This window comes from Streptomyces griseoluteus (genome assembly GCF_004784465.1).
In the GTDB taxonomy this organism is placed as follows: domain Bacteria; phylum Actinomycetota; class Actinomycetes; order Streptomycetales; family Streptomycetaceae; genus Streptomyces; species Streptomyces griseoluteus.
Genome location: NZ_SRRU01000004.1, coordinates 508,588 through 564,638, shown reverse-complemented (window position 1 = coordinate 564,638; position 56,051 = coordinate 508,588). Strand labels below are relative to the sequence as shown.

Here is a 56,051-nt window from a genome sequence, read left to right as displayed (position 1 = left end):
TGCGGCAGAAGATCGGCCAGGACCGCATCGAGACGGTCCGCGGCTTCGGCTACAAACTGCGGGGCTGAGGGCGGTCATGCGGAGTCTCTTCGGACGTCCGGTGCGGCGGGTGGCGGGCGTGGGCCTGCGCACCGGTCTGCGGTGGAAGCTGAGCGCGGCCATCGCGCTGGTCGCGGGGCTGGTGGCCATCGCGCTGAGCCTGGTCGTGCACAACGCGGCGCGGGTCTCCATGCTGGACAACGCCCGTGACCTGGCCAACCAGCGGGTCCAGCTCGCCCAGCGCAACTACGAGCTCGCCGGGCGGCCCAACTTCCCCAGCATCAAGATCGACGACCCTGCCCTCCCGGCCGAGCTGCGGGTCAAGGTGGAGGAGGGGCGCCGGGCCAGCTACGTCAGCGACACGGGCAGCGGCGAGCCGGACATCTGGGCCGCGGTGCCGGTCAAGAACGGGCATGTGCTCTCGTTGCACGGCGCCTTCCCGGACAAGTCCGCCGACGTGCTGGCCGACCTCGACCAGGCGCTGCTCATCGGCTCCATCGCGGTGGTGCTCGGCGGCAGCGCGCTCGGCGTAGTGATCGGCGGCCAGCTCTCCCGGCGTCTGCGCAAGGCGGCCGCCGCCGCGAACCGGCTGGCGGCCGGCGAGACCGACGTACGGGTACGGGAGGCCATCGGCGGAGTCGTACGGGACGAGGCCGACGACCTGGCCCGCGCGGTGGACGCCATGGCGGACGCCCTGCGGCAGCGGCTGGAGGCGGAGCGGCGGGTCACGGCCGACATCGCGCACGAGCTGCGTACGCCGGTGACCGGGCTGCTCACGGCCGCCGAGCTGCTGCCTCCCGGCCGGCCCACGGAGCTGGTGCTGGACCGGGCCAAGGCGATGCGCACGCTGGTGGAGGACGTGCTGGAGGTGGCCCGGCTGGACGGGGCCTCCGAGCGGGCCGAGCTGCAGGACATCATGCTGGGCGAGTTCGTGGCCCGGCGCGTGGCCGCGAAGGACCCGGACATCGCGGTACGGGTGGTGCACGAGTCCGAGGTCACCACCGACCCGCGCCGGCTGGAGCGGGTGCTGCTCAACCTGCTCACCAACGCCGCCCGGCACGGCGAGCCGCCCATCGAGGTGACCGTCGAGGGCCGGGTGATCCGGATACGCGACCACGGCCCCGGCTTCCCCGAGGCGCTCCTCGCCGAGGGCCCGCTCCGTTTCCGCACCGGCAGCGAGGACCGCGCCGGCCAGGGCCACGGCCTCGGCCTCACCATCGCCGCCGGCCAGGCCCGCGTCCTCGGCGCCCGCCTCACCTTCCGCAACATCCGCCCCCACGGCGAGGGCGCGGTGGCCGTCCTCTGGCTCCCCGAGCACGCCCCCACGGCGACGGGCAGCTACACGGTCCCGCCCACCCTGCGAAGCTGAACGGGAAAAGGCCCCCCGACCGGCAGTCGGGGGGCCTTCTCATGATCGAACCAGGTCAGACCGCTTCGATCACCGGGGCCGGGATCGCGTCCGTGGGCTCGGTCGACGGCTTCTGGGGGCCGCCGCGCAGCGGGACCTCCTTGACGAAGACGGCCGCGACGAGGACCACGACGGCGATGGCGGAGCCCAGGAGGAAGGCGGAGTGGGTGCCCGCGGACACCGCGTGCTGGTACGCCTCCCGCGCCGCGGCCGGCAGCTTGGCGAGGCTGGCCGCGTCGAGCTGGGCGGACTTCTCGGTGATGCCCTTGCCCAGCGCACCGGCGCGCTCGGTCATCACGTCCTGCACCCGGTTGTTGAACAGGGCGCCCATGACGGCCACACCGAACGAGGAGCCGAGGGTACGGAACAGGGTGGCGGAGGAGGACGCGACGCCCATGTCCTTCATCTCCACGCTGTTCTGCGCCACCAGCATGGTCACCTGCATCAGGCAGCCCATGCCCGCGCCGACCACGGCCATGTAGATCCCGGAGGTGAGCCGGGTGGTGCCGGTGTCCATCGTGGACATCAGGTACAGCCCGATGATCATCAGCACACCGCCGGCGATCGGGAAGACCTTGTACCGGCCGCTGTTCGTGGTGACCCGGCCCGCGACCATCGAGGTCACCAGCATCGCGCCGAGCATCGGCAGGAGCAGCAGCCCGGAGTTGGTGGCCGAGGCGCCCTGCACGGCCTGCTGGTACAGCGGCAGGAAGAGCGTCGCGCCGAACATCACGAAGCCGGTGACGAAGCCGATGAGGGACATCAGGGTGAAGTTCAGGCTCTTGAAGATGTGCAGCGGCAGCACCGGCTCGGCGGCCTTGGTCTGCCAGAACACGAACCCGACCAGCGAGACCACGCCGAGGGCGATCAGCTCCATGATCCGCGCGGAGGTCCAGGCGTACTCCGTACCGCCCCACGTGGTGACCAGCACGATCGCGGTGATGCCGACGGTCAGCAGGACCACGCCGAGGTAGTCGATCCCCGCCTTGGCCCGCTTCTTCGGCAGGTGCAGCACGGCCGAGACCAGCGCCAGCGCGACCGCGCCGAGCGGCAGGTTGATGTAGAAGGTCCAGCGCCAGCCCCAGTTGTCGGTGATGGTGCCACCGACCAGCGGGCCGCCGATCATCGCCAGCGCCATGACGCCGGCCATCATGCCCTGGTACTTGCCCCGCTCACGCGGCGGGATCAGGTCGCCGATGATCGCCATGACGCCGACCATCAGACCACCGGCGCCCAGGCCCTGGACGGCCCGGAACGCGATCAGCTCGCCCATCCCCTGGGCCATACCGCTCAGCACGGAGCCGATCAGGAAGATCACGATCGAGCCGAGGAAGGCGCCCTTGCGCCCGTACATGTCACCGATCTTGCCCCAGACCGGGGTCGAGGCCGCGGTGGCGAGGGTGTACCCCGTCACGACCCAGGACAGGTGCTCGAGCCCGCCCAGGTCGCCCACGATGGTGGGCATCGCGGTGCCCACGATCATGTTGTCCAGCATCGCCAGCATCATGGCGATCATGAGCGCGAGCAGGACCACTCGTACGCTCTTCGGCTTCTTCTCCGGCTGCTGGGGCTCCGCCTGGCCCGCCTTGGCCGTCTGCGTGTCCGCCATTTCTCCCACTCCCCCTGGCGACTGCTACTTACTTGTCGCCCGGCTAGTTCACTACACTGGAAGGTAGCCTGCTACTAGCCGGGCGTCAAGTAAGTTTCCGCGGGAGCGGGGGGAGTACGAGGATGGGCGACACCATGGACGGCACCAAGCACCAGCGCCGCGGGAACACCCGCCAGCGCATCCAGGACGTCGCGCTCGAGCTCTTCGCGGAACAGGGCTACGAGAAGACCTCGCTGCGCGAGATCGCGGAGCACCTCGATGTCACCAAGGCGGCTCTCTACTACCACTTCAAGACCAAGGAAGAGATCATCGTCAGTCTCTTCGCGGACCTGACGCAGCCGATCGAGGACCTGATCGAGTGGGGCCGCAGCCAGCCGCACACCTTGGAGACCAAGCAGGAGATCGTACGGCGCTACAGCGCGGCGCTGGCCGGGGCGCAGCCGCTCTTCCGGTTCATGCAGGAGAACCAGGCGACGGTGCGGGAACTGCGCATCGGCGACACGTTCAAGGAACGCATGAAGGGCCTCAGGGAGATCATCATCGATCCCGAGGCCGAGATGGTGGACCAGGTCCGCTCGATCAGCGCGCTGTTCACGCTGCACGCCGGCATGTTCGTGCTGGCGGACCTGGAAGGCGACCCCGAGAAGAAGCGCGAAGCGGTTCTCGAAGTCGCCGTGGATCTGGTGACGCAGGCGCACGAGGGCGCCCGCGGCAGGAGGTAGTCCGGACATCCGTGGTCCGGACTACCGGCGGTGGCCGGTGAGGGCCGGGGGGCGGTGGCCCAGGGCTCAGACGTGGACGCCCTGGGTCCGCAGGAAGCTGACCGGGTTGACGGCCGAGCCGTAGTTCGGCGTCTTGCGGATCTCGAAGTGCAGGTGCGGGCCGGTGGAGTTACCGGTGCTGCCCGACAGGGCTATGTGCTGGCCGGTCTTGACGACCTGGCCGATCCTGACGTCGACACGGGACAGGTGGGCGTACTGCGAGTACAGACCGTTGCCGTGCTTGATGACGACGGCGTTGCCGTACGCGGGGCCGTCACCGGCGCCGTTCGGGCCGGCCTTGACGACGGTGCCGCCGTGGGCCGCGAGGACCTCGGTGCCGGTGGGCACCGCGAAGTCCTGACCGCTGTGCTTGTGCGCCCAGTGGCTGCCGCCCTGGTCGAAGCTGGCGGAGAGGGTGTACTTCTTCACCGGGTCGACCCAGGAGGTCGCGGAGGCGGAGGCGGCGCTGGCAACCCCGCCACCCAGCACGGCCGCGGCGCCGACACCGGCGGCCAGGACGGCCACGCGAGTGCGGAGCGCGGACGTACGGACAGACGTGGAACGCTTGAACATCGATACCTCGTGAACTCGGAGACAGAGAGCCACCCGGCGTACGGATGTTTCACCGTGTGCCGGGCGGGACTCCACATTGGTAACCCCTCACCCCATCCATGTTCAAAGGGCCCATCTACGGCACGAGGTAGTAGAAGTACCTGAAACCGGTCATCTCTTGACAGGCCGGACACCCCGGTCGGACCAGGCGGTACGGCCTGCTGGTATCACTCTGCGTTTCGACGTGTACGTCTGGGTTTGCCCTGGTTTGAAATACCACTATCACGGTTAGTACCGGACATTTCGCCTGTGCGGCATGTCACCGGCGGGGTGAGTCCGGGGCCCTATAAATGTGACGCGCGCCTCTAGCAACCTACCGTCCGGTAACCCTACGGTTCCTCTCGCGCCACCCGCTCCGCAGAGCATGCACTGCACCGTACGGACGCGAGAGGACCCCCCTTCATGACCAGACGCCCCTTGGCGCGCCGGATGGCCGCCATCGCCGTCTCCACCGCCGCGCTCACCGCGCTCGCCGCCCCCGCCGAGGCCGCCACCACGGCCCCCGCCGCCGCCGTCGACTACGCCACCTGGCAGCAGGACTGCGGGCGGGTGATGAGCGAGGCCCTCCCCTACATCCAGAGCCGCGCGGCCGCCGGCGCCGGCGAGAAGCAGGCCATCGTCCTGGACGTGGACAACACCACCCTGGAGACCGACTTCGGCTTCCAGTTCCCCCAGCCCGCCAACCGCCCTGTCCTGAAGGTCGCCCAGTACGCCCAGGACCACGGCGTCGCCCTGATCTTCGTCACCGCCCGCCCCGGCCTCCTGCACTGGCCCACGTCCTACAACCTCGAACACGACGGCTACCGCGTCACCGACCTCCGGGTGCGCGGCCTCATCGACCTCTTCAAGGACGTCGCCGCCTACAAGACCGCCCAGCGGGCCGACATCGAGCGCCAGGGCTACACGATCATCGCCAACATCGGCAACAGCGCGTCCGACCTGAGCGGCGGGCACGCGGAGCGGACGTTCAAACTCCCGGACTACGACGGACAGTTGTCCTGACCCGACCCGCCGTCCCGGGCTGGGCTCCATCCCGACGACGGGGGTGAGGGATGGAGCCGGCAGCCATCGTCACGGAAGCCCTGACGCATCGGCTGCGGGGGGTCAACTGATGCGTGCACCACCGAAGTTCAGGCCGAACATGAGGCACCTCGCCGCCAACCCCCGTGGTGCGACCTGAGCTGTGTCCTGCGCCGGAGCCGCTACCAGGCCCTGAGAGCCTGTCAGGCCGATGTTATCGGGGCGCACTTGTTCAGCGGCTGCGGTATTCCGGTGCCAAGTAGCCGCGGAAGACGTGCGGTGACGGCGATGAGCGGGCTGGCCTCGTTCCGCGTCAGCAAGGCAAAGTCGGGCGGGTGATACGCGATCCCCGTGATGATGCCGAACTGCTGGCCTTGGTTCGCCGATACGTCACGCCCGAGCGGCGCTACCTGAAGCTCGGCGGCAGCCTGCTGCGCATGCCAAGTCCTGCATCAGACCGACTCATGCGAGATCTCCGTGAGGACGCGGGACTCATCACCCCGAGTGAGATCGCCAAGCTTCTTGAGGGCAGCTGGCGCGAACGGAGAACTGCGGCTTGGCTCGTGGCTGTCTCCCGCAGAACCGAATTCCGTGAAGACGTCGGTCGGCTCCTCATGGCCAGCGAAGTCTGTTGTGTCGGGGTGGCCTACAGCGTGACCCTGGCCAGTTTCGGAACGGCGCGGGACGCTGATCTGCTCGCCGCCTACCTGGACCGCTACCTCCGCCGCCCTGATCTCCCGTACGACCAAACCGTCGTCATGGGCGCTCTCCAGTTCATCGACCTGAACCTGGGAGGTGGTCAAGCCGACCGCTTCAGGGAACCGGGCGGCCTGTGGCAGCAGTGGCTCCAGGATGCGCCTCATACGCAGGCCGCCTGGGACCCCGCCCCTTCCAATTTGAGCCTCATCCGTCGGCTTTGTGCGTTCGTCGACGAATGCGCCGAGGCCCGATAACGGCCACTCCGGTGGCCTCACCGGACCATGCCTGGGGACGCGTGGACTCCCCCTCAAGAAGCCCTGGACGCACTGCCCCGCAATCGCTTCAGCGGCGGCCAGTCACTCAGTCCTCCAAGAGCGTCCAACTCGTTGCGGCGGCCCTCTGAAACCCAAAAGGGGCCGGTGCCATTTGGCACCGGCCCCTTCGGGGCTACGCGGACCCCCGGAGGGTTACGCGTCCTTGCTCAGGTTCGGGCCACCGCCCGCGGCCTGCTCGATCGGCGGGGCGTCGGGCAGGGCGGCCTTTTCCTCGCCGCGGAAGGTGAAGGTCTGGTTCTCGCCCTCGCCCTCCGTGTCGACGACCACGATGTGACCGGGACGCAGCTCGCCGAAGAGGATCTTCTCCGAGAGGGTGTCCTCGACCTCGCGCTGGATCGTGCGACGCAGCGGCCGCGCGCCCAGCACCGGGTCGTAACCCTTCTTGGAGAGCAGTTCCTTGGCGGACTGGGAGAGCTCGATGCCCATGTCCCGGTCCTTGAGCCGCTCGTCCACCTTGCTGATCATCAGGTCGACGATCCGGAGGATGTCCGCCTGAGTGAGCTGCGGGAAGACGACCACGTCGTCGACGCGGTTGAGGAACTCGGGACGGAAGTGCTGCTTCAGCTCGTCCGACACCTTGTTCTTCATGCGCTCGTAGTTGGTCTTCGTGTCGCCGGAGGCGGCGAAGCCCAGGTTGAAGCCCTTGGAGATGTCCCGCGTGCCGAGGTTGGTCGTCATGATGATGACCGTGTTCTTGAAGTCCACGACCCGGCCCTGGGAGTCGGTCAGACGACCGTCCTCCAGGATCTGCAGCAGCGAGTTGAAGATGTCCGGGTGGGCCTTCTCGACCTCGTCGAAGAGGACGACGGAGAACGGCTTGCGGCGCACCTTCTCGGTGAGCTGGCCACCCTCCTCGTAACCCACGTAACCGGGGGGCGAACCGAAGAGCCGCGAGACCGTGTGCTTCTCGCTGAACTCCGACATGTCGAGGGAGATCAGCGCGTCCTCGTCACCGAAGAGGAACTCGGCGAGCGCCTTGGACAGCTCGGTCTTACCGACACCGGACGGACCGGCGAAGATGAACGAGCCACCGGGACGCTTCGGGTCCTTCAGACCGGCACGGGTACGGCGGATCGCCTTGGACAGCGCCTTGACGGCGTCGACCTGGCCGATGACCCGCTTGTGCAGCTCCTCCTCCATGCGGAGCAGGCGGCTGGACTCCTCCTCGGTCAGCTTGAAGACCGGGATGCCCGTGGCGGTGGCGAGGACCTCGGCGATCAGCTCGCCGTCGACCTCGGCGACGACGTCCATGTCGCCGGCCTTCCACTCCTTCTCCCGCTTGGCCTTGGCGGCCAGGAGCTGCTTCTCCTTGTCGCGCAGGGAGGCGGCCTTCTCGAAGTCCTGCGAGTCGATCGCGGACTCCTTGTCCCGGCGGACACCGGCGATCTTCTCGTCGAACTCGCGGAGGTCCGGCGGCGCGGTCATCCGGCGGATGCGCATCCGGGAACCGGCCTCGTCGATCAGGTCGATCGCCTTGTCCGGCAGGAAGCGGTCCGAGATGTACCGGTCGGCCAGGGTGGCCGCCTGGACCAGCGCCTCGTCGGTGATGGAGACGCGGTGGTGCGCCTCGTACCGGTCGCGCAGGCCCTTGAGGATCTCGATCGTGTGCGGCAGCGACGGCTCCGCGACCTGGATGGGCTGGAAGCGGCGCTCGAGGGCCGCGTCCTTCTCCAGGTGCTTGCGGTACTCGTCCAGCGTGGTGGCACCGATGGTCTGGAGCTCACCGCGGGCCAGCATCGGCTTGAGGATGGAGGCGGCGTCGATCGCGCCCTCGGCGGCGCCCGCACCGACCAGCGTGTGCAGCTCGTCGATGAACAGGATGATGTCGCCGCGGGTGCGGATCTCCTTGAGCACCTTCTTCAGGCGCTCCTCGAAGTCACCGCGGTAGCGGGAGCCGGCGACCAGGGCACCGAGGTCCAGGGTGTAGAGGTGCTTGTCCTTGAGGGTCTCGGGCACCTCACCCTTGACGATGGCCTGGGCGAGGCCCTCGACGACGGCGGTCTTGCCGACGCCGGGCTCACCGATCAGCACCGGGTTGTTCTTCGTACGGCGGGACAGCACCTGCATGACCCGCTCGATCTCCTTCTCGCGCCCGATGACCGGGTCGAGCTTGGTTTCACGAGCGGCCTGGGTGAGGTTCCGGCCGAACTGGTCAAGGACGAGGGAGGTCGAGGGGGTGCCCTCGGCCGGGCCGCCTGCGGCCGCGGTCTCCTTGCCCTGGTAACCGGAGAGCAACTGGATGACCTGCTGGCGCACCCGGTTGAGGTCTGCGCCCAGCTTGACCAGGACCTGGGCGGCGACGCCCTCGCCCTCACGGATCAGGCCGAGCAGGATGTGCTCGGTGCCGATGTAATTGTGGCCGAGCTGAAGGGCCTCGCGGAGCGACAGCTCCAGGACCTTCTTGGCACGGGGGGTGAAGGGGATATGACCGGACGGGGCCTGCTGGCCCTGACCGATGATCTCCTCCACCTGCTGACGGACCGCCTCAAGCGAAATGCCGAGGCTCTCCAGGGCCTTAGCGGCGACACCTTCACCCTCGTGGATGAGACCCAGGAGGATGTGCTCGGTGCCGATGTAGTTGTGGTTGAGCATCCGGGCTTCTTCCTGAGCCAGGACGACAACCCGCCGCGCGCGGTCGGTGAACCTCTCGAACATCGTTAATCGCTCCTCAGAGCGGTCAGGCAGTGGGGGGAACTTCCCCTCCCTGTCCTTCCGCAGCTTAGTCCCGCAAGCGGGGACCGCTCATTCCAACTGCCGACACCGTCGATGGCCTCCTGACCCCGAACGCCGACATCTGCTCCAACTCGATGGTGCGAGACGATGTTCCCGCAGGCCAGGCAGTTACCCCACTCGCCGTTCCGCCGATGGCGAACGTGAGACGGCCTTTCCTGCGTGTCGCCCCCCTCCCACTAGGCATGTCTTACCCGCGGTGACGGGCGGTCCATGCCGCGCGCACCCTTTCCCTCCGCTATGGGCGAACAACCTCGGGGCTCGGGGTGCGCCCATGCGCTCCCCCTCGTCACACAGAGCGTGACTCTCCGGACGCTCAGCGTAACTCCTGAGCGTCCTTGTCGGTTGCACCTGGCATGGCTGGCTCAATGTCCCCGGCATCCCCGGAACCCTTCCCGGCGTCATCGGCGCTGCCCTTCCCACGCCCGCGGCGTCCGCTCGGGCCGGCCCCCGGAGCGGCGGCCCGGCACTGGTACGAGGACGTGCTGGGGTGGGCGACGGCGCCGGGGGCACCGCTGCGGCTGGTGACGGGGATGCGGTTCGACGTGCTGGACGTCCCGGCCGAGGCGGGGGCGGTGGCGCTCAGGCATCTGGCGCCCGCTTCCCCGGTGGCCCTGGTGGGCGGCCGCATGCGGCTGCTGGTGGCCGCGGGCAGCGCGGAGGAGCTGCCGGGGCTGCTCGACTGGCTGGAGTGGGGCGCGCTGACGCTGGACCTGCGGGCGCTGGGCGCCGGGGGCCTGACTCAGGCGCCGGCGCCGCCCGTGCGGGCGGTGGGCGCGGCGGTGCAGCGACCGGACGCCGGGGCCTTGCAGGGGGCCGCCGTATGGCTGCGGCCCCCCGAGCCGGGGCGCGATGTGGAGGCGGTACTGCCCGCGCTGCCGTCCTTCGGGGGCGTCACGGGCGCCCCCGACCTCGTACGGCTGGTGGACACCGTGGCGGCGCAGTGCCACCGGGTCCGGCTGCGGCGGGGCGCCGGGCCCCGTTCGCGGGGGCGTGATCAGCCGTTGGCCTTCTCGTAGGCCTCGCGGATGGACGCGGGGACGCGGCCGCGGTCGTTCACGTCGTAGCCGTTCTCCTTGGCCCAGGCGCGGATGGCCGCGGTGTCCTGGTTGCCACCGGAAGCGGCGCGGGCCGCCTTGCCGCGGCCACCGGAGGAACGGCCACCGGTACGCCGGCCGCCCTTCACATACGCGTCGAGAAGGCCGCGCAGCTTGTCCGCATTGGCGGTCGTGAGGTCGATCTCGTACGTCTTGCCGTCCAACGCGAACGTCACGGTCTCGTCAGCCTCGCCGCCGTCGAGGTCGTCGACAAGAAGGACCTGAACCTTCTGTGCCACGGGATTTCCTTTCATCGATAACGTGAGGGCGGGGAGGTCCGCGGCGTACGCCGTTTAGCCGCCCCTGTTATATGCAGTGCAGCAGTACGCCGGAAAGCAAACCGCTTTTGCCGGAAAAACACAAACCCTCGGGGAGAGACCCCACGCCCTCTCACGTCCGGAAACGTGCGCGTTTCGGACATAGGGAACCGGGGCATTGGCGATCACAGATGCAGAAGCATCCGGCTGTTGCCCAAGGTGTTGGGTTTCACTCGTTCGAGACCGAGGAACTCCGCGACGCCCTCGTCATAGGAGCGCAACAGCTCCGCGTACACATCGGCGTCCACCGGTGTCTCACCGATCTCCACGAAGCCGTGCTTGGTGAAGAAGTCGACTTCGAAGGTCAGACAGAAAACCCGGCGAACGCCGAGCCGGCGCGCGGTGTCGAGCAACTTCCCCAGCAGCCGGTGACCCACTCCGGCGCCCTTGAGGGCCGGGTTCACCGCGAGGGTGCGGACTTCCGCGAGGTCTTCCCACATGACGTGCAAGGCGCCGCAGCCGACGACCTCGGCGTTGTCGTCGCGTTCCGCGACCCAGAACTCCTGGATGTCCTCGTAAAGGGTGACCGTGGCTTTGTCGAGCAGGATGCGGTCACGCGAGTAGGCGTCGAGGAGTCGTCGGACAGCGGGAACATCGCTGGTCCGGGCGCGCCGGACGGTGATGGCATTCGCGGAGACTTCGGGGCTCTTCGCTGACATGGGCGGACGCTATCGCCCGCCGGTCTCCTCCGCCGAACCGGGGTTCTCGCGCGTTTGCGGCCCCTGGACGATACGGATGGCGTCACTGAGGGCCTGGCGCTGTTCCTCGCTCATCATCCCGAAGAACGCGACGAGAGCGGCGGCGGGGTTGTCGCTCTGCGACCAGGCGTCGTTCATGAGCGCGGCCGCGTAGGCGGCTCTGGTGGAGACGGCCTCATATCGATAGGCACGCCCTTCCGCCTCACGGCGGACCCAGCCCTTCTGATGAAGATTGTCCAAAACCGTCATGACGGTGGTGTACGCGATCGAGCGTTCCTGCTGGATGTCTTCCAGGACTTCCCGGACGGTCACCGGGCGGTTCCACTTCCACACCCGTGACATGACGGCGTCTTCGAGATCTCCCAAGGGGCGAGGCACAAAACAAATAATAGTGGGAGATCCGGTCAAATCGGCGCCGACGTGCGGGTGGCTCAGGCGTCGCCGTGGGCGGCCCGGCGGGCGTTCTCCGCGCGCGCGAGGGCGGCGTCGACGGCCGCGTCCTCCTTGCCCTTGGCCGCTCCGCCCTGAGTCTTCACGATCACCCGGACCACCCCGATGAAGAGGGCGGCCATGACGAAGGGGGGCACCAGCGCGGAGACGTAGTCCATGGCTCCAGGGTAGCCACGCGGGGCGGCCCGGCCGGGGCGGGGTGGGCCTTATGTCCTCCCCGCCCCGTAGAGCCAGGTCAGCCCGCGGCGAGGTGGCGGGCGCGGTCCTGTCCGGTGGGCGGCGACTGCGGTTTGCGGCGCGGGAAGACCTCGCCGGGAGTGGGGACGGGGCGCTTGGGGGCGGCCGGCTCGGCGGGGCGCTCGCCGGGGCGCGGGGAGGGGGCCCGGGCGGGCTCCTCAGCGGGCTTCTGAGCGGCTTCCCCGGACTCGTCGGCCCCGGTGGACCCGGAGTCCTCCGCGCCGCCCGGAAGGGCCAGCAGACGGGCGCGTGAGGGCGGTGCGGCGGGCGCGGGGACGGTGGGCGCGCCGGTGGCGAAGCGGGCGGCGCGGACGCTGCGCTCGACCAGGCCCTGGCAGTGGGCCAGCAGGGCGGCGGCCACCGGGTTGCCGCGCAGGGCGCGCAGGGCGGCGAGGTCGTCCGGGGCGGGCCGGTGCCCGGCGCCGAGCGCCTCCTGGAGCAGGGCGAGATAGCCGGCCGCGGTGCCGGGCAGGGCGGCTCGGTAGCGGCCCAGGTCGGCCAGGAGGAAGGCGCGCAGGCGAGCCGCTTCGTCCAGTGCCTCGTCGACCGAGTCGGCGAGGCGGAAGCAGTCCTGCACGTCCTCGGCGGAGGCCGTGCCGGGGTGGAGGGCGAGGGCGAGGGCGCGGCGGAGCACACGCAGCTCCTCCGCGCCGAACGCCATGCCGCCGCGAGTTCCGTATGGCGTGGGCATGCGGCGACGCTACCGCTAATCGGACAAAAGTTACGGAATGGGACGTGTTGTAACGCGTGTCGGACCCAGGGTTCCCCCGCCCGGCCCTGAGTCCCACGCGGCCCGGTTACCTGCGCGGCACGTTGCGCTCGTAGACCAGGCGCAGGCCGATCAGGGTGAGCCAGGGCTGGTGCTCGTCGATCACCGAGGACTCGCCCAGCACCATCGGCGCCAGACCGCCGGTGGCGATCACGGTGACGTCGTCGGGGTCGTCGGCCAGCTCGCGCGCCATCCGGCCGACCACGCCGTCCACCTGGCCGGCGAAGCCGTAGACGATGCCGGACTGCATGGCTTCGACGGTGCTCTTGCCGATCACGTTGCGCGGGCGGGCCACCTCGATCTTGCGGAGCTGCGCGGCCTTCACGCCGAGCGCCTCCACCGAGATCTCGATGCCGGGCGCGATGACCCCGCCGACGTACTCCCCGCGCGCGGAGATCGCGTCGAAGGTGGTCGCGGTGCCGAAGTCGACCACGATCGCCGGGCCGCCGTACAGCTCGTTGGCGGCGACCGTGTTGATGATGCGGTCGGCGCCGACCTCCTTGGGGTTGTCGAACTGGACCGGCACCCCGGTCTTGACGCCGGGCTCGACCAGCACCGCGGGCACGTCGCCGTAGTAGCGCCGGGTGACCTCGCGCAGCTCGTGCAGCACCGAGGGCACCGTGGCGCAGATGGCGATGCCGTGGATGCCGTCGCCCAGTTCCTCGCCGAGCAGCGGGTGCGTGCCCATCAGGCCTTGGAGCAGCACCGCCAGCTCGTCGGCCGTGCGGCGCGGGTCGGTGGACACGCGCCAGTGCTCGACGATGTCCTCGCCGTCGAAGAGACCGAGGACGGTGTGGGTGTTGCCGACGTCGATCGTGAGCAGCATCCGGGTCACTCCGCCGGGCGCAGGTCCAGGCCGATGTCGAGCACCGGCGAGGAGTGGGTGAGGGCGCCGACGGCCAGGAAGTCCACGCCGGTGTCGGCGTAGGCGCAGGCGTTCTCCAGGGTGAGCCGCCCGGACGCCTCCAGCTCGGCGCGGCCGGCCGTGAGGGTGACGGCCTCGGCGCACTCGCCGGGGGTGAAGTTGTCCAGCAGGATCAGGTCGGCGCCGGCCTCGACGGCCTCGTGGAGCTGGTGCAGGGTGTCGACCTCGACCTCGACGGGGAGGTCCGGGAAGGTCTCCCGTACGGCCTTGAACGCCTCGGCCACGCCACCGGCGGCGAGTACGTGGTTGTCCTTGACCAGGGCGGCGTCGGAGAGCGACATGCGGTGGTTGACGCCGCCGCCGCAGCGCACCGCGTACTTCTCCAGCGAGCGCAGACCGGGGGTGGTCTTGCGGGTGTCGCGCACGCGGGTGCGGCTGCCCTCCAGCACGTCGGCCCACGCGCGCGTGGCGGACGCGATGCCGGACATGCGGCCCAGGATGTTCAGCGCGCTGCGCTCGGCGGTGAGCAGGTCGCGGGTGCGGGTGGTGACCGACAGCAGGCGCTGGCCGGCCTCGATCAGGTCGCCGTCCTCGACGTGCCGCTCGACCTCGAACTCGTCCTCGCAGACCACGGAGAGCACGGCCTCGGCGACCCTGAGGCCCGCGACCACGCCGGCCTCGCGGGCGACGAAGTCGGCGGTGGCCACGGCGTCCTCGGGGATGGTCGCCACGGTGGTCACGTCGACGCCGCCGGCCAGGTCCTCCTGGACGGTGACGTTGGCGATGTCCTCGATCTCCACGGGGTCGAGCCCGGACTCGGCCAGCAGCGCGGCCAGCGCGGGGTCGAGACCGCACTCCAGTTGCTCTTCGCCCTCCTCGTCCGCGCCACAGGCGCAGCCGTCGCCGCAGCCGCCGGTCGGGGCGAGGGGAAGGTCGTCGGTGCTCACGTTCGTCACTGCTCCTGGGGAGGCGGGTTCACCCGGTGGACCGAGATGTCACCGGGTAGGGGGGAAGTCTGCGCTCTCGGTGGTGCGTACGGCCAGCGAACGGTCCGCGCGGAGAGTCACCACCAGGTGGCGGCGCCAGTGCGGGTCGTCGCGGTCGGCGTGGTCCTCGCGCCAGTGGCAGCCGCGGGTCTCCTCGCGCAGCGCGGCCGCGGCGACCAGGACGCGGGCCACGTCCAGGAGGTTGGTGGCCTCCCAGGTGTCGACGCCGGGCTCGGCGGTCTTGCCCTCACCGTCCAGGGTGTCACTGGCGCGGGAGTGTAGTTCCGCGAGGCGCTGCGCTGCGCGTTCCAGGGAGGCGGCCGAGCGCAGGACGCCCGCGCCCTCGGACATGATCCGCTGCACGGCGAGCCGGTCCTCCGGGGCCAGCAGGGGATGCGCGGGCGTGCCGTGGTGCGGGACGGGGGCCGGCACGCACGTGTGCGGGCCGTTCGCGGTGTGCTCGGCCGCGATGTCGGCGGCGATGCGCTCGGCGTAGACGAGCCCTTCGAGCAGGGAGTTGGAGGCGAGCCGGTTGGCGCCGTGCACCCCGGTGCAGGCGGCCTCGCCGCACGCGTACAGGCCGGCGACGGTCGTACGGCCGCGGTCGTCGGTGCGGACGCCGCCGGAGGCGTAGTGGGCGGCCGGGGCGACCGGGATCGGCTCGGTGACCGGGTCGATGCCGTGGGCGCGGCAGGCGGCCAGGATGGTCGGGAAGCGGTGCTCCCACATGTCGGCGCCGAAATGCCTGCCGTCGAGGTACATGTGGTCGGCGCCCAGCTCCTGCATCCGCCGCGTGATGCCCTTGGCGACGATGTCGCGCGGGGCCAGCTCCGCCAGCTCGTGCTGCCCGACCATGAAGCGCGTGCCGTCGGCGTCGACCAGGTGGGCGCCCTCGCCGCGCACCGCCTCCGAGACCAGCGGCTGCTGGCCCTCGGCATCGGGGCCGAGGAAGAGCACGGTCGGGTGGAACTGGACGAACTCCAGGTCGCTGACCTCGGCGCCCGCGCGCAGCGCCAGCGCCACGCCGTCGCCGGTGGAGACCGAGGGGTTGGTGGTCGCGGAGAACACCTGGCCCATGCCGCCGGTGGCGAGCACCACGGCGGGCGCGTGCACCGCTCCCACGCCGTCGTGCTGGCCCTCGCCCATGACGTGCAGGGTGACGCCTGCGGTGCGGCCCTCCGCGTCGGTGAGCAGGTCCAGGACGAGCGCGTTCTCGATGGTGCGAAGGCCCCGCGCGCGGACGGCGTCGACCAGCGCGCGGGAGATCTCCGCGCCGGTGGCGTCCCCGCCCGCGTGGGCGATGCGGCGCCGGTGGTGGCCGCCCTCGCGGGTGAGCTGGATCGAGCCCGCGTCGTCGGTGTCGAACCGCGCGCCGGTGTCGATCAGCCGCCGTACGGCGTCGGGGCCCTCGGTGACCAGGAGGCGTACGGCGTTCTCGTCGCACAGGCCCGCGCCGGCGACCAGGGTGTCGTCCAGGTGCTGTCCGGGGGTGTCGCCGTCGCCCAGGGCGGCCGCGATGCCGCCCTGGGCCCAGCGGGTGGAGCCGTCGTCCAGGCGGGCCTTGGTGACGACGACCGTCGTCAGGCCGGCCGCCTCGCAGCGCAGCGCGGCGGTCAGGCCGGCCACGCCGGAGCCGACCACCACGACGTCGGCCGGGATGGACCAGCCGGGGGCGGGCGCGTGCAGTCGTATACCGGTGCTGGTCACAGGGCGGCTCCAGGGCTGCCGAAGGTGAGCGGGATGTTGTCGATCAGCCGGGTCGAGCCGACCCGCGCGGCGACCGCGAGGACCGCCTCGCCGGTGAAGTCGTCGGCGATCTCGGTGAAGTCGGCCGGGTCGACCAGGGCGAGGTAGTCCAGGTCGAGCGGCGGGTCGAAGCGGGCGGCCTCGTCCAGCACCTGACGGGCCGCGGCGCGGACGGCCGCCGGGCCGCCGGGCGTGGCGGTGGCCACGGCGTGCGCGTCGGCCGCCGCACGCGACTCGCCTATGGCGCTCAGCGCCTCGGCACGCGCGTGCGTGGACGGCACTTCGAGGGCCCGCGCACGGAGGGCCTCCTGGGCCGCGTGCCGGTCGCGGCCGGCGAACAGGGCGCGGGACAGGGTGAGGGCGGTGGCGCGCTCCTCGGGGGCGAGGTAGCGATTGCGGCTGGACAGGGCGAGCCCGTCCTCCTCGCGGACCGTGGGCACGCCGACGATCTCCACGCCGAAGTTGAGGTCCCGCACCATGCGCCGGATGAGCGCCAGCTGCTGGGCGTCCTTCTGCCCGTACAGCGCCACGTCCGGCCGGGTGAGGTGCAGCAGCTTGCCGACGACGGTCAGCATGCCGTCGAAGTGGCCGGGGCGGGTGGCGCCCTCCAGCCGGCCGCCCATGGGGCCCGCGGTGATGCGCACCTGGGGTTCGCCGCCCGGGTAGACCTCCTCCACCGACGGGGCGAACACCGCGTCGGCGCCCGCGCGTCCGGCGAGCCGGAGGTCGGCGTCCAGGGTGCGCGGATAACGGTCGAGGTCCTCGCCGGCGCCGAACTGGAGCGGGTTGACGAAGACGGTGACGACGACCTCGCCGTCCGGCCCGGCGAGCTCGCGGGCGGCGCGGATCAGCGTGGCGTGGCCCTCGTGCAGGGCGCCCATGGTCATCACGACGGCACGGCGGCCGTGGCGCACGCGGGCGTGCAGCTCGTCGGCGGTGCTCAGCAGGGCGGTGGTCATCGGTCGTTCCCCTCGGGGCCGTTCTCGTCGTCGTCCGCGTCGGTGCCGGTGGCGGGCGCGCTGCCGCTGCCGGTCTCCTGGTCGGCGAGCACGCCGAGCAGGTCCTCGGCCAGCTCGGCCTTGAGCAGGCCGTGGGCGAGGGCGCGGTCGGCGGTGGCACGGGCCATCGCCACGTACCCGGCGACGGTCTGCGGGGAGTGCTCGCGCAGCTCGGCGATGTGCGCGGCGACCGTGCCCGCGTCCCCGCGCGCGACGGGGCCGGTGAGGGCCGCGTCACCGGAGCGCAGCGCGTTGTCCAGGGCGGCGCCCAGCAGCGGGCCCAGCATCCGGTCGGGGGCGCCGACCCCGGCCGTGCGCAGCAGCTCCATGGACTGGGCGACCAGGGTGATCAGGTGGTTGGAGCCCAGGGCGAGGGCCGCGTGATAGAGCGGGCGGCCCTCCTCGCTGATCCACTCCGGTTCGCCGCCCATCTCGATGACCAGGGCCTCGGCCGCGAGCCGCAGCTCCTCGGGCGCGGTGACGCCGAAGGAGCAGCCCGCGAGGCGCTGGACGTCGACGGGGCTGCCGGTGAAGGTCATCGCCGGGTGCAGTGCCAGCGGCAGCGCACCCGCGCGCAGGGCCGGGTCGAGCACCGAGACGCCGTAGCGGCCCGAGGTGTGCACGAGGAGCTGGCCGGGGCGGACGGCGCCGGTCTCGGCGAGGCCGGTGACCAGGCCCGGCAGGGCGTCGTCGGGGACGGTGAGCAGCACCAGGTCGGCGCGCTGGAGGACCTCGGCGGGCGGCACCAGGGGCACGCCGGGCAGCATCTTCTCGGCGCGCCTGCGGGAGGCGTCGGAGACGCCGGAGACGGCCACCGGGCGGTGTCCGGCGAGCTGCAGGGACGCGGCCAGGGCGGGGCCCACGCGTCCGGCGCCGACGACGCCGACGGTGAGCCGCGCGGGGCGGTCCTGGGTGTCCGAGGGGTGTGTACTCACGCGACCGTGGCCTTCCCGTTCCAGTCCGCTCTGGGTACCGGACGATTTCTCGTCATGTTAACGCTATCCGGCGACCGGCCCCCCGTCGTCCACAGGCTGTGGGCCGCCGCACCGGCCCGCCCGGAAACCGGGTACCCCCGCGGGGCCCGGCGCGGCATGATCCCCCGCATGAGCGACAAGACCGAGGACGAGCAGCGGCCTTCGATGCGAGAGCGGCGCCGGACCGCGATACGCACCGCCCCGCGCGTGCTGTCGCGCGGCGGCTGGCGCGGGACCCTCCGCGAGCGCCTCACCGGGCTGACGGAGGCGGCCCCCGAGGTGTACGACCTGGACGAACCCGCCGACATCTACGGCGACGGCGTGGTGTCCGCCCTGGAGCGCCGGGTCGCGGAACTGCTCGGCACCGAGGCCGCCGTGTTCTTCCCGACCGGCACCATGGCCCAGCAGGTCGCCCTGCGCTGCTGGGCCGCGCGTACCGGCAACCCGGCCGTCGCCCTGCACGCCCTGTCCCACCCCGAGGTGCACGAACGCCATGCGTTCAGCCAGGTCAGCGGATTGCGCCCGGTCACCGTGAGCCAGGAGCCGCGCCCGGTGACGGCAGCCGACGTGCACGGCCTGGACGAGCCCGTCGGCGCCCTCATGCTGGAACTGCCGCTGCGCGACGCCGGGTTCCTGCTGCCCTCCTGGGAGGAGCTGACCGGGGCGGTCGACGCCGCGCGGGAGCGCGAGGCGGTGGTGCACTTCGACGGCGCCCGCCTCTGGGAGGCCACGGAGCACTTCGGCCGTCCCCTGGAGGAGATCGCGGCCCTGGCCGACAGCGTCTACGTGTCGTTCTACAAGTCCCTCGGCGGCCTGGGCGGCGCCGCGCTCGCCGGCCCCGCGAGTCTCGTCGAGGAGGCGCGCACCTGGCGGCACCGGTACGGGGGGACGGTCTTCCAGCAGTTCCCCACCGCGCTCTCCGCCCTCGCCGGCCTGGACCGGGAACTGCCGAGGCTTCCGGAGTACGTCCGGCACGCGCGTGTGGTCGCCGCCGCGCTGCGTGAGGGGTTCGCCGAGGCCGGGCTGCCCTGGGCGCGGGTCCATCCCGAGGTGCCGCACACCCACGACTTCCAGGTCTGGCTCCCGTTCGACCCCGAGGTCCTCGCGGAGGCGGCCGTACGGCAGGCCGAGGAGACCGGCACCCTGCTGTTCGGCGACGGCTGGGACTCCCGCGGACCCGGCCTCTCCTTCACGGAGACCGGGGTCCGCGCGGCGGGCCTGGAGTGGACGGCACGGGACGTACGGGACGCGGCGGTCGACTTCGCCGGACGGCTGGGCTGAGACACCGGCCCCTGACGCCCCGTCGATTGACGGCGGCCGTCAATCCGGGGGGCGTTGTCAGTGGTGGGGGGCACCATGGGCACATGAGCGTGACCATCGACGTCAAGGGGCTCCCGGCGGAGCGGATCTCCGTGGTGCCCTCACCGCTGGCCGAGCTGGGAATGGCCCTGCACGCGCTCAGTGAGCCCGGTCACCATCCGGACCTCCAGGGCTGGGTGACGGCCGTGTCCAGCCGGCTGGACCCGTGCCTGGCCGACCGGCTCTGCGAGGCGGACTTCCTGTGGCGCACCACGTTCTCCGACGTGTTCGCCCCCTTCGCCGGACTCCCCGGCCGGCGCGGGCTGCCCGGCGGCACGCTCGCCGAGGAACTCGACCTGCTGGACAAGCTGACGGACGAACAGTTCGTCGACGCGGCCCTGGAGTTCACCTGCCACTTTCAGTACTCCCGGCAGAGCCTCGGCCCGCTGGGCGACCCGGAGCTGCGCCGCCGCGCCCTGGACCTGGCCGCCGCGCGCGGTGCCGTCCAGGAGCGGTTCGCCCGGCGCCTGCTGGCCAACCCGCCGACGGTCCGCGCCTGGTTCCGCCAGTTGGTGCTCGACTGCGACGAGGCGTTCTTCGCCGACACCTGGGCCCGGCTGCAGCCCGGCCTCGCCGCCGACGCCCGGCACAAGACCGAGCTGCTGCGCCGCAAGGGCCCCGCCGAGGCCCTCTCCTCGCTCTCCGGCGCGGTGTCGCTGGACGAGGAGGCCGGTCTCATCACGATCGACAAGCTCCTGGTGGGCCGGGGCACCACCGGTGACGGCGGGCTCGTCCTGGTGCCGACCAGCCTCGGCTGGCCGCACGTGATGGTGCTGCACCGGTACGACTGGCAGCCCGTCATCACCTATCCGGCCAAGGCCACCCGCCCCAAGGCACCCACCGTCGAGCAGCTCACCCTGCGCATGGAGGCCCTCGCCCACCCCGCGCGTCTGCGCCTGTGCCGCCACCTCGCCCGCAGCCCGCACAGCACCAGCGAACTCGCCGACGCGCACGGCATGTCCGCGCCCGAGATATCCCGCCACCTGGCCGTCCTCAAGAAGGCCGGTCTGATCACCAGCTGCCGCCAGGGCCGATATGTCCAGCACCAGTTGGACCTGGCCGCCGTGTCCCGGCTGGGCAGCGACTTCATCGAGGGCGTACTGCGCTGAGCCCTAAGCCTGCCCGCCCGCACGGACCAGCCCGGTCTCGTAGGCGAGGACGACCACCTGGACCCGGTCGCGCAGCCCCAGCTTGGTGAGGATGCGGCCCACATGGGTCTTCACCGTGGCCTCGGAGAGGACCAGCCGGGCGGCGATCTCGCCGTTGGAGAGCCCCTGGGCGACCAGCACCATGACCTCGCGCTCGCGCTCGGTGAGCCGGGACAGCTCCGCGTGCCGGGGCTCCTGCACGGCCGAGGGCAGCATCGGGGCGAACCGGTCGAGCAGCCGGCGCGTGGTGGAGGGAGCCACGACCGCGTCCCCGCTGTGCACCGAGCGGATGGCGCTGAGCAGTTCGCCCGGCGGCACGTCCTTGAGCATGAAGCCGGAGGCGCCCGCCTTCAGCCCGGAGAACGCGTACTCGTCCAGGTCGAACGTGGTCAGGATGAGCACCTTCGGGGGCTCGGACTCGGAGCAGATGCGCCGGGTGGTCTCCACCCCGTCCAGCTTGGGCATGCGCACGTCCATCAGGACCACGTCGACCGGGGTGGTGCGCAGCACCTGGAGCGCCTCCACCCCGTCGCCCGCCTCCGCGACGACCTCCATGTCCGGCTGGGCGGCGAGCACCATCCGGAAACCGGTGCGCAGCAGCACCTGATCGTCGACGAGCATCACGCGGATCGCCATCGGGGTCCTCTTCCGTGTCCTTCTCGGGGTGTGCGGGCTTCGGGGGTGCGGGGCGCGTTCGTGACAGGTGTCAGTGCGCAGGTTTCAGCGGGAGCAGCGCGCTGATGCGGAAGCCGCCGCCGGGGCGCGGCCCGGCGTCCAGGGTGCCGCCGACCATGCCGACCCGCTCCCGCATGCCGATCAGGCCGTGTCCCTGGCCGTCCGCGCCGCCCTCCTCGTACAGCTCGTGCGGCGCGCCCTTGCCGTCGTCCTCGACCAGCAGGCCGAGCCCGTCGTCGAAGTACACCAGCCGGACGCTGGCGCCCGCCTCGGGCCCACCGTGCTTGCGGGTGTTGGTGAGCGCCTCCTGCACGATCCGGTACGCGGTCAGCTCCACCCCGCTGGGCAGCGGACGCGGGGTGCCCTCGACCTTGAAGTCCACCGGCAGCCCGGCCTCGCGGCACTGCTCGACCAGGTCGTCGATCTGCTCCACGTCGGGCTGCGGGACGTACTCCCCGCTCTCCTGGTGCTCGCCGGTGCGCAGCACGCCCAGCAGCCGGCGCATCTCGGCCAGCGCCTGGCGACCGGTGGAGGAGATCGTCTCCAGCGCCTGGCGGGCCTGGTCGGGGGCGGCGTCCAGGACGTAGGCGGCGCCGTCGGCCTGCACCACCATGACCGAGACGTTGTGCGCGACCACGTCGTGCAGCTCGCGGGCGATCCGGGCGCGCTCGGCGGCGACGGCGACCTTGGCCTGCGCCTCGCGCTCCTTCTCCAGCCGGGCGGCGCGCTCCTCGAGCTGGGCGAAGTAGGCGCGGCGGGTGCGCATGGAGTCGCCGAGCACCCAGGCCAGCGCGAACGGCACCGTCTGGAAGACCGCGAGCGCGATCTGGCCGAGCGCGCTGACCTGCTCGTTCGGCCAGCGCAGTTGCGCCAGCGAGGCCGCGACCAGGCTGGTGGCGAGCGCCAGCCGGGAGGCCCACAGGGCGCCGCTGGCGGCGACCGTGTAGACGACCACCAGCATGGTGAAGTCGGCGACGACCGGCTCGACGTCCAGGATGAGCTGCGCCAGCCCGGTGGCCAGCACCGCGACCAGCATCAGCTCCGGCAGGCGGCGGCGCAGGGCCAGGATCACGCACAGCACGGTGGAGATCGTCCAGGCTGCGGCGAAGGAGCCGTGGTGGTGCGGGGTGCCGTCCATGTTCACCACGCTCACGCCGGAGAGCCCGAGCAGGACGACGGCCCAGAAGCAGTCGACCCCCGTGGGGTGGCGGCGGAGGAAGTCATAGAGGCGCTGCACCTCATCAGCGTAAGGAAACCCGGTGCGCGCACGGGTCAGCCGGAGGGGCGATCCGTGCCCGGCACACGTACGCCGCAGGGTGGATGCCCCGGTCATCTGTACGCATAGGCCGACCCGGTGGGTGTACGCCTAGGCTGACCCGGTGCGGGAGACATCGGAGCAGGGCTGGCGGGACGCCATGGAGGGGGCGCTGTACGGCCCCCGGGGCTTCTACCGCCGCCCCGAGGGACCCGCGGGTCACTTCCGTACCTCCGTGCACGCCTCGCCGCTGTTCGCCGCCGCCGTGGCCCGGCTGCTGTGCCGGGTGGACGGGGCCCTGGGACGTCCCGAGGTGCTGGACTTCGTCGATCTCGGTGCCGGGCGCGGGGAGCTGGTCCAGGGGGTGCTGGCCGCGCTGCCGGACGAGGTGGCGGCGCGCACGCGGGCGTACGCCGTGGAGGTCGCCGACCGGCCCGCGGGGCTGGACGGGCGGATCGCGTGGCGGGCCGAGGTGCCCGAGGCGGTCACCGGGCTGCTGTTCGCCAACGAGTGGCTGGACAACGTGCCCGTGGACGTGGCCGAGACCGACCGCGCGGGCGTGGCCCGGCTGGTGCTGGTCGCGCCGGACGGCACCGAGCGGCTCGGGGAGCCGGTGACGGGCGCGGAGGCGGAGTGGCTGGCCCGCTGGTGGCCGCTGGGCGCCCAGGAGGGACAGCGGGCGGAGATCGGGCTGCCGAGGGACCGGGCCTGGGCGGCAGCCGTCGGCCGGGTGGAGCGCGGGCTCGCGGTGGCCGTGGACTACGCCCATACCCTCGGCACCCGGCCGCCCTACGGCACGCTCACCGGCTTCCGGGCGGGCCGGGAGACGGCGCCCGTGCCCGACGGGACCTGCGACATCACCGCGCATGTCGCCCTGGACGCCTGCGCGGCGGCCGGGAGCGGCCACGGCACCCCCCGCCTGCTCACCCAGCGCGAGGCCCTGCGCGCGCTGGACGTCACCGGCGCCCGTCCCCCGCTCACCCTGGCCACCACCGACCCCGCCGCCTACGTACGCGCCCTCGCGGGCGCCGGAGCCGCCGCCGAACTCACCGCACCGGGCGGCCTCGGCGACTTCGGCTGGCTCCTCCAGCCGGCCGGGCTGCCCGGACCGCCCCTGTGACCTACTTGTCGATGTCGCCCACCACGAAGAACAGCGACCCCAGGATCGCCACCATGTCGGAGACCAGCGTCCCCGGCAGCAGCTCGCCCAGCACCTGGATGTTGTTGTACGACGCCGACCGCAGCTTCAGCCGGTACGGCGTCTTCTCGCCCTTGCTGACCAGGTAGTAGCCGTTGATGCCGAGCGGGTTCTCGGTCCAGGCGTAGGTGTGTCCCTCGGGCGCCTTCAGCACCTTGGGCAGCCGCTGGTTGACCGGGCCGGGCGGCAGTTCCGCGAGCCGGTCCAGACAGGCGTCCGCGAGGTCGAGCGCGTTGTGGGTCTGCTCCAGCAGGACCTCGAAGCGGGCCAGGCAGTCACCCTCGGTCCGGGTGACGACCTTCAGGGTGTCCTGGAGGTCCCCGTAGGCGAGGTACGGCTCGTCGCGGCGCAGGTCGAAGTCGACGCCCGAGGCGCGGGCGATGGGCCCGCTCACGCCGTACGCGTGCACGGCCTCCGGGGTGAGCGCGCCCACGCCCCGCGTGCGCCCCCGGAAGATCTCGTTGCCGAGGACCAGGTCGTCGAAGACGCCCATGCGGGAGCGGACGGCGGCCACCGCGTCCCTCGCGCGCCCGGTCCAGCCGTCGGTGAGGTCCTCCTTCAGGCCGCCGACCCGGTTGAACATGTAGTGCATGCGGCCACCGGAGACCTCCTCCATCACGTTCTGGAGCACCTCGCGCTCGCGGAACGCGTAGAAGACCGGCGTGATCCCGCCCAGCTCCAGCGGATAGGAGCCGAGGAACATCAGGTGGTTGAGCACCCGGTTCAGCTCGGCGAGCAGGGTCCGGGTCCACACCGCTCGCTCGGGCACCTCCATGCCGAGCATCCGCTCGACGGCGATGACCACGCCCAGCTCGTTGGAGAACGCCGACAGCCAGTCGTGGCGGTTGGCGAGCATGATGATCTGCCGGTAGTCACGGGCCTCGAACAGCTTCTCCGCGCCCCGGTGCATATAGCCGATCACCGGCTCGGCACGCTCGACGCGCTCGCCGTCCAGCACCAGCCGCAGCCGGAGCACGCCGTGCGTGGAGGGATGCTGGGGCCCGATGTTGAGCACCATGTCGGTGCTCTCGGCGGCACCGCCGATCCCGACCGTGGTCTCCGTGGCAGTCATGCGTCCCAGTCTCCCCTACGCGCGCTGCGCGGCGGAAACGGGCGGCGCGGCTCAGGAGGCCGCGCTGCGCAGCCCCTCCACGTCGATGTGCTCGGTCTCGTCGTGCGCGGTCAGATCGATGACCTGGCCCACGTCGTAGGTGCCGGCGGGCTTGTACGCCGTCCCGGCGTCCGCCTTGTGCAGGGCGAGGGCCTCCTGCCCGACCACGTCGGCCAGGTCCTCGTTGCGCACGTCCAGTGCCGCCGAGGTGTCCTTCTGCGTACCGAAGAAGTCGAACCCGCCCTCGACCAGCGGGCGCCGGGAGGGCGCGGCCGGGACGACGGCGACGGCGGTCGGCACGGTGAAGTGCCCGGCGGGCCGCTGCCCGGTGGACCGGGCGGGCACCACGGCCGTTTCGGCGGTGTGCGCCTGCGCCTCCTCCGGCGTCTCACCGGAGGCGGTGTGCGCCTCGGTCACTTCGCCTTCGGCGTCCACGGGTCCCAGCCCCTCGGCGGCGGTGTGGTCGCCGGTGTCGTCGGCCCCGGTACCCGCACTGTCCGGATCTCCTTTGGCGACGGCTTCCACCTCGGACCCCGCCTCGGCCTCGGACCCCGCCTCGGCCTCGGGCTCGGCCTCGACCTCGGGCTCCTCCGCCGACCGCTCCAGCCGCGCCAGCGCGGTCGCGGCCTTCAGGTACAGCTCCTTGGCGGAGACGGCCTCCGCGGCCCGGGGAGCCTCGGTGGTGTCCACCGCGGCCTCCGCGCTCGGCCCGGCCGGCAGCGCGAGCGTGCCGGACTCCGGCGCCGCCTCGATCTCCAGCAGCCGCCGCCCCTCCAGCGCGCTGGCACGCTCGGTCTCCGCGGTGGCGTACCGGCGCAGCAGGGAGGCGTGTTCGTTGCGCAGCCCCGCCAGTTCCGCGCGCTTGGCCCGCAGGCGCCGCTCCAGTTTGACGCGCAGCTCGCGCGACTCCTCCAGGTCGGTCTCCAGTTCGGCGACCCGTTCGTCGTACCGCCATTCGTCGCTGACCCGCGCGCGGGTCAGCTCGGCGACCTGCTTGCCCGCCTGTGCGTCCCACTGGCGCATCACGACCGCGCCGCCGACCGCCGTGAGCGCGGCGACGCCGGCCAGGGCGCGCACCACCCCGAGGGAGGAGAACACCCAGGGCGCCAGCGCGCAGACGACGGCGACACCGGCGATCGCGGAGGGAGGCAACAGCCGGTGCAGAGGCGGTGAATGGCGGTGGCGTCCACGTGGCATGGCCAGAAACTTACCGCGCGTAGGCGCCTCATGGGCCCCCGAGGCCCAAAAATCCGGCCACGGCAAGGGCTTCACGAGGTTTCAGCACCCCCGGCTCAACGGTCGCTGAGCTGCCCGCTGAGCCACTGGAGGGCGGGCGGAACCTCGCGCCGCCAGGTGTTGAAGTTGTGTCCGCCGCTCTCCAGGATGATGGAGGAGATCCTGGTCCGGCCGGTGGCACGTACCTCGTTCACGAACCTGAGCGTGTCCCGGTAGTTGTGTTCGCCGATCTTGCTGCTGGTGACGAGCAGGGAGGTGTCCGGCGCCGGTTCGTGTGCGAGCAGCCAGTGCAGATCGGCGTGATCACGCAGGCTGCGGTCGCCGTGGAAGAGGTCGCCGGTGGTGGGGTCGAGGGGCGCGGTGTAGTACGCCGACAGGCCGGCGCCCGCCGCGTAGACGTCCGGGTGGCGCATGGCGAGCTTGAGGGAGCAGTAGCCGCCGGTGGAGTCGCCGATGATGCCCCAGCTTCCCGGGCGGGCACCGGCCCGGTAGTGCGCGAGGACGGCCTCGGGGAGGTCCTTGGCGAAGAAGGTCTCGGTCTGCGGGCCCTGCGGGATGTCCACGCACTCGGTGTCGCGCGGGGGCGCCACGGTGGGCCGCATCATCACCAGGATCATCGGCTGCGCCCGCCCGTCCTTGGCCAGACCCCGCGCGACCGCCGGGTACTTGAGCTTGGTGACGAGCGCCTGCGCGGTGCCGGGGTAGCCGGTCAGCACCACCGAGACCGGGAACGTACGGGTGCGGAACCGGGGCTGGAAGTACTCCGGGGGCAGATAGACGTAGGCCGGGGTGGCGATGCGGGAGACCCGGCCGACGATGTCGACCTTCTGGACCTCGCCCACCGCCGAGGCCCGCGAACCGGCGTCGCCCGGCGGGGACTTGATGCTCACCACCCGGAGCGGGCCGCCCGCGCCGGCGGTCGTCGCCGACTGGTCGACCAGGACGCCCTGTTCGGTCTCCCGGCCGAGCAGGTCGTCCCAGCCCGCGTAGAAGCCGAAGCTCTGGTTGGCGGCCACCCCGAGGGAGCAGATGAGCGCCAACTGGGTGGCGAGCAGCAGGCCGATCCGGCCGCCGAGGGCCGCCCAGCTCCGCCGGGCCAGGCGCGGCCACAGCCACAGCGTGGCTCCGAACAGCACCACGGCGACCGCCACCGCCAGCACCAGAAGTGAGTTGCTCGTGAGACCCATGGCTGTTCCTGCCTGCGCTTTCCGCCTCGGACACCGTGCCGCGGCACGGACTTGCCCCAGGCTTTCCTTGACCTTTGACCCGACTTTCCGGAGCGGGAGGAACCTGTCTCCCCAAGACACCGTCCTAGAGGGCGCAATGTCACCGGATGCCCGATCGGCACCGGGTTTCAAGGTCTCTCGCAGAGCTACGGGATGCGATGTCTGTCAGGATAGATGGGGAATTGTCAGGCGGGGTTCCGCGGGGTTCGAACCGGGCGCGGCGCATACTGCGCGGCCCCCGTGCCGAGGCCGTCCCCGCCCTGATCGGCCGGGCGTGCGCCCTCGTCGGCCTGCTCGACATCGCGGCGGGCGTGTTCCCGCGCTTCCGTCACAGCCGTATGCACGCGATCGCGGAGGCGCTGCCCGGCTCCTTCGGGCCGTTCGCCGCGGCCCTCTCGCTCAGCGCGGGCGTGCTGCTGCTCCTGCTCGCGCACGGGCTCAAACGCCGCAAGCGGCGCGCCTGGCGGGCCGCCGTCGTACTGCTGCCGGCCGGCGCCGTCGCCGAGTTCGTGTACCGGCACTCGCTGCTCGGCGTGCTCATCTCGGTCGCGCTCCTGGTGCCCCTGCTGCGCCACCGCACCGAGTTCGGCGCACTGCCCGACCCGCGCAGCCGCTGGCGGGCGCTGGCCAACTTCGTCCTCATGAGCGCGGGTTCCCTCGTCCTCGGACTGGTCATCGTCAGCGTCCACCCCGACCGGACTCTCGGCGACCCGAGCCTGGCCGATCGGCTGACCCACGTCGTCTACGGCCTGTTCGGCTTCGAGGGCCCCGTCGACTACCAGGGCAGCACCTCCTGGACGGTCGCCTTCTCCCTCGGCGCCCTCGGCTGGCTCACCGCCGTCACCACCAGCTACCTCGCCTTCCGGCCCGAACACCCCGCCGCCCGCCTGACCGAGGAGGACGAGGCGCGCCTGAGGGAGCTGCTGGACCGGCACGGCCGCCGCGACTCCCTCGGCCACTTCGCGCTGCGCCGGGACAAGGCCGTCGTCTTCTCCCCCAGCGGCAAGGCCGCCGTCACCTACCGGGTCGTCTCCGGCGTGATGCTGGCCAGCGGCGACCCCATCGGGGACGTGGAGGCGTGGCCCGGCGCCATCGAGCGCTTCATGGACGAGGCCAAGGCCCACTCCTGGACCCCCGCCGTCATGGGCTGCTCGGAGACGGGCGGCGAGGTGTGGACCCGTGAGACCGGCCTGGACGCCCTGGAGCTGGGTGACGAGGCGGTGGTCGACGTCGCGGATTTCTCCCTCGCCGGACGCGCGATGCGCAATGTGCGCCAGATGGTCAAGCGCATCGAGCGGGCCGGCTACGAGACCCGCGTCCGGCGCGTCCGTGACCTCTCCGACGGCGAGCTGGAGCGCGTACGGCTGGCCGCCGAGGACTGGCGGGGCACCGACAACGAGCGGGGTTTCTCCATGGCCCTCGGCCGCATCGGCGACCCCGCAGACGGCGACTGCCTGATCGCCGCCGCCCACAAGCAGGACGACACACCCGGCCCGTACGGCGATCTGAAGGCGATCCTGCACTTCGTGCCGTGGGGCCAGGACGGCGTGTCGCTGGACCTGATGCGCCGTGACCGGCTGGCCGACCCCGGCATGAACGAGCTGCTCATCGTCGCCGCCCTCCAGGCCGCGCCGAAGCTCGGCATCGCCCGGATCTCGCTCAACTTCGCCATGTTCCGCTCCGCCCTCGCGCGCGGCGAGAAGATCGGCGCCGGGCCGGTGCTGCGGGCCTGGCGGGGGCTGCTGGTGTTCCTCTCCCGCTGGTTCCAGATCGAGTCGCTGTACAAGTTCAACGCCAAGTTCCAGCCCCGCTGGGAGCCCCGTTTCGTGGTCTACCGGGCCTCGGCCGACCTGCCCCGCATCGGCTTCGCCGCGATGCAGGCCGAGGGCTTCGTGGACCTCGCGCTGCCGCTGCCCCGCTTCCTGCGGCGCCGCCGGAACGCCGCCGCGCGGCCCTGCGCGCACCGCTCCCACGAGCACGGCGTACGGGCCGCCTGACCCGGCCGGACCAATCCCGCGCAGCTCGCGCGGAGGGCCGCGCAGGCCCCGGACCACCTTGCCGAGGCCGTCCGGAAGAGGCCGTTCCGTACCGGCCCGCGCACCTTCGCCGTGCACCTCGGGGCCTACGCTGAACGTATGAAGAACCTCAGCGGGCGCGGCGAAGTGGCGGGTCTTCCGACGTGGGACCGCTGCGCGGTCATGGGCGTCGTCAACGTCACCCCCGACTCCTTCTCCGACGGCGGCCGCTGGTTCGACACCACGGCCGCCGTCAAGCACGGGCTCGACCTCGCGGCCGAGGGCGCCGATCTGGTCGACGTCGGCGGCGAGTCCACCCGGCCCGGCGCGACCCGCGTCGACGAGGCCGAGGAGCTGCGCCGCGTGGTCCCCGTCGTGCGCGGGCTGGCCGCCGAGGGCGTGAAGGTCTCCGTGGACACCATGCGCGCGGCCGTCGCCGAGCAGGCGCTCGCGGCGGGCGCCGTCCTCGTCAACGACGTCAGCGGCGGCCTCGCCGACCCCGCGATGCTGCCCGTGGTCGCACGGACCGGCGCCCCCTTCGTGGTCATGCACTGGCGCGGCCTCCTGGAGGGCGCCAACGTCCGGGGCGTCTACGAGGACGTCGTCACCGAGGTCTGCGACGAGCTGCACGCCCGCGTGGAGGCCGTCCTCGCGGCGGGCGTCGCCCCGGAGCGCGTCGTCATCGACCCCGGCCTCGGCTTCTCCAAGGAGGCCGAGCACGACCTCGCCCTCCTCGCCCACCTGGACCGGCTCCGCGCGCTGGGCCACCCCCTCCTGGTCGCCGCCTCCCGCAAACGCTTCCTCGGCCACGTCCTGGCAGGACCCGAGGGCCCCACCCCGCCGGCCCGCGAACGCGACGCCGCCACCGCCGCCGTCTCCGCCCTCGCCGCCCACGCCGGCGCCTGGGCCGTCCGCGTCCACGAGGTGCGCGCCACGGCCGACGCGGTCCGCGTGGCCCGCGCGGTGGAGGGCGCCCGGTGAGCGCCGCGGACGTGGACGTCGAAGAGGTGTCCGCCGCCAACACCTCGTTCTACGAGGCGATGGAGCGCGGCGACTTCGAGGAGGTGGCCGGACTCTGGCTGGCCCCCGCCGACCTGGGCGTCGACGAGGAGTACCACGACCCCGCCGACACCGGGGTCGTCTCCTGCGTCCACCCCGGCTGGCCGGTGCTCACCGGGCGCGGCGAGGTGCTCAGGTCGTACGCGCTGATCATGGCGAACACCGACTACATCCAGTTCTTCCTCACCGACGTGCATGTCTCCGTCACCGGGAACACCGCGATCGTGAGCTGCACCGAGAACATCCTCAGCGGCGGGCCGGCGCCGGAGGAGGGCGAGGAGCTGGGGCCGCTGGTCGGGCAGCTCGTCGTCGCCACCAATGTGTTCCGGCGCACCCCCGAGGGCTGGAAGCTGTGGTCCCACCACGCCTCCCCGGTCCTCGCCACGTCCGAGGACGACGAGGAGGACGAGGAGGACGGCGACCAGGGCGTCGGACCGGACGACGGCACGCTGGCCTGAGCCGTGGTTGGAATCACGTTCGCCGGGGTAAATGCGGCTACCACCGACGGCACGGCCGGTCCCCCTTGGGCGGACACCTGGGCAAACGCCCGGTGAACCCTTCCGGTACCGGCACCGGGCCACGCCCCCGTGGCCCGGCCTTGTCCGTGCGCGCAGGTAGATTCGTTCAGGGCCGGGATGCCGCCCGAGTGCGGCAGCGACCGGCCGTTCCCGACGATTGCAGGAGTGATTCGCGTGGATCGTGTCGCGCTGCGGGGCCTGAAGGCCCGTGGGCACCACGGGGTGTTCCCCAGGGAACGCGAGGAGGGCCAGACCTTCATCGTGGACCTCGTCCTGGGTCTGGACACCCGCCCGGCCGCGGCCGACGACGACCTCACCAAGACCGTGCACTACGGCATCGTGGCCGAGGAGGCCGTCGCCGTGGTCGAGGGCGAGCCGGTCAACCTGATCGAGACCCTCGCCGAGCGGATCGCGCAGACCTGTCTGAAGCACGAGGGGGTCCAGGAGGTCGAGGTCTGCGTCCACAAGCCGGACGCCCCGATCACCGTCCCCTTCGACGACGTGACCGTCACCATCCTCCGGAGCCGAGCATGACCCGCCCCTTCCGCAAGGGTCACAGCGACCCGACCGTCCAGCCGGTGCCCGCGTCCGTCGTCCAGCAGGTCGACGACGCCGACTCCACCCTGCACAACCCCCAGCGGGCCGTCCTCTCCCTCGGCTCCAACCTCGGCAACCGCCTGGAGACCCTCCAGGGCGCCGTGGACGCCCTGGAGGACACCCCTGGCGTCCGCGTCAAGGCCGTATCCCCGGTGTACGAGACCGAGCCGTGGGGCGTCGAGCCCGGCAGCCAGCCCTCGTACCTGAACGCGGTCGTGGTCCTGAAGACCACCCTGCCGCCGTCCTCGCTGCTGGAGCGGGCGCAGGCGGTCGAGGAGGCGTTCCACCGGGTCCGCGACGAGCAGTGGGGCCCGCGCACCCTGGACGTCGACATCGTGTCCTACGCCGACGTCACCTCCGCCGACCCCCGGCTCACCCTCCCCCACCCGCGCGCCCACGAGCGGGCCTTCGTCCTCGCCCCCTGGCACGACGTGGACCCCGCCGCCGAGCTGCCCGGCCAGGGCTCGGTCGCCGGTCTGCTGTCCGCCGTCACCCGCGAGGGAGTCGCGCCCCGCGCGGATCTGGAACTCCGACTGCCCGAGTAGTCGTTAAGGTCGACAACGACCACGGGCCCGGCACGGTCCGGGGGGACCTGAAGGGACACCGTGAAACAGCTTCGCATCAGGGTGCTGGCAGGCGTGTTCGTCGTCGCCGGAGTCCTGTCCTGGGCCGGCGCGCGCCTCTGGAACTCGCTCGGCACCCTGCCCGGCGTACCGGTGGCCGCGCCCATCGTGCTCGCGCTGATCGCCGTGATCCTGTTCGCCACGGCGCTCTCCCTGCGCGCCCGCCTCAAGGCCCAGCGCGAGCGCCGTCCCGACGCCAAGGGCGTCGACCCCATGATGGCCGCCCGCGCGGTCGTCTTCGCCCACGCCAGCGCGCTGGTCGCCGCCCTGGTCAGCGGCGTCTACGGGGGCACCGGCGTCCTCCTGCTGGAACTCCTCGACATCCCCGCCCGCCGCGACCAGGCCATCTACGCCGGCTTCTCCGTCCTCGCCGGCTTCGCGGTCATAGCGGCCGCCCTCCTCCTCGAACGCGTCTGCCGCCTCCCCGAGGACGACGACACCCCACCCACCGGCACAGAACCGGCGGCCTGAGGGGCCGCCGGTCCGCCGGATCGGGTGGGGTGAACAGGCGCGCGGTTCAGCGCGCCAGTATCAGGCTCATCGCCTCGGCGCGGGTGGTGGAGTCCCGGAGCTGGCCGCGCACCGCCGAGGTGGTGGTCTTCGCGCCGGGCTTGCGAATGCCGCGTACCGACATGCACATGTGCTCGGCCTCGATGACGACGATCGCGCCACGGGCTTCGAGAATGCCCATCAGGGAGTCCGCGATCTGGGTGGTGAGCCGCTCCTGCACCTGCGGCCTCCTGGCGAACACCTCGACCAGGCGCGCCAGCTTGGACAAACCGGTGATCTTGCCCGACTCGGCCGGAATGTAGCCGACGTGGGCCACCCCGTGGAAGGGCAGCAGATGGTGCTCGCAGAGGGAGACGATCTCGATGTCCTTCACCAGGACCATCTCGTCGTGCCCCAGGTCGAACGTGGTCGTCAGCACCTCCTCGGGCTTCTGCCGAAGCCCCGCCAGCAGCTCCCGGTACGCCCGTGCCACCCGTGCCGGGGTTTCCCGGAGCCCCTCGCGGTCGGGGTCCTCGCCGACGGCAATCAGGAGCTCGCGGACGGCGTTCTCGGCGCGTTTCTCGTCGAACTCACCGATGGTGCCGTCTCCGGCCAGCGTCACGGCGTCGGTCATGTGGTGCCTCGTTCCTGTGCGTCCAGCGCGCGGGCATGGTGAAATGCCGCGCCCCCCAGGCTAGAACCCGGGGGGCGCGGCATACATTCCGGCCAGTGGCCGGAGGGAGCGTCAGCTCTCGGGGCGGTCCTCGGGGGACGGCTCCGGGACCGGACCGTGCTCGGTCGTCGTGGACTTGACCGTGCTGATCGCGGGCGTCGAGCCGTTCGCACCGTTGGTCAGTGCCAGCTCCCGGGGGGAGAGCACCGGCGGGCGGGTGGACGGCGTACGCCGCGAGGAGCCGGTCCAGGCCGGACGCGGCGGGCGCTTGTGGATCGACGCGAAGATCTCGGCGATCTCCTCCTTGCCCAGGGTCTCCTTCTCCAGGAGCGCCAGGACCAGGTTGTCGAGCACGTCCCGGTTCTCGACCAGGATCTCCCACGCCTCGTTGTGCGCGGTCTCGATGAGCTTCTTGACCTCTTCGTCGACCAGCCCGGCGACCTCTTCCGAGTAGTCGCGCTGGTGCGACATCTCACGGCCGAGGAAGGGCTCGGAGTTGTCGCCGCCGAACTTGATGGCGCCGAGCCGCTCGGTCATGCCGTACTGGGTGACCATCGCGCGGGCCACGTTGGTGGCCTTCTCGATGTCGTTCGCGGCGCCGGTGGTCGGGTCGTGGAAGACCAGTTCCTCCGCCGCCCGTCCGCCCAGCATGTAGGCGAGCTGGTCGAGCATCTCGTTGCGCGTGGTCGAGTACTTGTCCTCGTCCGGGAGCACCATCGTGTAGCCCAGGGCACGGCCGCGGGACAGGATGGTGATCTTGTGGACGGGGTCGGAGTTCGGCGAGGCCGCCGCGACCAGGGCGTGTCCGCCCTCGTGGTACGCGGTGATCTTCTTCTCCTTGTCCGACATGATCCGGGTCCGCTTCTGCGGGCCCGCGACCACACGGTCGATCGCCTCGTCCAGCGCCTTGTTGTCGATCAGCTTCTGGTCGCTGCGCGCGGTGAGCAGCGCGGCCTCGTTGAGCACGTTGGCCAGGTCGGCGCCGGTCATGCCGGGGGTCCGGCGGGCGACGGCGGCCAGGTCGACGTCGGGCGCGACCGGCTTGCCCTTCTGGTGGACCTTGAGGATCTCCAGGCGGCCCTGGAGGTCCGGCGGGTCCACCGCGATCTGCCGGTCGAAACGACCGGGACGCAGCAGGGCCGGGTCCAGGATGTCGGGCCGGTTCGTGGCGGCGATCAGGATGACGCCGCCCTTCACGTCGAAGCCGTCCATCTCGACCAGGAGCTGGTTCAGGGTCTGCTCGCGCTCGTCGTGACCGCCGCCGAGCCCGGCACCACGGTGCCGGCCGACCGCGTCGATCTCGTCGACGAAGACGATCGCCGGGGCGTTCGCCTTGGCCTGCTCGAACAGGTCGCGCACACGGGAGGCACCGACACCGACGAACATCTCGACGAAGTCGGAACCGGAGATCGAGTAGAACGGCACCCCGGCCTCGCCCGCGACGGCGCGCGCCAGCAGGGTCTTGCCGGTACCCGGGCGGCCGTACAGCAGCACGCCCTTGGGGATCTTGGCGCCGACGGCCTGGAACTTGGCCGGCTCCTGGAGGAACTCCTTGATCTCGTGGAGCTCCTCGACGGCCTCGTCACAGCCGGCGACGTCGGAGAAGGTGGTCTTCGGCGTGTCCTTGGTGATGAGCTTCGCCTTGGACTTGCCGAAGTTCATGACCCGCGAACCGCCGCCCTGCATCTGGTTCATCAGGAACAGGAACACGACCACGATCAGGACGAAGGGCAGCAGGGTGAGCAGCACGCCGACGAACGGGCTCTGCTTCGAGGGAGAGACGGTGTATCCCTCGGTGATCTGCTTGTCCTGGTACTTGTTCTGCAGCGTCTGCGCCAGTGCCACGCCCTGGTCGCCGATGTAGCTCGCCTGGATCTTCGAGCTGTCCTTGACCTTGACGCCGTCCTTGAGCGTGACCTTGATGGTCTGCTCGTCACCGGTGGTCAGCTTGGCCGACTTGATCTTGTTGTCGTTGATCGCCGCAACGACCTGGCCGGTGTCCACCGTCTTGTAGCCGCCGGAATTGCCGACGACCTGCATCAACACGACCACGGCAAGGACGGCCAGCACGATCCACATGACCGGCCCACGGAAGTATCGCTTCACGTCCATCCACACGGAGCGGTGACGCCCCGTCCCTCCTGCCATAGTGAGTTTGATAAGACAGTTCTTCTGACGGTACCCCAGCCTCGTCGTCCGCAGCCGCGCTCGGCGGCCCGGACGGACCAGGGCCCGTCTTCCAATGCTCCAACGTCACGGAGCCCGCCGGGGTTCCCGATCTTCCCCGGCGGTGTGCGCCACTGGGGTCAGCCGCCGTAGACGTGGGGCGCGAGCGTACCGACGAACGGGAGGTTCCGGTACTTCTCGGCGTAGTCCAGGCCGTAGCCGACCACGAACTCGTTCGGGATGTCGAAGCCGACCCACTCCACGTCGATGGAGACCTTGGCGGCGTCCGGCTTGCGCAGCAGCGTGCACACCTTCAGGGAGGCGGGCTCGCGCGAGCCGAGGTTGTTGATCAGCCAGGACAGGGTCAGCCCGGAGTCGATGATGTCCTCGACGATCAGGACGTGCCGGCCCTTGATGTCGGTGTCGAGGTCCTTGAGGATGCGGACGACACCGGAGGACTGGGTGCCCGCGCCATAGGAGGACACGGCCATCCAGTCCATGGTGACGGGGGTGGACAGCGCACGCGCCAGGTCCGCCATGACCATGACGGCGCCCTTGAGGACACCGACGATCAGCAGGTCCTTGCCCGCGTACTCCGCGTCGATCTTCGCGGCCAGGTCGGCCAGCTTCGCGTCGATCTGTTCCTTGGTGATGAGCACCCGCTGGAGGTCGGCACCCATGTCTTTCGCGTCCACCCGCATCACTTTCGGTCGTCCCGCATTTACGGCCGCGCCGGCGGCCACCGGCAGGCCCGGCCCGTCGGAGTCGGGCTCCGGGGGTCGGGATTTCAGCCTTGCCGAATCACCAGTCTGCCACCCTGCCGCTGGGCGACGACCTTGCCCGGCAGATTGATGGCTCCCTGGCCGCGCCAGCCGGTGATCAGGCGGTCCATCTCCTCGATGTGCCGGGCGAAGAGCGAACCGGCCGGAGCGCCCGCATCGATGGCGGCCCGGCGCAGTACCCGGCGGCGCACGGCGGGCGGCAGTGCGTAGAGCTTGGCGCACTCCAGCACGCCCTCGGCGTCCCGTACGGAGGACTCGGCCTGGCCGGCCCAGGCGTCCAGGGCGTCGGCGTCGTCGCGGGAGAGCTGGGCGGTGCGGGCGAGCGCCTCCACGACGCCCTTGCCGAGCGCCTTCTCCAGCGCGGGCAGGCCCTCGTGGCGCAGCCGGGAGCGGGTGTAGGCCGGGTCGGTGTTGTGCGGGTCGTCCCAGACGGGCAGCGACTGGACCAGGCACGCCTTGCGGGCGGTCTGCCGGTCGAGCTGGAGGAACGGGCGCCGGTAACGGCCGTCGGCCCCCGAGACCGCGGCCATGCCGGACAGGGAGCGGATGCCGGAGCCGCGGGCGAGGCCGAGCAGGACGGTCTCGGCCTGGTCGTCCCTGGTGTGGCCGAGCAGGACGGCGGCGGCGCCGTGGCGTTCGGCGGTGGCGTCCAGGGCGGCGTACCGGGCGTCCCGCGCGGCCGCCTCGGGGCCGCCGTCGCGGCCCACGGTGACGGTGACGGACTCGACGGGCTCCAGGCCGAGTTCGCGCAGCCTGAGGGCGACCTCCTCGGCGCGCAGGGCGGAGCCGGGCTGGAGGCCGTGGTCGACGGTGACGCCGCCTGCGCGCAGGCCGAGGCGGGGGGCCTCGAAGGCGAGGGCGGAGGCGAGCGCCATGGAGTCGGCGCCGCCGGAGCAGGCGACGAGGACGAGCGGCGCGGTGGCGGGGGCGGGGCCCCGGTGGCGCTGCGCGGTACTCGGCCCGCCGGTTCGGTGGGCGACCGCGACGGCACCTTGGCCGCTGCCGCCGTGGGCGGTGCTGCCGTGCTCGGCGGCCTGGCCGGTGGCGATGTCGTGGAGGACGCGGCGGACCGCCAGGCGTATCGCCGCGACCGCGGGATGGGGACCCATGTCCGGTTCCCTTCATGAAGTTTCGGGGGACGAGCCCGAAGTCCGGTCACTCAGAGTGCGTCGATGGTGACAGAAGCGGGCCCTTCCCCGAGCATTGCACGCCTACGCATGGCTGACGGTCCCTCGGACGGGTGATTGGAGGGGCGTTTCCCTGCCGTCCGCCCGCTCTCAGGGTTCAGTCGTGCGGTGCACACGCGCGACCCAGCCGGCCGGGTCGGAGATCTCGGCCTTGGTGGGCAGCGTGTTGGGCGAGGTCCACACCCGGTTGAAGCCGTCCATGCCGACCTCGTCCACGACCGCGCGGACGAAGCGCTCGCCGTCGCGGTACTGGCGCAGCTTGGCGTCGAGCCCGAGGAGCTTGCGCAGCGCGAGGTCGAGGCGGGAGGCGCCCTTGGCCCGGCGCTGCTGGAACTTCTCGCGGATCTCGGCGACGCTCGGCACGACGTCGGGGCCGACGCCGTCCATGACGAAGTCGGCGTGCCCCTCCAGCAGGGACATGACGGCGGTGAGGCGGCCGAGGATCTCCCGCTGGGCCGGGCTCTGGACCAGTTCCACCAGCGAGCGTCCGCTGTCCTCCTGCTCGCCCTCGGGGCGGCCCCCGGCGAGCGACTGGGCGGCGTCCCGGACGCGTTCGAGGAACGTCATCGGGTCGACGTCGGTCTCCGCGAGGAACGCCTGGATCTCGCCCTCCAGGTGGTCGCGGAGCCAGGGCACGGCGGTGAACTGGGTGCGGTGGGTCTCCTCGTGCAGGCACACCCAGAGCCGGAAGTCGTGGGGGTCCACGTCGAGTTCACGCTCCACGTGGACGATGTTCGGCGCGACGAGCAGCAGCCGGCCGCCTCCGCCGGGCGCGGTACCGGCGGGCAGGTCGGGGGCGGCGGGGGCGAAGGTCTCGTACTGGCCGAGGACACGGGAGGACAGGAACGACAGCAGCATGCCGAGTTCCACGCCGGTCACCTTGCCGCCGACGGCACCGAGGACGGCGTTGCCCGCGCCGGAGCCGCGCCGCTCGTGCATCTTCTCGAGCAGCGGCCTCAGCAGCTCCCGGAACCCGGCGACGTTGGCCCGTACCCAGCCGGGCCGGTCGACGACCAGTACGGGGGTGTCGTGGACGTCCTCGGTCCCCATGCGGGTGAAGGCGCGGACGTGTTCCTCGGAGACCTTGGCGTGCCGACGCAGTTCGGCCACCACCGCCCTGGCCTCGTCCCTGGTGATCTCCGGCCCCGGCCGCACGAGCCGCGTCGCGGTCGCCACCGCGAGGTTCCAGTCGACCATCCCCTGAGAAGCGGTGCCACCGAAGCTCGTCATGCGTCAACCGTACGTGAGCCCCCGCCCTCGGGGCAGTCCGCGAACCGGGCCGGGCCGGGGCCCCGTCCGGCCCGGTCGGCTGCCCGGACCCCCGCCCGGCCGGACCCCCGGCGGACCGCCGGAGGCTAGCCGCAGCCGCAGTTGGCCAGGCTGGTCGCCGTGTGGTCCAGGGCGGACTGGGCGGACTGGGGGTCGGTGGTGCCCGAGGTGAGGAAGGCGAAGGTGAGGAGGCGGCCGTCCTTGGTGACGACCGTGCCGGCGAGGGAGTTGACGCCGGTCAGGGTGCCGGTCTTGGCGCGGATGAGGCCGGCCGCGCCGCCGCCGGCGTAGCGCTCGGCGAGGGTGCCGGTGAACCCGCCGACGGGCAGGCCGGTGAGGACGGGTCGCAGGCCGGGCCGGGCGGGGTCGGCGGCGGCGGCGAGCAGCGAGGTCAGGAGGTCGGCGGTGAGCCGGTCGTCCCGGTCGAGCCCGCTGCCGTCGTGGAAGGAGGCGCCGCGCATCGGCAGCCCGAGCTTGGTCAGCCGGGCGGCGACGGCCTTGGCGCCGCCCGCGAAGCTGCCGGGCTGCCCGGAGGCGAGGGCGGTCTGCCGGGCCAGCGCCTCGGCGATGTCGTTGTCGCTGTTGGTCAGCATCCGCTCGACCACGTCGGACAGCGGGGGCGAGGAGACGGAAGCGAGGGTCGTCGCGCGTGAGGTGGCCTTGGAGGGGCCGGGCGGGGTCGCCTTGATGCCCGCCCCCTTCAGCAACCCCGCGAAGGTGCGGGCGGCCTCGGCGGCCGGGTCGGCCACGCGGGTCACCGGCCCGCTGGTGGAGTTGTCCGTGCGGCCCTCGTCCGCGATGAGGGCGGTGACCTCGGCGAGGTTGTCGTTGACGCCGATGGGGTGCTGCGAGGGACCGGAGTAGAGCGTCGTGTCGTAGGACAGCGTGACTTTCTCGACGCCCCGCTTCTTCAGCGCGGCGGCGGTGCCGGCGGCGAGGGTGCGCAGGCTCGCCCAGCCGCCGCTCGCCTTGTGCGCCGTGAGGGTGGGGTCGCCGCCGCCGACCAGGACCAGTTCGCGGGTGTCGGGGTCGAGCGCGGTCCGGGTGGTCAGCCGGTGGTCGGGGCCGAGCGCGGACAGCGCCGCCACCGCGGTGGCGATCTTGGTGGTGGAGGCGGGGGTGAACGCCTGGTCGGAGTGGGTCCCGTAGAGGCGGCTCCCGGTGGTCACGTCCACGACGGCCGCGGCCTGGCCCTGGCCGAGGGCGGGGTCGGTCAGCAAGGGGGCCAGGACGCCCGCGATGCCCCTCGGGGGCAGCTTGCCGGACTTCGCGGGCTCCGCGGCGCCGCCGAGCGCGCGCAGCACGGGCGGGGCGCTCGGTACGGACGCGGTGCCGCCTCCCCCGGTGCCGCCGCCGTCGTGATCTGCGCCACGTGCGAGCGTGAGTGCGACCGCGCGGTCCCGCTCGGCCGTACGCTGACCCGCGCCGTCGAAGGGGCCGGCCACGGCCACTGCGCCGGCGGCCAGGGCCAGTCCGGCGGTGGCCGCCGAGGCGGTGAAGTACCAGGTCCGGGAGGGCCTGGGACCGGACCGGCCGGGTCCGGGACGCAGGGTGGACGTCAACCGGGCGAGACGTGGTTTCACGACGGACGCGGTGTGCGCCAGACTCGGTCGTAGGGCGTCCGCGAGCCGCTTCACACGCGGTCTCACGGACCGCAAAGGTCCCAGCTCCGGCACGACCACCAGCCCCTTTCGCGATCACACTCCTGCGTGAGGGACACTTAATCACCAGAACTATGCGCTGATCATGGAGGAGCCACCGGTGGAGTTCGACGTCACGATCGAGATCCCGAAGGGTTCGCGGAACAAGTACGAGGTGGACCACGAGACCGGTCGGATCCGCCTGGACCGTCGCCTCTTCACCTCGACCGCCTACCCGACCGACTACGGATTCGTCGAGAACACGCTCGGCGAGGACGGCGACCCGCTGGACGCGCTCGTCATCCTCGACGAGCCCACGTTCCCGGGCTGCCTGATCCGCTGCCGCGCGATCGGCATGTTCCGCATGACCGACGAGGCCGGCGGCGACGACAAGCTGCTGTGCGTCCCGTCGACGGACCCGCGCGTGGAGCACCTGCGCGACATCCACCACGTGTCGGAGTTCGACCGCCTGGAGATCCAGCACTTCTTCGAGGTCTACAAGGACCTGGAGCCGGGCAAGTCGGTCGAGGGCGCCAACTGGGTGGGCCGTCAGGAGGCCGAGGCGGAGATCGAGCGCTCGTACAAGCGCCTGGAGGAGCAGGGCGGTCACTGACCTGCCGTTCCGCGATGAGCGGGTCGCGCCGCCCCGGTGGGGGCGGTGCGGCCCGTTCGCGCGTTCACGCGCATACTGAGGCGTAATCGGAAGGTGTCGTTCAGGGAGCGGTGCGAGGTGTCGGAGGCGGAGGACCGCAAGCCCCGGTCGGACGAGGCGCGGGCCACGTTCGACCCGGAGATCACGTCCGAGTTCGCCATTCCGGAGGGACTCGCGGTCGCCAGGGGAGGCGGCGAATCGGAGACGACGTCCGAGTTCGCCGTGCCCAAGGGGCTGGAGTCGGCGCAGCCGGAGAGCGAGCCGGAGGGCTCGGCGTTCAACACGCCGCGCACGTACAGCGTCAAGGACGCCCCGGCCGCGTTCACCCCCGCGACAGGTGTTCCGATGATCACGCTGGTCACGGACGCGCCCTGGCAGGACCGGATGCGCACGATGCTGCGCATGCCGGTGGCCGAGCGGCCGGCGCTGGAGCCGGTGGCGCGCTCCGAGGACGAGGGCCCCGCGGTACCGCGCGTGCTCGACCTGACCCTGCGTATCGGCGAGCTGCTGCTCGCGGGCGGTGAGGGCGCCGAGGACGTGGAGGCCGCGATGTTCGCGGTGTGCCGGTCCTACGGGCTGGACCGCTGCGAGCCGACGGTGACCTTCACGCTGCTGTCGATCACCTACCAGCCCTCCCTGGTGGAGGACCCGGTGACGGCGTCCCGGACGGTCCGCAGGCGCGGCACCGACTACACCCGGCTGGCGGCCGTCTTCCGGCTGGTGGACGACATCACGGACCCCGAGACGCACCTCTCCCTCGAGGAGGCGTACCGCCGACTGGCGGAGATGCGGCGCAACCGGCACCCCTACCCCGGCTGGGCGCTGACCCTGGCCAGCGGCGGGCTGGCGGGCGCGGCCTCGGTGCTGGTCGGCGGTGACGCGATCGTGTTCGTCGCGGCCGCGCTGGGCGCGATGCTCGGCGACCGGCTGGCCTGGCTGCTGGCCGGGCGCGGGCTGCCGGAGTTCTACCAGTTCACGGTGGCCGCGATGCCGCCCGCCGCGATCGGGGTGGCGTTCGCGCTGGCAAACGTGGACGTGAAGGCGTCCGCGGTGGTCACCGGTGGACTCTTCGCGCTGCTGCCCGGGCGGGCGCTGGTGGCGGGCGTGCAGGACGGGCTGACGGGCTTCTACATCACCGCGTCGGCGCGGCTGCTGGAGGTCATGTACTTCTTCGTCGCCATCGTGATCGGCGTGCTGACGGTGCTGTACTTCGGCGTGCAGGTGGGCGGCGAGCTGAACCCGGACGCGGCGCTGAACATCCAGTCCCGGCCGGTGCTGCAGATCCTGGCGTCCATGGTGCTGTCGCTGACCTTCGCGGTGCTGCTCCAGCAGGAGCGCTCGACCGTGCTGTGGGTGACGCTCAACGGCGGTGTCGCCTGGTCGGTGTACGGCGCGCTGCGCTACACCGCGGACATCTCGCCGGTGGCCTCCACGGCGGTGGCGGCCGGTCTGGTGGGCCTCTTCGGGCAGTTGCTGGCGCGCTATCAGTTCGCGTCCGCGCTGCCGTACACCACGGCCGCGATCGGGCCGCTGCTGCCCGGTTCGGCCACGTACTTCGGTCTGCTGTCCATCGCGCAGAGCCAGGTGGACAAGGGGCTGGTGTCGCTGGCCCAGGCCGTGTCGCTGGCCATGGCCATCGCCATCGGGGTGAACCTGGGTTCGGAGATCTCCCGGCTCACCCTGCGGATCGGCTCCGCGGGCAAGCGCCGGGCGGCCAAGCGGACCAGGGGCTTCTAGGGGCCTCGCCCCTACTGGGGGCGGTGTCCGCCCTGGTCGTACCCGTAGGGATAGGGCTGCTGCGGGTGCTGGGGCTGCTGGGGGCGTCCGTAGCCGTCGTACTGCGGCTGCTGCTGGGGCTGCTGTCCGTAGTACGGGTCCTGCTGCCGGCCGTAGCCGCCCTGTCCCTCACCCTGACCCTGACCGGGGTAACCCTGGCCGCCCTGGGGCTGCTGGTGGCCGTAGCCCTGCTGCCAGTGCTGCGGGGCCGCCTGCTGCTCGTACGGGCGCCCGTAGGGGTCCTCGTAGGGCTGGTCGGGCTCGATGCGGCGGAGCTGGGTCGTGGAGTCGTCCATGACCGGGGCCTGCGGCTGCTGCTCGTACGCGGGCTGCTCGGGGGCCTGCTGCTCCGCGCGCTTGTTCTTGCCGCGGGCGCGCAGGAACTCGATGGCGATCGGGACCACCGAGATGAGCACGATGAGGATGAGCATCGCCTCGATGTTGTCCTTGACGATGCCGATGTTGCCGAGCCAGGAGCCGAGGAGCGTCACCCCGGCACCCCACAGCACACCGCCGATGACGTTGAAGGTCAGGAACGAGCGGTACCGCATCCCGCTGACGCCGGCGATGATCGGCGTGAAGGTGCGCACGATCGGCACGAAGCGGGCCAGGACCAGCGACTTGGGGCCGTACTTCTCGAAGAACTCGTGCGCCTTGGTGACGTTCTCCTGCTTGAACAGGCGCGAGTCGGGCCGGTTGAACAGCGACGGGCCGACCTTCTTGCCGAACATGTAGCCCGCCTGGTCTCCCAGGATCGCGGCGGCGCAGATCAGCGCGATCGCTCCCCACAGCGGGAAGTCCAGCTGGCCTGAGGTGATCAGCAGGCCGGCGGTGAACAGCAGCGAGTCGCCCGGCAGGAAGAAGCCGATGAGCAGGCCGGACTCGGCGAAGACGATGAGCAGCAGACCCCAGATGCTGTAGGTGTTCAGCAGGTAGTTGGGGTCGAGCCAGCTCGGGCCGAGGGCGAGTGTCATCACGGGTCCGGGCTCCTGAGGGGGGAAGAGGGCGGCTGCGGCGGCTGCGATGTCCATGTGTGGCCGCCCAAAGCTATCAACGCTTCGTGACGGGCCCGGGTTCCACCGGGCGTCCCAGAATGCACTGTGCGGCGACCGGGGCAAAGCTGTGCGTCATGGGACTCGAAGACTACGGCGGTGGCCAGGGGCCCGAGCCGGACGTACTGGTGGTGACGGCGAACGACGTGCCCGGCCGGCGGGTGGAGCGGGTGCTGGGCGAGGTCTTCGGCCTCACCGTGCGCTCGCGGCATCTGGGCAGCCAGCTCGGCGCCGGGCTGAAGTCGATGATCGGCGGCGAGCTGAAGGGGCTGACCAAGACCCTGGTGCAGACCCGCAACCAGGCGATGGAGCGCCTGGTGGAGCAGGCACGCGCGCGGGGCGCCAACGCCGTGGTCGCCTTCCGCTTCGACGTCACCGAGGCCGCCGACCTGGGCACCGAGGTCTGCGCCTACGGCACGGCGGTGGTCCTGGCCCGCGAGTGAGCCAGGACCGGCCTGCCTACCCCTCGTGCCGGTCGGCGTTGGCGGCGATGGCCGCGTTCAGGTGGGCGGCGACACCGGGGCCGAGGGCCTCGTAGTACGCGGTGAAGCGGGCGTCGGCGACGTACATCTCCCCCAGACAGCGGTGCGTCGGGTAGGCGCATTCGTAGAACCAGCGGCCGATGTGGCGGCGGTGCTCCTCGGCGAGGTCCATCGCCGCCGGGTCGGCGGGCGGGACCCCGTCGGCCACCAGGGTGGCGTAACGGGCGTTCCAGTCGTCGGACTCGGCGCGCATCCGCTGCCAGTCGGCCTTGGTGTAGCGGGCGGTGCGGCGGTGGGACTCGGCGTACGCCTCGGTGTCCCCCCACCGGCGCTCGGTCTCCTCGGCGTAACTCTCGGGGTCGTGGTCCCCGAAGACCTCGAAGCGTTCCTCGGGAGTGAGGTCGATGCCCATCGTGCGTGCCTCCATGGCGTGTTCCACGGCCGCCGCCATCCTGCTCAGCCGCTCGATCCGGGCGGTCAGCAGCTCGTGCTGCCGGCGCAGATGGGCGCGGGGGTCCGCGCCGGGATCGTCGAGCAGGGCGGCGACCTCGTCGAGCGGGAAGCCGAGCTCGCGGTAGAACAGGATCTGCTGGAGCCGGTCGAGGTCGGCGTCGGCGTAGCGCCGGTGTCCGGCACGCGTGCGCCCGCTGGGCACGAGCAGCCCGATCTCGTCGTAGTGGTGCAGGGTGCGCACCGTGATCCCGGCGAACCCCGCGACCTGTCCCACGGAGAAGCTCAACGTTCCTCGCTCCCTGTCGTCGGCTCTTGCCGTCGGCGGCGCCAGGTGCGCCGCCCCGTACACGCTCGGTCCTCACGCCGGGTGAGGTGCAAGGGGGAATTCGGTTCGGGATGTTGTGCCGCTTAGGTCCACTTATGGTGAGCCCGTGGCCCAGGACACCGCGCGGCAGCCGCCCCCGACCGCTCCCACGGCCCCGGCGCGCGCGCTGCTGCCGCTGATCCTGCCCTCCGTGACGGTGGGGATCATGACCAGCCTCGTCTTCGTGGGGGTGAGCACGGCGGCCGAGAAGCTCCAGCACGTGCTGTGGGGGCCGCTGCCGGACGCCCTGGGTGTGGGCCGGTACTCGGTGCTCTGGATGTTCGTGATGCTGTTCGCCACCGGTGTCGCGGTCGGCCTGGTGGTGTGGAAGGTCCCCGGTCACGCCGGGCCCGACCCGGCCACCCTCGGCCTGGACGCTCCAGTGCTGCCGCCGCGGGTGCTGCCGGGGCTGGTGCTCGCGGTCGGGCTGATGCTGGCGGGCGGGCCGAGCCTCGGCCCGGAGAACCCGATCATCGCGGTCAACGTCGGGCTCGCCATGTGGTTCGGGCAGAGGCTGGTGCCCCGTACGCCGGACTCGGTGTGGCCGGTGCTGGCGGAGGCGGGCACCATCGGGGCGCTGTTCGGCACGCCGGTCGCGGCCGCGCTGGTGATTTCCGAGGCACTGGCTGGGCGCCCGCTGCACGGGCGGCTCTGGGACAACCTGTTCGCCCCGCTGACCGCCGCCGCCTGCGGCGCCATCACCACCACCCTGGTCGCCCGCCCCACCTTCGACCTGGGCCTGCCGCCCTTCGGCCACCCCCGCTGGGACGACGTGGTGGCCGCCCTGGTGATCGCCTCGGCGGCCGCGCTGCTCGGCATGTGCGCGGTCTATGTCTTCCCCTACGTGCACGCCGTCTTCCGCCGGCTGCGGCACCCGATGCTGATGCTCCCGGCGGGCGGGCTCGTACTGGGCGGGCTGGCGGCCGCGGGCGGGCATCTGACGCTGTTCAAGGGGCTCACCGAGGTCGGGGAGCTGGCGCGGGACCCCGGCGGCTGGTCGGCGGGCCAGTTCGCCGTGATGGCGGTGGTGAAGCTGGCCGCGCTGGTGGTGGCGGCCTCCTGCGGGTTCCGGGGCGGGCGGATCTTCCCGGCCGTGTTCATCGGGGCCGCGCTGGGCCTGTGCGCGCACGCGCTGGTCCCCGCCGTGGAGCCCGCGGTCGCGGTGGCCACGGGCGTGCTGGGCATCCTGCTGGCGATCACCCGGCAGGGCTGGGTGAGCCTCTTCACGGCCGCCGCGCTGGTCTCCTCCCCCGCCGTGCTCGCCCTGCTGTGCATCGCCTCGCTGCCCGCCTGGCTGCTGGTGACCGGGCGCCCGCAGATGCAGTTGCGCGCGGACGGGACCCCGATCCGCTGAACCTTCCCCGATTCCCCCCGTTGGAGGAGGCATGGCCCATGGCGCTGCCTGCGCCGCAGCAGGGGCCGACCGGTGACAAGGAGGCCGCCACCGGGTTCCACCACTGAGCCCTAGGAAGCGGACTGCTGCTTCTCCTCCAGCGCGACCAGCTCGAACGCCGTCTTGCCGTCCAGGGACTCGCGGATGATGTCGGCGTGTCCGGCGTGCCGGGCCGTCTCGCGGATCAGGTGGAGACAGAGCCAGCGCAGGGAGACCGCGCCGTCCGGCGGGAACCAGGGGGCGGAAGGCAGCGGGAAGGTGTCGTCCAGGCTGGGCGCGGAGCGGATCAGCTTCTCCGTCCCCGCGGCCACCTCCGCCCAGTACGCGAGCTGCTGCGCGACCGTCTCGTCGTCGGTGAGCCGGAAGCACTCGTGCCAGTTCGACTGGTCCCGCTCCACCGCCGGCGGCTCCTGCCGGGCGCGGGCCTGCCACGCCTGCTCGACCTCGGCGACGTGCTTCAGCAGCCCGCCCAGCGACAGTTCGCTCGCGCTGGGCCGGGTGCGCGCCTGCTCCTCCGTCAGGCCCAGCAGGGCCCGGCGGATGCCGCTCCGCTGCTCCTCCAGGAACGCCAGCAGTGCTCCGCGCTCGTCGCCCGGCGCCTCGGCTCCCACATGAGTGACCATGACCGTCCGCCTCTTCCTCGGCTCCCGCCGGGGCCGTCCGCCCCGACACCGACGAAGCTACGGGCCATCGAGGTCAGATCCTGTCCTCAATGGCCCGTGACGGCGAAGTTTCTCGCGGCGGCTCAGAACGGGAAGCCGCTGCGCCCGTGCTGCACCGAGATCCACTTGGTCGTGGTGAACGCCTCCAGGGTCGTCTCACCGTTCAGCCGGCCGATGCCGGAGTGCTTCTCACCGCCGAAGGGCACGATCGGCTCGTCGTGCACGGTGCCGTCGTTCACATGGAACATCCCCGTGTCGATCCGCTGCGCGAAGGCCACCCCGCGCTCGATGTCACCGGTGTGGACGGCGCCGCTGAGCCCGTACGGGGTGTCGTTGACGATCCGGACCGCCTCCTCCTCGCCGTCGAACGGGACGAGGAAGACGACCGGCCCGAAGACCTCCTGCCGCAGCAGCTCCGACCCCTCGGGCACGTCGGTGAGCACGCTGGGCGCGACCAGGTTCCCCTCCACCGGGCCGCGCACCAGCGCCGTGGCCCCCTCCGCCAGCGCCTGCTCGACCACCCCGGAGAGGGCGTTCGCCTGCGTGGAGCTGATGACCGGGCCGATGACCGTGGCCGGGTCGCGCGGGTCGCCCACCGGCAGCGAGCGCACCTTGGCGACGAACTTCTCGGTGAACTCCTCCGCCACCGAACGGTCCACCAGCACCCGGTTGGCGGCCATGCAGACCTGCCCCTGGTGCACGAACCGGCTGAAGACGGCCGCGTCCACCGCGTAGTCGAGATCGGCGTCGTCCAGCACGACCAGGGCGCTGTTGCCGCCGAGTTCGAGCACCGCCCGCTTGAAGTTCGCGGCGCACACCGTCGCGACATGGCGGCCGGTGCCGTCGGAGCCGGTGAAGGAGATGACCCGCGGCACCGGGTGCTCGAGGAAGGCGTCCCCGATCTCCGCGATGTCGGTGACGACCACGTTGAGCAGCCCGCCGGGCAGGCCCGCGTCCTCGAAGAGCTTGCCGATCAGGGTGCCGCCCACGATCGGGGTGTTCTGGTGCGGCTTGAGGACCACGCCGTTGCCGAGCGCGAGCGCCGGGGCGACCGACTTCAGCGACAGCAGGAAGGGGAAGTTGAAGGGGCTGATCACGCCCACCACGCCTACCGGGACGCGGTAGAGGCGGTTCTCCTTGCCCTCCAGCGGGGAGGGCAGGATGCGGCCCTCGGTGGCCAGCGCCAGGTGCACCGACTCGCGCAGGAACTCCTTGGCGAGGTGCAGCTCGAAGCCGGCCTTCACGCGGGTGCCGCCCAGCTCCGCGACGATCAGCTCGGCGATCTCCTCCTCGCGCTCCTCCAGCAGGGCGAGGGCCCGCTCGAAGACCGCGCGACGCGCGTAGGGGCTGGTGCGCGCCCATTCCTTCTGGACGCGCTCGGCGGCCCGGTACGCCTGGTCGACCTCGTCGACCGAGGCCACGGTGATCGAGGCCAGCTTCTCGTCGTCGTACGGGTTGAAGTCGATGACGTCCCAGGAGCCGGTGCCCGGCCGCCACTCGCCGTCGATGTACTGCTGGGCCAGGTCGCTGAGAAAGGCCGCCATGTGATCCCTCAATCGTGAGCGTACGGCTGAGTCACGCCAGGTGCTGATCACGGGCCATCGTACTGGTGCGCTACGGAGAGCGAGGAGCACACGACTCCTCAACTCCCTTTTAAGTCACACCTGTTCGGCGAGCCTTCGGATGAGTTCGCGGCTCTCCTCGGGGCCCGGACTGTCCTGCTGGAGTTCCTTGAGGGCGTGCTCGTACTGGGCGACGTCCTCACGCTTGTCCAGGTAGAGCGCGCTGGTGAGCTGCTCCAGGTAGACCACGTCGGAGAGGTCCGACTCGGGGAAGCTGAGCAGGGTGAAGGCGCCGCTCTCCCCGGAGTGTCCGCCGAAGGCGAAGGGCATGACCTGGAGGCGCACGTTGGGCCGCTCGGAGACCTCGATCAGGTGCCGGAGCTGACCGCGCATGACATCGCGGTCGCCGTAGGGGCGGTGCAGGGCGGCCTCGTCGAGCACGATGTGGAACTCGGGCGCGTGGTCACCGAGCAGATGCTTCTGCCGCTCCAGGCGCAGGGCCACCCGCCGCTCGATGTCCGCCGCGCTCGCGCCCCGCATGCCGCGCCGGACCACCGCGCGGGCGTAGTCCTCGGTCTGGAGCAGGCCGTGCACGAACTGCACCTCGTAGACCCGGATGAGGTGCGCGGCGCCCTCCAGGCCCACATAGGTGGGGAACCAGCTCGGCAGCACGTCGGAGTAACTGTGCCACCAGCCCGCCACGTTGGCCTCCCGCGCGAGGGAGAGCAGTGACTCGCGCTCCGCCTCGTCGTCGATGCCGTAGAGCGTCAACAGGTCTTCGACGTCCCTGGTCTTGAAGCTCACCCGGCCCAGCTCCATCCGGCTGATCTTCGATTCGGAGGCGCGGATCGAGTAACCCGCCGCCTCGCGTGTGATCCCCCGCGCTTCCCGCAGCCGCCTGAGTTGCGAGCCGAGCAGCATCCGCCGCACCACCGATCCGGGCTCTCCCGCGCTCACGTACGTCGCCTCCCCAACCATCCGCAAGTATCTGAGTCTGCCACTAAAACACTTCAAGCAGTACTCGTACGGTTACGGAAACGGAAAGAGGTGAACCGTTTCTGCCCGCCAGAGGTCACGACCACTGGCGCCGATGTGCGCGCCGATGGCGGAAAAAATGGCCAAGAAGCGGTACGCGCAGGGTGATTTCGGCCGCGTGCACGTGCATCTGCCCTTGCATCTGCTGTGCGCATCCGAAACCATGGGTGCCGCGCCACCGCTGCCTCGCAACGACCGCGAATTCCGGGAGTGCCTCGCATGGGGACGAATGGATCGACCATGCTCAAGCCGTTACGGCAGGGCCTTCCTCCGCTGGACCCCTCAGCCGTGTCCGGCGCCGCCTCCTGCGCGCTGCCGGCCCGCTACGAGGCCGTCCGCGAAGCGCGGAACTTCACCCGCTCCACCCTCGGCCCGTGGGACGTCGGCGACCGCTTCGACGACATAGCCCTGGTCGTCTCCGAACTCGTCACCAACGCGCTGCGCCATGCCATGCCCGCCGAACTCCCGCCCGGTGCCGGGCAGTCGGCGCCCGTCCGGCTGCATCTGCTGCACTGGACCGGGCGGCTGGTGTGCGCGGTGCGCGACCCGAGCGACGAAAGCCCGGTGCCGCGCGAGACCGAGGACGACTTCTCCGCCGAGTCAGGGCGCGGGCTGCTGCTGGTGGAGTCCTTCGCGGACGGCTGGGGCTGGCACCCGGCCCTGGGCGACGGCGGGGGCAAGCTGGTGTGGGCGCTGTTCCGGCTCGGGAAGGACGACCTCGGGCAGGGCGGCCTCGATTAGAGGACCTCGGGCAGGGCGGCCGGGGCGTCCGACTCCCTTGCTGGTCAGGCGGGTTGACATCGTTGCCGGACCGGCTGCCGCCCGGGGCAGCCGGCGGCGGGGTCAGCCGATGATGAGGTGGTCGAACTCGCCGTCCTTGATGCCGAGCAGCATCGCCTCGATCTCCGCGCGGGTGTAGACCAGCGCGGGGCCGTCCGGGAAGCGCGAGTTGCGCACCGCGACCTCGCCGCCGGGCAGCCGCGCGAACTCCACGCAGGAGCCCTGGGAGTTGCTGTGGCGGCTCTTCTGCCAGGCCACGCCGTCCAGCTGCGTGGCAGCCATGCCGTTGTACACGTCGTACCCCCCGTACACGCCGTCAACGTAGCGGTCCACAGGTCGCTCCCCGCTGTGCACTGTCTGATGTGGCCATGGTCGATCGACCCGGATCATAACCTTGTTCATGTGCAGATGAATGAGCAGATGCACGTGCACGGCGGGTGTTCCTGCGGTTACAGCTTTGACGTCCGCTTTACCCGAGCCGCTGGGGCAGGTGGTGTTGACGCGCATGCCCGAAAGCGGCTCCGGGCATGCGCGAGCGGGCGCCGCGCCCGTGCTTCCGCGCCAGGTCGTCCAAAACCGAACGTCCCGCCTTCGGGGAGACGCACGCCGGGCGCTTGTTGTTGCCCCGTGTCCCGGATTCCTCCGGGTAACGGCTGGTAACTTGCTGCGGACCTCCGGCTCTGGGGGGCCTCGCGCACGGCCGGCGGGGCGACCGGCTACTGGTTGGGAGCGTGACGTGACGACGGCGAAGGTACGGGCCGCTGCGGCGGCGGGACTGGTGGGCGCGCTCGCGCTGACCGTGACGGCGTGCGGCGGGGACGGCTCCCCGGACGACTCCCCCACCACGAGCAGCGCGGCCCCGACCCCCTCCGGCCCGGACGGCTCCGGCGGCGCGGGAGCCTCGGACCGGCTTCAGGGCAGTTGGATCACCACCGGCGGCGGCAAGATCATCGCCTTGGTCATCACCGGCAAGCAGGCCGGGCTCTTCGTCACCGGCGGCACGGTGTGCAGCGGTACGGCGGGCGAGCAGGCGGGCCAGGGCGTGATCCGGCTCACCTGTCAGAGCGGCGACGACAGCCGGGCCGAGGGCACGGTCGACTCCGTCGACGGCAAGGCGCTGAAGGTGACCTGGAAGGGCAGTGCCGGGTCGGAGTCGTACACCAGGGCGGAGGGCGGCAAGCTGCCCACCGGGCTGCCGACGAGTCTCCAGCCGTCGTAGGCGGTCCCCGTCCTGGTGAATCGCCGGGGGTGCGTGCTCGGCCGCCGTGCCGAGGCGCCATGATGCGGGGAGACGTCACGATCTCGATGGGACCAGTACATGCGCCGCGTCATTCCGCTCACCCTCACCGCTCTCGCCGCCGCCCTGGCCCTGACCGCCTGCGACGGCGGCGGCAGTGGCGGCGCGGACGGTGCCAAGAGCAAGGCCGGATCGGGCTGCGCGACCGGCGCGGTGGCCCTGGAGGTCGGCTCCGCGAGCGTCGCGCCCGCCGCCGGGGACACCGGCGAGGTGCCGGTCAGCATCACCAACCAGAGCGCCCCCTGCACTCTGGACCACTTCCCCGGCGTCGTCCTGCGTCAGGGCGACCGCTCGGTGAAACTGCCGGCCAGCGAGGGCGCCCAGGCCCAGACCCTGAAGCTGGCCAAGGGCGCGTCGGCGACCTTCACCGTCTCCTACACCCGCGGCGCGGAGGGCGACGCCAAGGCGCTCGACGCCGGCACCATGGAGGTCACACTGCCGGGCGGCGGCGACGCGAAGAGCTTCCCCTGGAAGTTCGGCCCGGTGGCGGCCAAGGGCACGGACTCGGCGAACGCGTCGGTGAGCGCGTTCCAGCAGGTCGGCGACTAGGGCTCCGCCCGGGGGCGGGGGTTCGGCGGGGCCGGAGTCCCGGCAGCCCGCGGTTGGTACGGCCACGGCAGGACTTCGCCCTCACCGGCTCGGGCCTGACGCCTCGGCTCGGCGGACCGGGGTCCGGCAGCCTGCGGTGAGACGACCACGGCAGGGCTTCGCCCCCAGCGGCTCGGGCCTGACCGGCCTCGGCTCGGCAGGGCCGGGTCCGACAGCCTGCGGTGGGTACGACCACGGCGGGGCTTCGCCCAGCGGCTCGGGCCTGACCGGCCTCGGCTCGGCGGGACGGGGTCCGGCGGCCTGCGGCGGGCGCGGTCGCGGCCGGGTGGCCCACCTCGGGCGGCTCCCGCGCGGACGCGCTCCGCGCGCGGCGGCGGGCCGTCGCCCGGCGGGCGGTCAACGGCTCGGGCGGGACGCGTCGCGGTTCGGCGGCACGGGGTCCGGCAGCGTGCGGCCGGCGCGGTCCCGGCAGGGTGTGTCACCAGGCCGGCTCCCGCGGGGACACGCCCCCTTCAGGGGTGGTCGGCCATCGTCCGGGAGCGGTCGGCGGCTCAGGTCCGAGCGGCCTAGATGCGGCGGCCCGGACTTCGGCGGCCTGCGGCCGGTCCGGTCACGGCAAGGCGCGCCGGTCGGCTTGCGCGCGGGCGCCGCCGTCCCGGATGCGGTGGCGCCGGGGTCTCACGGCAGCCTCGGACGAGCCCTCACCTGGGCCTTGTCCGCCGCCTTCGCTCCCTCCGTCCAGCCGGCCTCGTCGTTGATACCGCGCAGGCGGGTGGTGGTCGTTCGGGGGAACATGGTTTCCAGGCGGTCGGTGACGGCTGTTTCGCGGGTGACCAGCACCGGGAGCAGGTCCTCGCTGACCTGGCTTTCGGCGGCGGCGGTGAGACGGTCGCCGACGCGGTGGGCATAGGCGGCGAGGAACGACTGGCGGAAGCTCTTGGTCCGCTTGCGGCCCCCGGCCCGCTGGGCGGCCTCGGCCCTGGCCATGGCATGGGTGGCCTGCACCAGCAGCGAGGTGTACAGCAGCTCCACCGCCTCCAGGTCGGCCTCGAAGCCGACGACCGTGGAGAAGGCGTACGGCTCGTTCCACACCGCGCGGCAGTGGTTGGCCCGGGCGACCGCGTCCAGCAGTACGGCCTTGGCCTGCTCGTACGGCGGCTCGACGCCTATCCGGCAGGCGCCGGGCGCGTCCGGCGCCGGGGCGGAGGCGGCGAGCAGCGCCTCGTCCACGCTGTGCCGGGCCATCAGCTCCTGTGCCTTGGCGGTGAGCGCCTCGGCCTCCTCCGGGTAGCCGGTGCCCTCGGCCTTGGCGAGCAGGGCGCGGATACGGCCGAGCATCCGGGAGGTGCCGGGTCCGGCGGGCCGGCGGGGCTCCTCCAGCGGCTCCAGCGTGGGCAGCCGCAGCAACAGCCGGTACAGCTCCAGGACGGTGGTGGCGTGCGAGAAGCGGTCGGCGGGGCGGGCCTCGGGCTGCTCGGCGAGGGCGTCGAGCTGGGCGGTCCAGCGGGGTCCGCGCGGCCGGTCCTTCGCGGCCTGGGCACGGATCAGCGCGGCGGCGAGGCCGAGGTGGGCGTCCTCCAGCTCTCGCCGCACCAACCGCACCACGTCGGCGGGCTGCCACCCGCGCTGCCAGGCGACCGCCACGAACTCCTCACCGCGCCGGGCGAGTTCGGCGTCGGCACCGGTGTCGGCGGCGAGCAGGGACGCGCCGGTGTCGAGTCCCGAGTCGGTGTCGTCGTAGAGAGCGGCCGCGAAGGCGCGTTCGACGGTACTGGCAGTGCTGGTCACGTGGTCGATCGTGCCACGGTGGGCCGACAGCCCGCCGAAACCGTCCACAGCCTGTGGAAAACCCTTCTGGAATTCCTCGACCAGCGACTGTCAACCATCGGTTGACAGTCCGCCACTGTCAACCTACGGTTGTCACATGGCGACCAACCCGAAAGTCACGGCATCCGTACGCCTCGACGACCTCATCGAGGCCATCAAGACCGCCCACGCCGAGCCCCTCGAACAGCTCCAGGACGCGGTGATCGCCGCGGACCACCTGGGCGACGTGGCGGACCATCTGATCGGGCACTTCGTGGACCAGGCCCGCCGCTCCGGCGCGTCCTGGACCGACATCGGCAAGAGCATGGGCGTGACCCGGCAGGCGGCGCAGAAGCGGTTCGTCTCAAAGGAGTCGGCCGACCTCGACCCCAACCAGGGCTTCAACCGCTACACCCCCCGCGCCCGCAACGTCGTCATGGCGGCGCACAACGCCGCGGTGACCGCCCGCAACGCCGAAGGCCGCCCCGAGCACCTCGTCCTCGGCCTGCTGGCCGAACCGGAGGGCCTCGCGGTGAAGGCCATGGAGGCACAGGGTGTGGCGGCCGACGCCGTACGCCAGGCAGCGACCGCCGCGCTCCCCCCGGCCACCGGCACCACCCCCGACCTGGTCCCCTACGGCCCCGAGGCCAAGAAGGCCCTGGAACTCACCTTCCGCGAGGCGCTCCGGCTCGGCCACAACTACATCGGCACCGAGCACATCCTGCTCGCCCTGCTGGAGCAGGAGAACGGCACCGGCGTCCTGGCCGGCCTCGGCATCACCAAGGAAGGCACCGAGGAGTACGTGAACCGGGTGCTGGCCCTGCTCCTGGAGCAGAAGCAGGCGGCCGACTCGGCCCAGCAGGCGGCCACCCACCCGGACGACGAGCAGGAGAGCTGACCCGCGCGGCGAAAGCGCAGCTCAGGACCATTGTCAGACCCCCCTGCCACACTCGGACGCATGACCGACCGGTGGGCACTCGCACCGGCCGAGGACGGTGGCGTGGACGTCGCCCCCCTCGGCCGGGACGGGCTGCCCGCCGGTCCGGTCCGGCGCGAGAGCGATCTCGCCCAGGCGGTGCGGAGCCGCCCGGAGACCGGACGCTGGGTGTGGAGGTCGACCGCCGAGGTCTACCCGCGCCTGCTCGCCACGGGGGTGCGAGTAGAGCGGTGCTACGACGTCGAGGACGCCGAGACCCTGCTCCTGGGCCACGAGGGGCGGCACGGCGAACCACGCTCGGCCGCCGCCGCCCTGGCCCGTCTCCGGGGCGGCCCCGTACCGACCGACCCACCGCAGCGCGCGGCCGAACCGGGCGCGCAGTCCTCACTGTTCGAACCGACTGGCACCCGGATGCCGCTGACGGACCTCCTGGAGGTCTACGCCGAACAGCAGCGAAGACACGAGCGGACCGCCCACCCCGACCGGATGCGCCTGCTGACCAGCGCGGAGTCGGCGGGGATGCTGGTGGCCGCCGAGATGAACCGCGCGGGCCTGCCCTGGCGCGCGGACGTGCACCGCGCCCTGCTCACCGACCTGCTGGGAGAGCGGTACGCGGGCGGCGGCGAACCCCGCCGGCTGGCCGAGCTGGCCGACGAGGTCTCCGCCGCCTTCGGC

At 71.9% G+C, this 56,051-nt stretch carries 55 protein-coding genes (2 of these 55 only partly in view); 24 read left to right on the top strand and 31 right to left on the bottom strand.

Features of this window, described 5'->3' with window-relative positions; translation table 11 throughout:
- On the top strand, positions 1-68 hold the 3' end of the coding sequence (gene cseB / locus E5082_RS14560) for a two-component system response regulator CseB (RefSeq protein ID WP_135791641.1). 637 nt of this gene lie to the left of the window's left edge; only the last 68 of its 705 coding nucleotides appear in the window; its start codon lies beyond the left edge, outside the window; its stop codon occupies positions 66-68.
- Positions 69-76: 8 nt separating this feature from the next.
- Positions 77-1,408 carry a two-component system sensor histidine kinase CseC gene (gene cseC, locus E5082_RS14555; protein WP_135791640.1) on the top strand — a complete coding sequence of 444 codons (1,332 nt, stop codon included), beginning with the start codon at positions 77-79 and terminating at the stop codon, positions 1,406-1,408.
- Between the two features lie 55 nt (positions 1,409-1,463).
- Here cseC and E5082_RS14550 read toward each other — a convergent pair whose 3' ends face one another.
- Positions 1,464-3,056, bottom strand: a complete 1,593-nt coding sequence (locus E5082_RS14550) for an MDR family MFS transporter (protein ID WP_190045278.1) — start codon at positions 3,054-3,056, stop codon at positions 1,464-1,466.
- Positions 3,057-3,178: 122 nt separating this feature from the next.
- Here E5082_RS14550 and E5082_RS14545 point away from each other — a divergent pair, with 122 nt between their 5' ends.
- Positions 3,179-3,778 (top strand): TetR/AcrR family transcriptional regulator, encoded by a 600-nt coding sequence (locus E5082_RS14545; RefSeq protein ID WP_135791639.1) that lies wholly within the window; start codon positions 3,179-3,181, stop codon positions 3,776-3,778.
- 66 nt (positions 3,779-3,844) lie between these two features.
- On the opposite strand, the gene E5082_RS14540 is transcribed toward E5082_RS14545, so the two are convergent.
- Positions 3,845-4,390: a M23 family metallopeptidase gene (locus E5082_RS14540; protein WP_135791638.1), complete on the bottom strand. Its 546-nt coding sequence runs from the start codon at positions 4,388-4,390 to the stop codon at positions 3,845-3,847.
- Between the two features lie 441 nt (positions 4,391-4,831).
- On the opposite strand from E5082_RS14540, the gene E5082_RS14535 reads away from it, so the two are divergent.
- The gene (locus tag E5082_RS14535; protein ID WP_135791637.1) at positions 4,832-5,431 is read left to right on the top strand and encodes an HAD family acid phosphatase; all 600 of its coding nucleotides are present in this window, start codon (positions 4,832-4,834) and stop codon (positions 5,429-5,431) included.
- A 353-nt stretch (positions 5,432-5,784) separates the two neighbouring features.
- Positions 5,785-6,402, top strand: coding sequence for a DUF6000 family protein (locus tag E5082_RS14530; protein WP_135791636.1), 618 nt, complete (start codon positions 5,785-5,787; stop codon positions 6,400-6,402).
- A 213-nt stretch (positions 6,403-6,615) separates the two neighbouring features.
- Here the strand turns inward: E5082_RS14530 and E5082_RS14525 are convergent, their stop codons facing one another.
- On the bottom strand, positions 6,616-9,138 hold the full coding sequence (locus E5082_RS14525; protein ID WP_086694985.1) for an ATP-dependent Clp protease ATP-binding subunit: 2,523 nt from the start codon (positions 9,136-9,138) through the stop codon (positions 6,616-6,618).
- Between the two features lie 443 nt (positions 9,139-9,581).
- Here E5082_RS14525 and E5082_RS14515 point away from each other — a divergent pair, with 443 nt between their 5' ends.
- On the top strand, positions 9,582-10,232 hold the full coding sequence (locus E5082_RS14515) for an SCO3374 family protein (RefSeq protein ID WP_135791635.1): 651 nt from the start codon (positions 9,582-9,584) through the stop codon (positions 10,230-10,232).
- Here the strand turns inward: E5082_RS14515 and E5082_RS14510 are convergent.
- From E5082_RS14510 to E5082_RS14470, 10 genes are all read right to left on the bottom strand, one after another.
- The gene (locus tag E5082_RS14510; protein WP_135791634.1) at positions 10,211-10,549 is read right to left on the bottom strand and encodes a histone-like nucleoid-structuring protein Lsr2; all 339 of its coding nucleotides are present in this window, start codon (positions 10,547-10,549) and stop codon (positions 10,211-10,213) included. The genes E5082_RS14515 and E5082_RS14510 overlap by 22 nt on opposite strands.
- Before the next feature lie 203 nt (positions 10,550-10,752).
- Entirely contained in the window at positions 10,753-11,286 is a 534-nt protein-coding gene (locus E5082_RS14505) for an amino-acid N-acetyltransferase (protein WP_086694982.1), read from the bottom strand.
- A 9-nt stretch (positions 11,287-11,295) separates the two neighbouring features.
- Positions 11,296-11,691: a BlaI/MecI/CopY family transcriptional regulator gene (locus E5082_RS14500; protein WP_078858492.1), complete on the bottom strand. Its 396-nt coding sequence runs from the start codon at positions 11,689-11,691 to the stop codon at positions 11,296-11,298.
- A 65-nt stretch (positions 11,692-11,756) separates the two neighbouring features.
- On the bottom strand, positions 11,757-11,933 hold the full coding sequence (locus E5082_RS32375; RefSeq protein WP_167514057.1) for a hypothetical protein: 177 nt from the start codon (positions 11,931-11,933) through the stop codon (positions 11,757-11,759).
- Between the two features lie 77 nt (positions 11,934-12,010).
- On the bottom strand, positions 12,011-12,673 hold the full coding sequence (locus tag E5082_RS14495; RefSeq protein WP_135791703.1) for a hypothetical protein: 663 nt from the start codon (positions 12,671-12,673) through the stop codon (positions 12,011-12,013).
- A gap of 136 nt (positions 12,674-12,809) precedes the next feature.
- Positions 12,810-13,607, bottom strand: coding sequence for a type III pantothenate kinase (locus E5082_RS14490; RefSeq protein ID WP_030811239.1), 798 nt, complete (start codon positions 13,605-13,607; stop codon positions 12,810-12,812).
- A gap of 5 nt (positions 13,608-13,612) precedes the next feature.
- The gene (gene nadC, locus E5082_RS14485) at positions 13,613-14,593 is read right to left on the bottom strand and encodes a carboxylating nicotinate-nucleotide diphosphorylase (protein ID WP_135791633.1); all 981 of its coding nucleotides are present in this window, start codon (positions 14,591-14,593) and stop codon (positions 13,613-13,615) included.
- A 48-nt stretch (positions 14,594-14,641) separates the two neighbouring features.
- Positions 14,642-16,339 carry an L-aspartate oxidase gene (locus E5082_RS14480; RefSeq protein WP_135791632.1) on the bottom strand — a complete coding sequence of 566 codons (1,698 nt, stop codon included), beginning with the start codon at positions 16,337-16,339 and terminating at the stop codon, positions 14,642-14,644.
- On the bottom strand, positions 16,336-17,337 hold the full coding sequence (panC, locus tag E5082_RS14475; RefSeq protein WP_135791631.1) for a pantoate--beta-alanine ligase: 1,002 nt from the start codon (positions 17,335-17,337) through the stop codon (positions 16,336-16,338). The genes E5082_RS14480 and panC overlap by 4 nt, the downstream gene beginning before the upstream one ends.
- A complete protein-coding gene (locus tag E5082_RS14470; protein ID WP_135791630.1) occupies positions 17,334-18,311 on the bottom strand; it encodes a Rossmann-like and DUF2520 domain-containing protein in 978 nt (325 codons plus the stop codon). The genes panC and E5082_RS14470 overlap by 4 nt, the downstream gene beginning before the upstream one ends.
- 168 nt (positions 18,312-18,479) lie before the next feature.
- Here E5082_RS14470 and E5082_RS14465 point away from each other — a divergent pair, with 168 nt between their 5' ends.
- Positions 18,480-19,631 carry a threonine aldolase family protein gene (locus E5082_RS14465; RefSeq protein WP_308437525.1) on the top strand — a complete coding sequence of 384 codons (1,152 nt, stop codon included), beginning with the start codon at positions 18,480-18,482 and terminating at the stop codon, positions 19,629-19,631.
- A gap of 83 nt (positions 19,632-19,714) precedes the next feature.
- The gene (locus E5082_RS14460) at positions 19,715-20,818 is read left to right on the top strand and encodes a DUF5937 family protein (protein ID WP_135791628.1); all 1,104 of its coding nucleotides are present in this window, start codon (positions 19,715-19,717) and stop codon (positions 20,816-20,818) included.
- Positions 20,819-20,821: 3 nt separating this feature from the next.
- Here E5082_RS14460 and E5082_RS14455 read toward each other — a convergent pair whose 3' ends face one another.
- A complete protein-coding gene (locus E5082_RS14455; protein ID WP_135791627.1) occupies positions 20,822-21,493 on the bottom strand; it encodes a response regulator in 672 nt (223 codons plus the stop codon).
- Between the two features lie 70 nt (positions 21,494-21,563).
- The gene (locus tag E5082_RS14450) at positions 21,564-22,769 is read right to left on the bottom strand and encodes a sensor histidine kinase (protein WP_135791626.1); all 1,206 of its coding nucleotides are present in this window, start codon (positions 22,767-22,769) and stop codon (positions 21,564-21,566) included.
- A gap of 178 nt (positions 22,770-22,947) precedes the next feature.
- Between E5082_RS14450 and E5082_RS14445 the strand changes: the two genes are divergently transcribed.
- The gene (locus tag E5082_RS14445) at positions 22,948-23,907 is read left to right on the top strand and encodes an SAM-dependent methyltransferase (RefSeq protein ID WP_135791702.1); all 960 of its coding nucleotides are present in this window, start codon (positions 22,948-22,950) and stop codon (positions 23,905-23,907) included.
- A gap of 1 nt (position 23,908) precedes the next feature.
- Here the strand turns inward: E5082_RS14445 and E5082_RS14440 are convergent, their stop codons facing one another.
- From E5082_RS14440 to E5082_RS14430, 3 genes are all read right to left on the bottom strand, one after another.
- On the bottom strand, positions 23,909-25,057 hold the full coding sequence (locus E5082_RS14440; RefSeq protein WP_135791625.1) for an NADH-quinone oxidoreductase subunit D: 1,149 nt from the start codon (positions 25,055-25,057) through the stop codon (positions 23,909-23,911).
- Positions 25,058-25,108: 51 nt separating this feature from the next.
- Positions 25,109-26,293 carry a hypothetical protein gene (locus E5082_RS14435; protein WP_135791624.1) on the bottom strand — a complete coding sequence of 395 codons (1,185 nt, stop codon included), beginning with the start codon at positions 26,291-26,293 and terminating at the stop codon, positions 25,109-25,111.
- Positions 26,294-26,388: 95 nt separating this feature from the next.
- The gene (locus tag E5082_RS14430; protein WP_135791623.1) at positions 26,389-27,519 is read right to left on the bottom strand and encodes an alpha/beta hydrolase; all 1,131 of its coding nucleotides are present in this window, start codon (positions 27,517-27,519) and stop codon (positions 26,389-26,391) included.
- A gap of 221 nt (positions 27,520-27,740) precedes the next feature.
- On the opposite strand from E5082_RS14430, the gene E5082_RS14425 reads away from it, so the two are divergent.
- From E5082_RS14425 to E5082_RS14400, 6 genes are all read left to right on the top strand, one after another.
- Positions 27,741-29,555: a phosphatidylglycerol lysyltransferase domain-containing protein gene (locus E5082_RS14425; protein ID WP_135791622.1), complete on the top strand. Its 1,815-nt coding sequence runs from the start codon at positions 27,741-27,743 to the stop codon at positions 29,553-29,555.
- A gap of 138 nt (positions 29,556-29,693) precedes the next feature.
- On the top strand, positions 29,694-30,554 hold the full coding sequence (gene folP, locus E5082_RS14420) for a dihydropteroate synthase (RefSeq protein ID WP_135791621.1): 861 nt from the start codon (positions 29,694-29,696) through the stop codon (positions 30,552-30,554).
- Positions 30,551-31,090, top strand: coding sequence for a nuclear transport factor 2 family protein (locus E5082_RS14415; protein ID WP_135791620.1), 540 nt, complete (start codon positions 30,551-30,553; stop codon positions 31,088-31,090). The genes folP and E5082_RS14415 overlap by 4 nt, the downstream gene beginning before the upstream one ends.
- A 234-nt stretch (positions 31,091-31,324) precedes the next feature.
- Positions 31,325-31,684, top strand: a complete 360-nt coding sequence (gene folB / locus E5082_RS14410) for a dihydroneopterin aldolase (RefSeq protein WP_135791619.1) — start codon at positions 31,325-31,327, stop codon at positions 31,682-31,684.
- Positions 31,681-32,292, top strand: a complete 612-nt coding sequence (folK, locus tag E5082_RS14405; RefSeq protein ID WP_135791618.1) for a 2-amino-4-hydroxy-6-hydroxymethyldihydropteridine diphosphokinase — start codon at positions 31,681-31,683, stop codon at positions 32,290-32,292. Before folB ends, folK begins: the two co-directional genes overlap by 4 nt.
- 60 nt (positions 32,293-32,352) lie before the next feature.
- Positions 32,353-32,841, top strand: coding sequence for a DUF3180 domain-containing protein (locus tag E5082_RS14400; protein WP_135791617.1), 489 nt, complete (start codon positions 32,353-32,355; stop codon positions 32,839-32,841).
- A 46-nt stretch (positions 32,842-32,887) separates the two neighbouring features.
- Here the strand turns inward: E5082_RS14400 and folE are convergent, their stop codons facing one another.
- From folE to dacB, 6 genes are all read right to left on the bottom strand, one after another.
- Positions 32,888-33,493: a GTP cyclohydrolase I FolE gene (gene folE, locus E5082_RS14395; protein WP_135791616.1), complete on the bottom strand. Its 606-nt coding sequence runs from the start codon at positions 33,491-33,493 to the stop codon at positions 32,888-32,890.
- 111 nt (positions 33,494-33,604) lie between these two features.
- Positions 33,605-35,644, bottom strand: a complete 2,040-nt coding sequence (gene ftsH / locus E5082_RS14390) for an ATP-dependent zinc metalloprotease FtsH (RefSeq protein WP_135791701.1) — start codon at positions 35,642-35,644, stop codon at positions 33,605-33,607.
- A 194-nt stretch (positions 35,645-35,838) separates the two neighbouring features.
- Positions 35,839-36,399 carry a hypoxanthine phosphoribosyltransferase gene (gene hpt, locus E5082_RS14385; protein WP_135791615.1) on the bottom strand — a complete coding sequence of 187 codons (561 nt, stop codon included), beginning with the start codon at positions 36,397-36,399 and terminating at the stop codon, positions 35,839-35,841.
- A gap of 86 nt (positions 36,400-36,485) precedes the next feature.
- Entirely contained in the window at positions 36,486-37,589 is a 1,104-nt protein-coding gene (gene tilS, locus E5082_RS14380; RefSeq protein WP_135791614.1) for a tRNA lysidine(34) synthetase TilS, read from the bottom strand.
- 168 nt (positions 37,590-37,757) lie between these two features.
- Positions 37,758-38,864: a zinc-dependent metalloprotease gene (locus E5082_RS14375; protein WP_167514060.1), complete on the bottom strand. Its 1,107-nt coding sequence runs from the start codon at positions 38,862-38,864 to the stop codon at positions 37,758-37,760.
- Positions 38,865-39,022: 158 nt separating this feature from the next.
- On the bottom strand, positions 39,023-40,573 hold the full coding sequence (gene dacB / locus E5082_RS14370) for a D-alanyl-D-alanine carboxypeptidase/D-alanyl-D-alanine endopeptidase (RefSeq protein ID WP_135791700.1): 1,551 nt from the start codon (positions 40,571-40,573) through the stop codon (positions 39,023-39,025).
- Between the two features lie 124 nt (positions 40,574-40,697).
- Here dacB and E5082_RS14365 point away from each other — a divergent pair, with 124 nt between their 5' ends.
- Entirely contained in the window at positions 40,698-41,189 is a 492-nt protein-coding gene (locus tag E5082_RS14365) for an inorganic diphosphatase (RefSeq protein ID WP_030811306.1), read from the top strand.
- A 117-nt stretch (positions 41,190-41,306) separates the two neighbouring features.
- On the top strand, positions 41,307-42,965 hold the full coding sequence (locus E5082_RS14360) for a threonine/serine exporter family protein (RefSeq protein WP_135791612.1): 1,659 nt from the start codon (positions 41,307-41,309) through the stop codon (positions 42,963-42,965).
- An 11-nt stretch (positions 42,966-42,976) separates the two neighbouring features.
- Here the strand turns inward: E5082_RS14360 and E5082_RS14355 are convergent, their stop codons facing one another.
- Entirely contained in the window at positions 42,977-43,978 is a 1,002-nt protein-coding gene (locus tag E5082_RS14355) for a DedA family protein (protein WP_373310043.1), read from the bottom strand.
- A gap of 155 nt (positions 43,979-44,133) precedes the next feature.
- Here E5082_RS14355 and E5082_RS14350 point away from each other — a divergent pair, with 155 nt between their 5' ends.
- A complete protein-coding gene (locus E5082_RS14350; protein WP_135787447.1) occupies positions 44,134-44,499 on the top strand; it encodes a YbjQ family protein in 366 nt (121 codons plus the stop codon).
- A 16-nt stretch (positions 44,500-44,515) separates the two neighbouring features.
- Here the strand turns inward: E5082_RS14350 and E5082_RS14345 are convergent, their stop codons facing one another.
- Positions 44,516-45,277, bottom strand: a complete 762-nt coding sequence (locus E5082_RS14345; RefSeq protein WP_135791610.1) for a MerR family transcriptional regulator — start codon at positions 45,275-45,277, stop codon at positions 44,516-44,518.
- A gap of 145 nt (positions 45,278-45,422) precedes the next feature.
- On the opposite strand from E5082_RS14345, the gene E5082_RS14340 reads away from it, so the two are divergent.
- Positions 45,423-46,709 (top strand): ion channel protein, encoded by a 1,287-nt coding sequence (locus E5082_RS14340; protein ID WP_135791609.1) that lies wholly within the window; start codon positions 45,423-45,425, stop codon positions 46,707-46,709.
- A gap of 110 nt (positions 46,710-46,819) precedes the next feature.
- On the opposite strand, the gene E5082_RS14335 is transcribed toward E5082_RS14340, so the two are convergent.
- The 3 genes from E5082_RS14335 to E5082_RS14325 form a co-directional block, all read right to left on the bottom strand.
- Complete coding sequence (locus E5082_RS14335) at positions 46,820-47,371, bottom strand: DinB family protein (RefSeq protein WP_135791608.1); 552 nt, start codon at positions 47,369-47,371, stop codon at positions 46,820-46,822.
- Positions 47,372-47,493: 122 nt separating this feature from the next.
- Positions 47,494-48,954: an aldehyde dehydrogenase family protein gene (locus E5082_RS14330; RefSeq protein WP_135791607.1), complete on the bottom strand. Its 1,461-nt coding sequence runs from the start codon at positions 48,952-48,954 to the stop codon at positions 47,494-47,496.
- A gap of 114 nt (positions 48,955-49,068) precedes the next feature.
- Positions 49,069-49,893, bottom strand: a complete 825-nt coding sequence (locus tag E5082_RS14325; protein ID WP_135791699.1) for a helix-turn-helix domain-containing protein — start codon at positions 49,891-49,893, stop codon at positions 49,069-49,071.
- Positions 49,894-50,226: 333 nt separating this feature from the next.
- Between E5082_RS14325 and E5082_RS14320 the strand changes: the two genes are divergently transcribed.
- A complete protein-coding gene (locus E5082_RS14320) occupies positions 50,227-50,748 on the top strand; it encodes an ATP-binding protein (RefSeq protein WP_135791606.1) in 522 nt (173 codons plus the stop codon).
- Positions 50,749-50,850: 102 nt separating this feature from the next.
- On the opposite strand, the gene E5082_RS14315 is transcribed toward E5082_RS14320, so the two are convergent.
- Complete coding sequence (locus tag E5082_RS14315; protein ID WP_229918844.1) at positions 50,851-51,069, bottom strand: DUF397 domain-containing protein; 219 nt, start codon at positions 51,067-51,069, stop codon at positions 50,851-50,853.
- Positions 51,070-51,523: 454 nt separating this feature from the next.
- Between E5082_RS14315 and E5082_RS14310 the strand changes: the two genes are divergently transcribed.
- Positions 51,524-52,006: a hypothetical protein gene (locus E5082_RS14310; RefSeq protein ID WP_135791604.1), complete on the top strand. Its 483-nt coding sequence runs from the start codon at positions 51,524-51,526 to the stop codon at positions 52,004-52,006.
- Positions 52,007-52,105: 99 nt separating this feature from the next.
- A complete protein-coding gene (locus E5082_RS14305; RefSeq protein WP_135791603.1) occupies positions 52,106-52,633 on the top strand; it encodes a DUF4232 domain-containing protein in 528 nt (175 codons plus the stop codon).
- Positions 52,634-53,311: 678 nt separating this feature from the next.
- Here E5082_RS14305 and E5082_RS14300 read toward each other — a convergent pair.
- Positions 53,312-54,421: a DUF2786 domain-containing protein gene (locus E5082_RS14300; protein ID WP_190045276.1), complete on the bottom strand. Its 1,110-nt coding sequence runs from the start codon at positions 54,419-54,421 to the stop codon at positions 53,312-53,314.
- Positions 54,422-54,557: 136 nt separating this feature from the next.
- Here E5082_RS14300 and E5082_RS14295 point away from each other — a divergent pair, with 136 nt between their 5' ends.
- Together E5082_RS14295 and E5082_RS14290 are read left to right on the top strand one after the other, a co-directional pair.
- Positions 54,558-55,337 (top strand): Clp protease N-terminal domain-containing protein, encoded by a 780-nt coding sequence (locus tag E5082_RS14295; protein ID WP_135791602.1) that lies wholly within the window; start codon positions 54,558-54,560, stop codon positions 55,335-55,337.
- A 60-nt stretch (positions 55,338-55,397) separates the two neighbouring features.
- Positions 55,398-56,051, top strand: the 5' portion of a protein-coding gene (locus tag E5082_RS14290; RefSeq protein ID WP_135791601.1) for a bifunctional 3'-5' exonuclease/DNA polymerase. The gene runs 1,005 nt beyond the window's last position; 654 of the gene's 1,659 nt are visible here — the first part of the coding sequence; the start codon lies at positions 55,398-55,400; its stop codon lies beyond the right edge, outside the window.

Bases quoted from the DNA above. Each gene is read 5' to 3' on its own strand.
- tilS (WP_135791614.1), bottom strand. From the start codon at position 37,589: ATGGGTCCCCATCCCGCGGTCGCGGCGATACGCCTGGCGGTCCGCCGC.
- E5082_RS14295 (WP_135791602.1), top strand. From the start codon at position 54,558: ATGGCGACCAACCCGAAAGTCACGGCATCCGTACGCCTCGACGACCTC.
- E5082_RS14335 (WP_135791608.1), bottom strand. From the start codon at position 47,371: ATGGTCACTCATGTGGGAGCCGAGGCGCCGGGCGACGAGCGCGGAGCA.
- E5082_RS14445 (WP_135791702.1), top strand. From the start codon at position 22,948: ATGGAGGGGGCGCTGTACGGCCCCCGGGGCTTCTACCGCCGCCCCGAG.
- E5082_RS14535 (WP_135791637.1), top strand. From the start codon at position 4,832: ATGACCAGACGCCCCTTGGCGCGCCGGATGGCCGCCATCGCCGTCTCC.
- E5082_RS14305 (WP_135791603.1), top strand. From the start codon at position 52,106: ATGCGCCGCGTCATTCCGCTCACCCTCACCGCTCTCGCCGCCGCCCTG.
- E5082_RS14490 (WP_030811239.1), bottom strand. From the start codon at position 13,607: ATGCTGCTCACGATCGACGTCGGCAACACCCACACCGTCCTCGGTCTC.
- cseC (WP_135791640.1), top strand. From the start codon at position 77: ATGCGGAGTCTCTTCGGACGTCCGGTGCGGCGGGTGGCGGGCGTGGGC.
- E5082_RS14430 (WP_135791623.1), bottom strand. From the start codon at position 27,519: ATGGGTCTCACGAGCAACTCACTTCTGGTGCTGGCGGTGGCGGTCGCC.
- E5082_RS14505 (WP_086694982.1), bottom strand. From the start codon at position 11,286: ATGTCAGCGAAGAGCCCCGAAGTCTCCGCGAATGCCATCACCGTCCGG.
- E5082_RS32375 (WP_167514057.1), bottom strand. From the start codon at position 11,933: ATGGACTACGTCTCCGCGCTGGTGCCCCCCTTCGTCATGGCCGCCCTC.
- ftsH (WP_135791701.1), bottom strand. From the start codon at position 35,644: ATGGACGTGAAGCGATACTTCCGTGGGCCGGTCATGTGGATCGTGCTG.
- panC (WP_135791631.1), bottom strand. From the start codon at position 17,337: ATGACCACCGCCCTGCTGAGCACCGCCGACGAGCTGCACGCCCGCGTG.
- E5082_RS14440 (WP_135791625.1), bottom strand. From the start codon at position 25,057: ATGACTGCCACGGAGACCACGGTCGGGATCGGCGGTGCCGCCGAGAGC.
- E5082_RS14350 (WP_135787447.1), top strand. From the start codon at position 44,134: ATGGGACTCGAAGACTACGGCGGTGGCCAGGGGCCCGAGCCGGACGTA.
- E5082_RS14465 (WP_308437525.1), top strand. From the start codon at position 18,480: ATGAGCGACAAGACCGAGGACGAGCAGCGGCCTTCGATGCGAGAGCGG.
- hpt (WP_135791615.1), bottom strand. From the start codon at position 36,399: ATGCGGGTGGACGCGAAAGACATGGGTGCCGACCTCCAGCGGGTGCTC.
- E5082_RS14460 (WP_135791628.1), top strand. From the start codon at position 19,715: ATGAGCGTGACCATCGACGTCAAGGGGCTCCCGGCGGAGCGGATCTCC.
- E5082_RS14330 (WP_135791607.1), bottom strand. From the start codon at position 48,954: ATGGCGGCCTTTCTCAGCGACCTGGCCCAGCAGTACATCGACGGCGAG.
- E5082_RS14315 (WP_229918844.1), bottom strand. From the start codon at position 51,069: ATGGCTGCCACGCAGCTGGACGGCGTGGCCTGGCAGAAGAGCCGCCAC.
- E5082_RS14495 (WP_135791703.1), bottom strand. From the start codon at position 12,673: ATGGCGTTCGGCGCGGAGGAGCTGCGTGTGCTCCGCCGCGCCCTCGCC.
- E5082_RS14550 (WP_190045278.1), bottom strand. From the start codon at position 3,056: ATGGCGGACACGCAGACGGCCAAGGCGGGCCAGGCGGAGCCCCAGCAG.
- E5082_RS14325 (WP_135791699.1), bottom strand. From the start codon at position 49,893: ATGCTGCTCGGCTCGCAACTCAGGCGGCTGCGGGAAGCGCGGGGGATC.
- folE (WP_135791616.1), bottom strand. From the start codon at position 33,493: ATGACCGACGCCGTGACGCTGGCCGGAGACGGCACCATCGGTGAGTTC.
- E5082_RS14455 (WP_135791627.1), bottom strand. From the start codon at position 21,493: ATGGCGATCCGCGTGATGCTCGTCGACGATCAGGTGCTGCTGCGCACC.
- E5082_RS14435 (WP_135791624.1), bottom strand. From the start codon at position 26,293: ATGCCACGTGGACGCCACCGCCATTCACCGCCTCTGCACCGGCTGTTG.
- E5082_RS14545 (WP_135791639.1), top strand. From the start codon at position 3,179: ATGGGCGACACCATGGACGGCACCAAGCACCAGCGCCGCGGGAACACC.
- E5082_RS14525 (WP_086694985.1), bottom strand. From the start codon at position 9,138: ATGTTCGAGAGGTTCACCGACCGCGCGCGGCGGGTTGTCGTCCTGGCT.
- folK (WP_135791618.1), top strand. From the start codon at position 31,681: ATGACCCGCCCCTTCCGCAAGGGTCACAGCGACCCGACCGTCCAGCCG.
- E5082_RS14375 (WP_167514060.1), bottom strand. From the start codon at position 38,864: ATGGTCGACTGGAACCTCGCGGTGGCGACCGCGACGCGGCTCGTGCGG.
- folP (WP_135791621.1), top strand. From the start codon at position 29,694: ATGAAGAACCTCAGCGGGCGCGGCGAAGTGGCGGGTCTTCCGACGTGG.
- E5082_RS14515 (WP_135791635.1), top strand. From the start codon at position 9,582: ATGTCCCCGGCATCCCCGGAACCCTTCCCGGCGTCATCGGCGCTGCCC.
- E5082_RS14355 (WP_373310043.1), bottom strand. From the start codon at position 43,978: ATGACACTCGCCCTCGGCCCGAGCTGGCTCGACCCCAACTACCTGCTG.
- E5082_RS14320 (WP_135791606.1), top strand. From the start codon at position 50,227: ATGGGGACGAATGGATCGACCATGCTCAAGCCGTTACGGCAGGGCCTT.
- E5082_RS14540 (WP_135791638.1), bottom strand. From the start codon at position 4,390: ATGTTCAAGCGTTCCACGTCTGTCCGTACGTCCGCGCTCCGCACTCGC.